This window comes from Kitasatospora sp. NPDC002543 (genome assembly GCF_053594915.1).
Genome location: NZ_JBSFWR010000017.1, coordinates 57672 through 101517 on the forward strand (window position 1 = coordinate 57672; position 43846 = coordinate 101517).

The window sequence follows — 43846 nt, forward strand, 5'->3', positions numbered from 1 at the left end:
CGACCATCGCCTCGGTGCGGTCGATCACCAGCGAACCGCCGCTGGGCAGCCAGACCTTGCGGTCCAGCGCCTTCATCAGCTGCTCGTCGATCCGGTAGGTGGCGAACACGTCCACCTCGGAGGTCCACCGCTGGAGCCGCTCGGCGAGGTCCGGGGCCACGTTGGAGACGTACTCGTGGATGGTCTTCCACGCCTCGTCGCCGGAGACGATGACCTTGCTGAAGTCCTCGTTGAAGATGTCGCGGACGACCCGGACGGTCATGTCCGGCTCGCCGTACAGCAGCGCCGGGGCGTTGCCGGTCGCGGCCTTCTTCTGGATGTCCTCCCACTGCTGCTGGAGGCGCTGGACGTCGCGGGTCAGCTCCTCCTCGGAGGCGCCCTCGGCGGCGGTGCGCACGATGACGCCCGCGTCGTCCGGGACGATCTTCTTGAGGATCTGCTTCAGGCGGGCGCGCTCGTTCTCCGGGAGCTTGCGCGAGATGCCGGTCATCGAGCCCTCGGGCACGTACACCAGGTAGCGGCCGGGCAGCGAGATCTGGCTGGTCAGGCGGGCGCCCTTGTGGCCGATCGGGTCCTTGGAGACCTGCACCAGCACGGACTGGCCGGACTTCAGCACCGACTCGATCCGGCGCGGGCCGCCGTGGCCGCCCAGCGCGCCGAAGTTGACCTCACCGGCGTACAGCACCGCGTTGCGGCCCTTGCCGATGTCGACGAACGCGGCCTCCATCGACGGCAGCACGTTCTGGACCTTGCCCAGGTAGACGTTGCCGACGTACGAGGTGGCCTGCTCCTTGTTGACGTAGTGCTCGACCAGCACGCCGTCCTCGAGGACGCCGATCTGGGTCCGCTGGCCGCTCTGGCGCACCACCATGACGCGCTCGACCGACTCGCGGCGGGCCAGGAACTCGGCCTCGGTGATGATCGGCACCCGGCGGCGGCCCAGCTCGCGGCCCTCGCGGCGGCGCTGCTTCTTGGCCTCCAGACGGGTCGAGCCCTTGATGGACTGCACCTCGTCCGGGTCGAAGGACGGCTCGGTGGAGCGGCGGCGCGGCTCGCGCACCTTCACCACCGTACGGACGCCGTCCTCGGTGGTCTCGGCGGCCTCGACGGCGCCGGCCTCACCGCTGCGGCGGCGACGGCGACGGCGACGGCGCGACGAGGACAGGCCGGCGGCCAGGTCGTCGTCGTCCTCGCCCTCCTCCTCGGCGGCCTCGGCCGACTCCTCGGTGGCGGGCTGCTCGGTCTCGACGGCCTCGGCGGCCTCGAACTCGTCGGCCTCGCCACGGCGGCGACGGCGGCCGCCCCGGCGGCGACGGCGCGACGGACGGCCGTCCTCCTCCCACTCGCCCTCGGTCTCCGGACCGGCGGCGGGGGCCTCCACGACGGGCGCCTCGACGGCCCGGGTCTCGACGGCCCGGGTCTCGACGACCGGGGCCTCGACGACCGGGGCGGCGGCGGGCGCCTTCACCGTCTTCGCCGGCGCCTTCGCGGCCGACTTGCGGCGGGTCGGCTCGACCCGGGTGCGGACCCGGCGGCGACGGCCGACGCCGCTGTACTCGAACTCGTCCTCCTCCTCGCGCGCGGCCGCGGCCGGGGCCTCGGCCTGCACCGGCGCGGCGGCGGCGGGCTGCTGCTCGACGGCCGGGGCGGAGGGCGCGGCGACGGTCGGCGCGGCGGCGGCCGGCTCCTGGAACACCGGCGCCTGGAAGATCGCGGTGGCCGGGCGGACGGCGCGGCGGCGCACCCGGTGGTGCGGCTCGGCCTCGGCGGCCGGCGCGGCGGCGGGCTGGGCGGCCGGCTCCGCGGCGGCGGGAACCTCGGCGGCGGCCTCGGCGGCCTCCTCCTCGGACTCCTCCGCGACGGCGGGCTCCTCCACCGGCGCCTCGACGACCGGCGCGGCCTCGACCACGCGACGGCGACGGGGGCGGCGGGCCGGAGCGGCGGAGGCCTCCTCGGCCACCGGCTCGGCGGCGGGGGCAGCCACGGCGGGGGTCTCGACGACCGGCACCTCGACGGCGGGGGCCTCGGCCTCGGCCGCGGGGGCACCGGCGGGCGCCTCGGCGCGCTTGCGGGTACGGCGGGCCCGGGCGGGCTTCTCGGCCTCGTCGGCCTTGTCCGCGCTCTCGGTCTTGGCGGCCTTCGCGGCCTTGGTGGCCCGGGCGGGCTTCTCCGCCTTCGGGGCCTTCGCGGCGGCCTCGGCCACCGCGGGCTCGCCGGTCTCCGGCGCGGTCACCACGATCTCGGTGGCCTCCGGCGCCCCGGCCGGGGCCTCGGCGCGCTTGCGGGTACGGCGGGCGCGGACCGGCTTCTCGGCGGCCGGCTCGGCCGCCGGCTCCACGGCCGGGGCCGGGGCGGCTGCGGGCGCCTCGGCCGGCAGCACGGTCTCGGCCGTCTCGGCGGCCGCGCCCTGCGGGGTGCCCGCGGGGCGGGACACCGCGCGGCGACGGCGGCGCGGCGGCGCGGCGGACGCGCCCTCGCCGCCGGTCACGGCGGTCTCGTTCTGTTCCGTTGCGGCAGTCTGCTGCGGATCGGTGTTATCGAGCATGCGGGTGGATCTCCCGTCAGGCCCCCGGGCTCCGCATCCGAGCACGGCACGACACCGATGGGCGGCCGGCATCGCGAGGATGCCCGGACCGGACCCTTTGACGGTGCCGCCGTGCGGACGCGAGGCCGCACAGGGGCTCGTAGTCTCGCTCGGCGCCCCGCACACGGCGGGGTGTCGAAAGTCTTCTGGTCTGACCAGTCTTCTGAGGTTTTCCCAAGCTGCGCCGTCCCCCAACCCCGGGTGGCTCCCGGACGGGGTCCCGGACCGGCCGACCTTCCTGGTCGGCAGGCCCCGGGTGGCAGGCCTGCGCTGCGACGACGCTCGCTCCCCTGGGGAGCCGCGGGAACCCTGGAGGACCGTCGGGCCCAGTGAGGCACTGGGCCCGGCCTCCCCCCGCTAGGCGGACGCGGTAGCGTGCGGCCCTGCGGCCGGCTCCGAGCCGACCGGGGCCGCGGCGCGGTCGAGCGCCAGCGGGTCGGTCACCGTGCCGGTCTCCTCGTCGAGCGGCCCCTGCGCCAGCCTGGTCACCTCTGCGGGGACCGGCGGCGCCAGGTCGGCCGTCACACGGAGACCGGACAATACGTCGTCGGGTCGTACGGCGGGTGTGGCGTGTCGTACTACCAGGCGCAGTATCGCACAGGGACGGCCGGTACGAACATCGCGGTCGGTTTCCGTCCCGGCGCCCGCACCCGTCTCGACCTGGGCCGGGACGGCTTCCAGCGCCGCCACCGCGCCCCGCGCGTCGAAGACCCGCAGGCCGTTCTTGGTGCGGCGCTCGACCTCGACGCTCTCGGCGGCGAGGAAGCTCGCGACCGCCGCGGCGGCCACGTCGGGCTCGACGCCGTCCAGCCGGAGCAGCCACTCGGAGGCCTCCAGGCGCTCCACGAAGTTCGGCGTGCGCACCTCGACCGCGTCGATCACGTCCAGGCCCGTCGGCAGCGACTCGTCCAGCTGCGCCCGCAGCTGCTCGGGGTCGCGGACAGCGGCCAGGCCGATCTCCAGGTACTCCGCCTCGCTCGCCACCCCGGTCGGGGCCGCGTTGGCGTAGGAGACCTTCGGGTGCGGGGTGAAGCCGGCCGAGTAGGCCATCGGAACGGCGGACCGGCGCAGGGCGCGCTCGAAGGCGCGCTGGAAGTCGCGGTGGCTGGTGAAGCGGAGCCGGCCGCGCTTGGTGTAGCGGAGACGAATCCGCTGCACCGTCGGCGCGGGCGGCGGACCGTCGGGCGTACGGCGTGCCAGGGTCGCTCAGTCCTTAGTCAGTTGTCCCCGTCCGGCGCGGCGTCTTCCCGTCGCTGTCCGGACTCTGTCACCTCAAAGGGTACGCGCCCCGCCACCCCCCTCGCTCCGCCCCTGGTCAGAGCCGGTCCTCAGTCCAGCGACCCGGGCTCGGCCAGCCACCTGGCCTTGAGGTCGGCGTGCTTGGCGATGGTCTCGAAGTCCCGGTCGTAGTGCAGCACGGTCAGCCCGTGGTGCATCGCCGTGACGGCGACCACAAGGTCGACCACACCCGCGGACCGATGGCTGCCCGTTTCGGCGAGCAGCAGTTGCAGGGCCTGGATGTCACGCCAGACCTCATCAGGCACGACCCACCAGGTATACAACCGCTCGAACTGCACTCGCATCGCCCGCATTTCGGCAGCCGACCGGGCCGAGTACAGCAGCTCGCCCTCAGTCGGAGCGCACATGCCGATCGCCCCCGACGCCAGGGCCTCACCCCAGAGTGACAACGCCGACGGCTTCGTGATCAACCGCGCCGCCGCCGAGGTGTCGATCAGGAAGCCTTCCCGAGCTCCCATTCAGCCCCACCCTGCTTTCCGCGCCGGACCTCGTCCTTGAAGCCCGGTTCCAGCAACTTGTCGAACGCACCGTCCTCAGCGAGCCGCGCCAGTTCCTGCAGCGCGAGCTCCCTGCGGCGCCGCGCCCCTATCTCCGCCAGCGCAGCGTTGACGGTGTCCTTCTTCGTCGTGGTTCCGAGCACCTCGGCAGCCAGGGCCAGCGCTTCTTCATCGATGTCGATCATCGTCTTGGCCATACTCTACACCTCCCCTTATCTATACTGGACCATGTTTGGATTCTATACTCAACCAGGGTCCTCAGATAGACAGTAGCGCCCCGTGCTGGATACATCCAGCACGGGGCGCCGAGGCTGTACGACTACTTGTTGACGACCGTCAGCGGCAGCATCTTCTTGCCCGTCGGGCCGATCTGGATCTGGGTGTCCATCTGCGGCCACATAGACATGGACCTAGAACCATCGCTAGCGTCCCTGACATGGGACGAGGTGCAAAGCGCGCCGTACCGGCGCAGCAGCGACAGCAGCAGTACGACGTGGACGCCGAGTGGTCGCCGGCGGACCTGAAGCTCCTGAAGGAGCTGAAGCGGGCGGAGGCCCAGCTGCCCGAGGAGGCTCCGCGGGCTCTCCTCTCCATCCGGCTCAGCGTCCTCACCGACGAGACCACATCTCCGGTACGCCAGGAGCTGGACCTACGGATGCTGGCCCGAGACATGGGCGTGCGGGTCGTCGGGGTCGCGAGCGACCTCAACGTGAGCGCCACGAAGGTCCCGCCGTGGAAGCGCAAGCAGCTCGGGGAGTGGCTGAACAACCGGGCGCCGGAGTTCGACGTCCTGCTGTTCTGGAAGCTGGACCGCTTCGTGCGCCGCCTCTCGGACCTCAGCACCATGATCGAGTGGTGCCTGAAGTACGGGAAGAACCTCGTCTCCAAGAACGACGCGATCGACCTGACCACCGTGGTCGGCAAGGTCATGATCACCCTGATCGGCGGGATCGCGGAGATCGAGGCCGCCAACACCTCCACCCGGGTCACCAGTCTCTGGGACTACGCCAAGACCCAGACGGAGTGGCTGGTCGGCAAACCGGCATACGGCTACAAGACGGCCCTGGACGAGAACGGCAAGACCGTCCTCACCATCGATGAGACCGCTTACAAGGTGCTGCACTGGAGTCGGCGCCGGGCGTCGAAGATCTCGGCTTCGCACCAGGTGCGCATCATCAAGCGCGCAGGCGTGCCGGGCTCCGAGGGGCTGACCACGGCGACCCACCTCCGGAGGCTCCGGAACCCCGCACTCATGGGGTACCGGGTAGAAGAGGACAAGAGCGGCGTCGGCCGCAGGTCGCAGTTGATCCTCGGCAAGGACGGCAAGCCGATCAGGGTCGCGGAGCCGATCCTCACGGAGGACCAGTTCGCACAGCTCGGCAGGGACCTCGACAGGTGGGGGAAGAACCAGCCCGCCCGCCAGGAGGGCGGCGCCACCAAGTTCCTCGGGGTCTTCGTCTGCGAGGACTGCGGCACCAACATCACGGTGCAGGTCACGACGACCAAGGGCGTCCAGTACAAGTACATGCGGTGCAGCGGCTGCAAGGGCGGCGGGCCCGGGATCAACGATCCGGACGGGGTCAACGCCGCCCTCGTGCGGGACGTGCTCAAGGTGCTCGGCGACGAACCGGTCCTGGTCCGGGAGTACGCCAAGGGAGCCGAGGCCCTGAAGAGGAAGAAGCAGCTGGAGGAGTCCGTCTCCTACTACATGAAGGGCTTGGAACCCGGCGGACGATTCGCCCGCACCACCTTCACCCGCGAGCAGGCCGAGGAGACGCTGAACCAGCTCATCGACGAGTTGGCGGCCATCGACCCCGAGTCCACCCAGGACCGATGGGTCAACGCCGCCAACGGCAAGACCTTCCGCGAGCACTGGGAGGCCGGAGGCATGGAGGCCATGGCGGCCGACCTGGTCCGCGTCGGCGTGACCTGCAAGGTGACCCGCACGAAGGTCCCGGGGCAACGGCAGCCCACCGTGCACCTCAAGCTCAGGATCCCCAAGGACTACCGCGATCGGCTGGTCATCAAGGAAGACGACTTCGCGAGCAAGCTCTGACGGCGACAGCCCCCGTCATCGTGGCGGGGGCTGTTGATCATCAGTGTTTGGCCGAGTCGTACGGCTCCTCGTGCCCCTCGTCGTCCACGATGACGATCTCACTCTCGATGGCCGGGGCCCGGAGCGCCTTCCGACGTGATGGAGCCGGCGGTACCGCCTCGCGAGGACCCGTCGCTGCTCTGGCCCCTGTCTGCTTGGCCGTCACGGTCTCTCCCCTGCCTGCTCGGCACGGGCGACTTCCCGGTTGGTGGCGAGGTCTTCGGCGATGCCGGCCGCGACGAGCGCTTCGGCCGGGGTGTGCCCGGTTCCGGCGAAGCGCCAGGCACCTTCGGCCACGGTCCCGTCGTCCCAGTCCGCGTACAGGCCGCAGGCGTGTTCGGCGCGGGCGGCTCTGAGCTGCCCATATGTAGTGGAGTAGGCCCGCGTCTTGGTCAGGCAGTGCCCCCGGTACCCGAGCATGTGGGCCCAGGCCCGAAGCCGCAGGTACTGAAGTTCGGGCAGGCCGCCGAGGCGCCAGGCAGTGGCGATGAGGGCGCGGACGTGCGGGCTGACCCGCAGGGCCTGTATCTCCGCCAGAGACTCGATGCGACGGTCGACAGCGCCGGCGGCCTCCACACTCTTGCTCGTGTACTTGGCGACGTAGGCCGCCACGGCATCGTCCGAGATGTGCCCGCCACCTCCCTTTATAAGGGGGTGCACATCCAGCTGAGCGCCGAAGCCGAGCCGTCCACCGCCGGAGGCCATCGAGTCGGGACCCGGGAGCGCCACGGCAGCGGCCGCCGAGCGGACGGCCTCCAGCAGGAGGTCTTCTGCTGCCCACGGCGGAGGCGGAGTAGTGGGACCGTCCGGGCCGTCGAGTCTGATGACGGCGTGGAAGTGGACGGCGCCACGCTTCTGGTACTCGGCGACCTTGGCGGTGGAGACCCTGACCAGGGTGCGCACCTCTGAGCGGCCGACGCCCGCCCCGGTGGCGAGGTGGTGGTACAGGTTGTCGCGGAAGGCCTTCCACAGGGCCGGGGCCATGGCGTTCCACAGGACGTGCCCAGGGTAGTCGTAGCAGTCCGCGCAGAGCGGTTGCCCGACGAGCGGCTCAGCCTCCAGGTGGGTTCGACCGCAGCCTTGGCGGCAGCTGTGCTCACACCGTCGACGCCGAGCCGGGTGGCAGTCGCCCGCCCGGTGAACCGGCCCGAACGATGGCGCGGTCAGGGTGACGAACAACCGCGGGTGCGTCCGTACCGTTTCCGGGACGCCTTTGCCGCCGACCAGGCCGGAGCGGACCAGGTGGAAGGTGTCGCCGCTGTGCTCCCGGGAGCAGGGCGCGCAGCGGGAGGCCCGCCGGTTGCGGCAGCGGACGGCGAGCCGGCCACCGGGTTCGGTGCCGGTCGAGTAGTGGCGCAGGACTTCGCCGGTGTCGGCGTCGAGGGTGGTGGTGTGCCCAGCGAGGTAGAGCGGCTCGGCACACCCACCGGTGGTACGGATCTGCTCCAGCCAGCGGTTCAGGTCCGGCATCTCACCGAGGCGGACGAAGTCACGTTCTGTCAGCGGCAGTTGGCGCAGCCGCGCCTCCCGGTCGAGGAAGGCACGGCGTGCGGTGGGGTCGGTGTACGGGTTGGTGCCGGCGGTCATGGTGGATGTCTCCAGGGCCAGGGTCTGCCGGGCCCCGGCCGGGCCAGGCATGCGGTGGCGCGGCCGGGGGCGGCGGTGGGACGGGCGGGCTGGGTGGCTGGTCGGGTTGGCACGGTGATCACGCCTCTCAGGTGGTGTGGGTGAGTCCCTGGACGAGCCAGGTCACCGCGTAGACGACGGGGTCGGCCCAGCCGATGCGGTCGAGGTAGATCCCGAGGACGCCGACGAGGACGACGTGCCAGATCTTGAGTTCGCCGGAGCGGACCAGGAGGTAGGTGACGAGGGCCAGGACGGCGGTCAGGATGAGAGCGGCGCCCATCAGATGTAGACCCCTTCGTTCGGCTCGTCCGCCGTGTGGAGGCCGGGCCAGGACGGAGCCAGCCGGGCGTACTTCCTCGCCGCTCGGCGTGCCTGTTCGGGGGTGACGTGGACGGACCGGGCGCGGGTCCACCGGCCGTCGGCGCCAACCGTGATAGCGACGCCCTGCTCAGCGGCGGTGATCTGCTGCGCGGCAGCCAGGGCGTCCTTGTCGAGATCGCCCAGCGCCATCTCCGCCGTCCCGGCATCGTTCACCCGGTGGCAGACCCGGCCGGCCAACTGCGCCCGCAAGGCGGTCACCCCGGGGCCGAGGTCGGAGCCGACCCGTTGCCCCGCGACCACCAGGTGGACACCCAGAGCGGCACCGAGCTGGGCGAGCCGGAGCAGGTTGGTGGAGATCTCCCCCACCTCCGCCTTGTCATCCCTGGTCGCCACCAGGTACAGCTCCGCTACCTCGTCCACGATGACGACGACCGGCATCTTGCGAAGCTTCGGCGGCAGGTCCCAGACGGACCGGGCCCCGACCGAGCGGCACAGCTGCATCCGGGCTTCGGTCTCCGCGACCAGCTCCGCGAGCAGGTGGGCGGCTTCCGCCCGGGTGGCCGCCAGAGCCGACAGCCGGTCCTCGAACAGGGACAGCTCCATGCCGCCCTTGAGGTCGATGCCGAACAGGGCGACGCGTTGCGGGGCGAGTTCCTTCACCAGCGCGGCGATGAGGGTGGACTTCCCGGAGCGGGTCGCGCCGACGATCAGCCAGTGCGGCGTTCGCCGCAGGTCGATCGTCCAGGCCCGGCCGTCCTCCAACAGCCCGACCACCGCCCGCAGCAGCCTCTGCTTCAACCGGTACGGCGCCACCGGCGTGATCAGCGGGTCCCAGGCGAGCGCCGAGAGGGTGACGAACCCGCGCTCGTCCGCGACCAGCCGTACCGCGTGCACCCGCCAGGCATGGGTGAGCGCGTCGAAGGCCTCAGCGAAGTGCTCGGGCACCTGCCCAGGGTGAAGCCGCACCCGCACGTCGATGCCGCCACGCCGGCACTTCGCGACACCCAGCCGGGGCGGTGTCGGCCGAAGCGGATCCCCTCGGACCATCAAGTCCCCAACTCTGGCCCGCCCCGGACGTTTGGCCACAGCGAGGCCGAGGTTCGTGGTCAGACGCCGCCACGTCATCCGGACTCGGATCACGGTCGCCGGGTAGCCGAACAGGTGCCACCAGAGATAGGGGTGGCTGCGCCTCAACACCGGGGCCATGCTGAGCGCGATGAGCACCGTTGCCAGCATCGCCACCCAGAGCAGTTGAAGAACGATCACAGCCCTCCCCCGTTCTCCACCGCCGTGTTGTGGGCCACGGTCTCCAGGTCACGGGCCTGACCAGCAGCCTTGGTAGCGATGCCGGCGATGTGGTCGAAGAGCTGAGCCCCCTCGTCGTCCCGCCCGAACGGGTCGACTTCTTCGGCCAGGTCGCCGAGTTCACGCAGCAGGCCGCGCAGCTTCACGCGGGTCGCGCCGCTCATCAGGCGTCGCCGCCCTTGCGGGAGGCCGCCGGAGCCGGGACGGCAACCGGAACCGGGGTGATGGCGTCGGCCCGGAAGGACAGGCCGTGCCGGTCCCCCATCGCCCAGGAGAAGGCCGTCAGGCCGGTGACGTGCACCCGCACGCCCTCCACGACACCGACCGGTTCGCCGGACACGCTGATCTCGATGATCGAGGCCCGCCGGCCGTCCTGCCGGACCGCGACCCCGACCGTGTAGACGGTCTGGCCCTCCCGGTCCTTCCTGATCTCCCCGGTCTCGCGGTTCGCGATCCGCACTTCGGGGGCAACGATGCAGGTCATCGCGCCGAGCCGGGTTCCGTCCACGGGAATGGACTGCATGAGCGCACGCTCCTCTGACACCAAGGGCAGCATGACGTTAGTCGTCAAACGTACTTATCTTTGACGCCTCGGTGATGCCCCTCCTCGACGCCCCGACGCAAGCAATTCATGCTTACGTTTAACGGCTAGCAACTGACGACAGACCTAGAGATGCCGCCCGACCAGGGCAAACGACCACAGACGAACCCTCGAAAACGACACGGCACACGCGAAGCGGGCCCGTTCCCCGGCGTCCGCACCAAGGGGTCAACACCATGGCGATCATTCGGAACGAGGCACTGCACAAGCAGGTGGCGGCGGCGATGCGACAGTCCATCGCCACCGGCGAGTGGCCCCCCGGTACCCAGCTGCCCACCGAAACCGATCTCGCCGAGACCTACGGCGTCTCCCGCCCCACCGTCAGGCTCGCCGTCGCCGCCCTCCGCACCGAGGGGCAGTTGGACGTGAAGCAAGGCCGCGGCACCTTCGTCCGCGCCGCCGTCCACGGCCCGAGCGGCAGCCTGGACCGGACCATCACCGCCCAGGGCGACACCTTCTCAACGCCCGTCGACGCCTGGTTCGACCACGCCGAGAAACCCACGGTCTACCGCACCCGCACCGACGCCATCACCGCGCCGCTGCTGGAGATGGACCAGGACGAACTGATGCTCGGCTGCGACCGCCTCCTCAGCGACCCCGCCGGCGACGGCCGCGCCCTCCATCGCCTCCTGCTCCCCATGGAACGCATCGAGGCCACCCCACTCGCCCAACAGCCCGCCACCACCCCGGCCGAGGCCTACGCGATGCTCGCCGCCGCCGGCCACAGCCTCACCTGGTACGAGCGGGTCAGCGCCCGGGTCCCCCAGCCCGACGAGCGCGAAGCCCTCCAACTCTCCGAAGCCGCCGTCCTCCTGATCGCCCACCGCATCACCTGCGACCAGTCCACCGGCCTCCCCCTCATCCTCGAAGAGACCCGCCTGGGCGCCGAAACCACCGCCCTCACCTACGCCATCGACGCCCACAAGCCCAAGCGCGCCAAGGCCTCCCGCTAGTACCCCCGAACATGCCGAAGCCCCCACGTCCACACCGGGCGCGGGGGCTGTCGCAACTCCTCTTCACTTACTCAAGGGGCGCGCACAGCGCGCCGGCGCGCGGCCTTGCCGCTCGCCGCCGCTCCTGACTCCGCCCCGCGCCGGCGGCGGCCGGCCGCGCCCACCGCAACGTGCGGCCCAGTGAGCGCCGAGGTCAGTACCCGTCGTGGCTGAGGCTGGGCGGCTCCGCGGTTTTACCCACCTCCCCGGACCGGGACCCGCGTCGAGCAAGACCGGGGGGCCACTCGGCCAAACTGCGGTCAGGCCCAAAAGCCCTGACCGAGCCGCAGCAGCTTACGGCCCCCCGATCATGCCCGACCCCACCCCAGGCAGGACACCGGCCAAAACCGCTCCGCCGCCCTCATATTCATTACCTGGCACAGCGAGTCGGCTTCAGCGCCTGCCAGACACCTGGCCAGTCAGCCACTGGAACCACGCCACCTACCCGTTCCTGAGGAAAAGAACCCAGGGGCGCCAGTTAGAAAACTCTCCACCCTTGACTAGGAATTGCCACCTTTAGCGGCCAACCTATTACGCTTCTCGTGTTCACCGAGAGCATCATAAATGCTCATAAGCAATTCGGCAACATCTTCCCCCTGGTCAAGGGCGGACTCAAGAGCGGGCACCGCGCGGTTCAAATTCCTCTTACGGACATGGAGTTTACCGATATGGAAATAGGCGTGCGAGCTTCCACCTTCTACCGCCCGCTCGTACAGGCGAATGGCCTCTTTATGTTTACCCGAGCGCTCCATAAGGTAGCCCAAGCAGACTGCAGCGGCCATATCACCAAGTTCCACGCCGCGCCTGTACCAGAACCTAGCAGCTTTTGCATTCCCCATCGACTCCTGGATGAGCCCCATCTCAGAGTATGAGTCGACGCTGCCAGCCTCGATTGCTTTATTGCACCAAGAAAGCGCCTCTCGGGTATTCCGGGCCCTTCGGAACCTTCCTGCCAGGGCATACATCGCATGGGAGTCTCCAGCGGATGCAGCCTCGCGCAGGAGAATCATCGCTTCCGATTCCCTGCCTTGCCGGGAAATCAGGACGGCGAGGTTTGTCTTGGCGGAAATTGAGCCCGACTCAATGCAACTTCTATAGAAATCCTCTGCTTCACTCTCCCGCCCAGTCTCCCCGAGAATAATGGCGAGATTAAATGCAGCCCGACTATCCTTCTGAGAAACCGCGCGAAGAATGCGCTCTGCATCCTCAAGGCGCCTAGCTCGGTAAAGCAGCGTTGCTAGATTATTTCGAGCCCGGGCAAATCCATGCAGGGTTGCGATTTCATAAGACTCTTCCGCAGAATCGACGTCACCTCGCTCTTCGTGAAGCCGGCCGAGGTAGAAGTAAGCCTCGTTGTTGCCATCGAGGACGGCTGCGTTGAGCCAGTCCCAGGCCGTGTCATAGCTACCCTGGTCTAGCTTAAGCCGCCCAAGTATCATCTTGGCCATGGAGGGCCGAGTCTCCAACAATCCTTCAAAGAAGTCCTCGGCTGCAATCCAATTCTTTTCCTCTACATAGAGGCTGGCTAGGTGGTGTGCTGAGGCATGATCGCCCTTCGATGCCCCGGCGCGAAGAATCTCTAGCGCCTCAGTGGGCCGACCGTTTTGCTGAAGTGTGATTGCAAGGTTGGCGTGAGCAAGAAGATTCCCCTGAGATATTGCCCTACGGAACCAATACTCTGCTTCTTCTGGCTCGCCTCGCTGTGTCGCAAAGTACCCGAGATGGAACGACCCTTCACCCATCCCCGCATCTGCACTCAGAGCGTAAGCTTTTTCGGCAATTTCAACCCTCCCAAACTCCTCGGCTTTATGGCCGATAAAGTGAAGGGCTTTTGGAGGGAGCGTCTCTATGGCATACTCCCAGATAAAATCTGGCGGACGAGGAGAATTATGTTCACGTGAAATTGCATCTGGAAGATAATCAAACGCCACGTACGCATCATCGCCGTCTGGGATCAGGAGGCTGCTGGTAGCGTGCAGCGGTTGGGTCGCCCAGTGAAATGCGTCTTGAGTCGACTCGGGCCTAAGTCTGGCACCTCCGCGCTGCTTGAGATATTCGTCGTGAATTCCCAGCAGAACTTGACGAGGAATTGGCCAGCCAATTCCAATCCTCCTGAAATCCACTGCTGCCGCAACGAGGGAAGCGCCACGGGGGTTCAGGCCCGGGGCCCAAGCAGATCTCCAGTCAAGCATCAGCTGAGGGCCTGCGGCTAGATATTCAGCGATGCCGACTTCGCTGCTATGCCGCACCGCGTCCTTGAGTCGAGGGTCATCGACCCCTCTCACTCTCGAAATCTCCTGCTCGCTCCACCTTCGATCCAAATAAATGACGTGCGATCTGGAGATTACGCCACGGGAGTTCCTGAGAGACGCTTGGAGCTGGCTATTTTGACCTGGCATCATCCGAGGCGAAACCAGAGAGAGCTGTTCGGCGCGTATAGTGCCAATTACTACAGCGCCCGCTTGAAGTGCCGCATCGATCATTTCGCCAGTAACAGCAGGGGGTGAGAGGAATCTTTCTAGATCATCAAGCCAGATGGTCAGATTCCCTTTTTCGAGATGTGCCATACCGCGCGCGAGATCGCCGCCATCCTGTGGGCGATATAGAAAGCGATCCCCAAACCTTGATATTAGCGCCTCGTAGGCACAGCGCGACTTACCGGCCGTTGAATCGCCGGTAAGCAAAACAAATGATCCGGGGCGCAAGAGTGATGCCAGATCGAAATCTATATCTCGCTCGACATACGGGGGAACCCGGTCTCCATTTAGGCTAGGCGCGGGGTGCACACCCCAGGCGATGGGGTCGCTGCAATCTCTTACTCTTGGGAGACTTGAGAGCGCCGTGCCCCTGGCGGCATCAACTATGCCAGTATTCGGTTCTTGATCACGGCTCGCAAAATAGATCTGAACACCATGGCTCTGTTGAAATGCGGCGCCGTGATCGTGAGCGGAAGCATGCTGTGCCGGGCGCTCCTCCCGGTAATCGTCGCTCACTTTGATCCGTAGATCTGGGTTCCCGACCCTTGCTGGAATATCACCCCATGGTCACGCGCAACTGCATTCTGTTCTACTGAAGCCGAGCTGAAAATTGGGCGCATGGGATCTGCCAACAAGCTCGCGATTTCTGCCCTCAGGGTTTCGTCCTCGCGGAGCGCTCGCTTGATCTGATGGCGAAGAGCAGCAACAGCATCAGACTCCTCGCTATCGTTCGCTGCATCCTCAAGAGCAACCTCGAATGCAGCCTGACCGGTGGCGCTACTCCGCCGCCAGATAGACTGCAAGATCCGACGTCCAAAGTTGGCTGTAGCGTCTACTGCCGCGCCTTCGGCCCGTGTGAGCACCGATCCGCCGTACGCACTCAGGGCTGCAGTGACGTATGGACCTGCCTGCGTCACCAACTCCGCGATCTCGGTACTCACCGCACGCTCCCTCCCTGTTCTTGTAACGAGTTACAGCCTAGAGGCAAGAACGCCCAGGAGTGGTGCGCTTGGACATGTCCAAGCCGGGACGTCCATGCGACGAGATGTCTGCGCCACCGTCAGGCCAAGCGATCTCGAATGCTGGATGCTAGGCAGAGGAGTCCCGTGAGACTCGTCCACCCTTCTGGAACGCCCTCAAGGCGGACCAGTGCCCCGCCCTGAGCATCGGTGTCGGCGATCGCCCGAAGTTGCGAGCGGTCCACACCGCACGCCGCCAGGAGGGAGTTCACCTCGTCCGCCGTCCGTCTCGCGACTCGCCAGCCGGCGGCGTAGTCGACGCCTGGCAGCCACACCCACGAGTCCGGGTCGAGGCTCTCCGCCAACTCCGCACCGAAGTCGTCGTCCTCGTCCAACTGTCCTTCAACTCCCCTGGTCAAGAACCAAACCGGCCATCCGTGCACAGACATGCCGAGGAGCCCGATACCATCGGCACCGGGTTCCGACCCACCGGACCACCCCTGTTCCCGCCAAGGTCTCGGGGTGGTCCGGCACGTCTTCTGTTGTCCCTGGTCAGGTCACGCGCGGTCGCGCGTCGGCTCCTCCCTGCCGAAGATCCGGCTGAACAGTTCCGCCTCGCTCAGACCGGCCAGCGGGTCCTCAACTCCGGTCTCCTCGCGCCAGATACGGCGCATCAGCTGCGCTCGCTGCCCCGCGGCGTAACCCGGCTCGTCGCACCACGCCATCACGTCACGGTGTGCGGCTCGACGCCCCGGCGAGACGGCGCGCACCGGCCAGGAGAACTGGCCGTCCAGAAGCCACCAGGTCGAGACGCAGTCCCGCCAGGCCCTCAGCCGCCGGATCACTGCGGCGCCCCGGGGCCGGCGGGGTAGAGGCGGACCACGGTCGGGGTCAGGTCGAGGAAGGCAAGGGCCCGCACCTCCCCGTGCGTCGCGAGCCGGCGCCCGACCGACGGCACCGCCGACGGCCCGAACAGCTCGGCGAAGTACCCCTGCTGGTCGGGGCTGAGCGGCAAGGCGCCCAACGTGGCCAGCAGCGCGGCCATCGCGTCCGGCAGCCTGTTGAAGCGCGCGGGCGCCGTCACGCCTCGGACTTCCACGATCACCGGGAACGGGTACGGCGTGCCCGCCGAGGTCGTGTGCACGGTGTCTCGGTCATGCCTTCCCCCTCCTCCGTGCGTTGCGCTTGGTCGCCGATCCGTTCGGCGTCCCTTCCACGGCTTCCAGTTCCACTCGCACCCGGACCGAGGGCCAGCCACCGACCCGCTTCACCTCACCGACGTACTCCGCCGAGCCCGCGTACGGCCTGTGCGCGTCCAGCGTCCACTTCAAGTACTCGCGGATCGGCGTGATCACCTCGTCGAGGGTCTTCGGCCAGTCGATGGGGGTCGCAAGTTCCACCGCCTCCAGCAGCGAGACCAGCGACTCCGCGTGCTTCAACGCGCTCTCGGCCGTGGACAGCAACTCGGCGTGGTCCATCTCCGCCAGGGGCACCCCGGTGCGCACCCGCTCCACGGCCCAGTAGGCCTCATCGACCCGCCATTGCCCCAAGCTGAGGGCGATGTGCGGAAACCGGTCGGCGGGGCGCGCAGGAGCGCCCGTGCCCGCATCCACGGGAAGCCCCATCACCCGGACACCTCCCCCGCACGGCGCGGGTGCCACGCGTGGACACGGACCATCCGGCCGTTCACCACGATGACCCGGGTCACCGCCCTCAGCAGCCCCACACCGCAGTAGAAACACCGGGTCTCCGTCGACCCGGGCGCCCGCTTGCTCACGACGCACCGCCTCCCGGGCCCACCAGAGCCCAAACGATCTTCCCGAAACCCTCCGGGCGAGGCACGAAGCCCCACTCCACGGACAGGGCTTCCACCAGGCACAGCCCCCGCCCCGACTCGGCGTCCAGGCCAGCGGACCGCCGGATCACCGGCTTCTCGCTGCTCGCGTCGTGCACCTCCAACCGAAGGTGATCGACCACCATCTCGAAGCGGACGTAGATCCGCCGCCCCTTGGACACCCTGGCGTGCTTCACCGCGTTGCTCACCAACTCGTCGAGCACCACCGCGGCGTCGTGCGCGAGAACACCCCCGCCCGGCACACTGGCTAGGAAGGTGCGAAGGTGCAGCCGGGCCACGCCGGCGGACCTTCGGTGGCGGGTGAGCCTCACCTCGAACGCGGGTATCCCGCCGTCCATCTCAGGCGACTCAGCAGTGCCCTGGGGTTCTCCCAAGCTCATCAAAGCGCACCACCCTCCCGGTGCCCACAGGGACGACCGGACCTCGACAACCCGGCCCTTGCCATCAGGTTGCCGAGAGGGAGTGCGAACTTCGTACCCAAGGTGATTACCCAATGTGGGTAAACTCACAGGTAATCAACTTCCTTGCGGCATCTATTGATCGATAGCGGGGGCTGCGGTGACCGATGCGCGCGTTCCGGACCGGCTCCCGGCCGGCCTGCTCGCCAACCCCGAGATGATCGCGGCATGCCGAAGCCGCGACTTCGCCGCGGTGTTCCGGCTGCTCAAGCTCGCCGGAATCTACCCCTCGCTCATCGCCCGCGCCTGCGACATGACCCCGAGCCGGGTCGGCGAGATCGCCTCCGGGAAGCGCAAGATCGAGAAGATCGACCTCATCGAACGGATCGCGGACGGCCTCCACATCCCCGGACACATGCTCGGGCTGGCCGCCAGGGAGTGGGAACAGGAGACGCCCCTCCCCTCGCCCAGGCGCCGCGTGCCGGAGCCGTCCGCTACCGGGCAGGGCCTCAACTCACCGATCGACCCCGAGTTCTTCGTCAGCCACCTGCGCGGCCTGATGCCCCGGCCACTACCGGGCCGCGAACCTGCTCGGCTCCCGCCACGCGCTCGACGCGGTGACCCGACACGTCCGGTTGCTCGACCGCATTCAGCAAGACGCCGCCGGGCGTGCCCGGGACGATCTCCTCATCATCGGCGCCCGCACCGCGGAGTTCCTGGGCTGGCTCAACCAGGATCTCGGCGACTTCGACCAGGCCCTCTACTGGTCGGACCGCGCCATGGAATGGGCGCAGGAAGCGGGCGATGACGTCATGGCCGCCTACGTGCTCTTCCGGAAGAGCAACCAGGCCACCGCACGGCGCGATGCCCAGAAGGCCATCAGCCTCGCTCGCGCCGCGCAACGAGCCGCCGGCGCCACCCTCCGCATCCGCGCGCTTGCCGCTCAGCAGGAGGCCCAGGGCCACAGCCTCACGGGCAACCAGCGCTTCGCCCAAGCCAAGTTCGACGAGGCCCACGGACTCGCCGCCGAACCGGACGACTCCCACGCGGACGATGCCCTCGATCTGGCGTACTGCACGCCGACGTACATCGAGATGCAGCGCGCGAACTGCCTGCTCGAACTGGGCGACCCGCGAACGGCCGTGGACATGTTCGAGGCCGAGCTCCAGATCCTGCCCTCGATCTACCGCAACGACCAGGGCGTGTACCTCTCCAGGTTGGCGCGCGCCTACGCGGTGTCCGGCGAACCCGAGCAGGCCACCGCAGCGGCAGACCGGGCACTGTCAATCGCCATCGACACCGAGTCCGCCCGAGCCATGTCCGAACTGTCCGCAGCAGGCAGGGCACTCCAGCGGTGGAGAGCCGTACCCGAAGTAGCCACGTTCACTGGCCGCTTGACCCTGATGAGCGGCGGATCCCCTCTCGACCGCCGTTGACCTGATGAGAGAGGCTGGGCCCATGGACGCACTGATCACGGCCGCCACCTCCGCAGACGAACGCCGGCGCGGCGCCAAGGTCGCCGTGCTGCCGGTCGGCAGCTTCGAGCAGCACGGCGATCACCTGCCCCTGACTACCGACACCGTCGTCGCCAGCCTGATCGCCCAGCGGATCGCCACCGACTACGACCTGTTCCTCCTGCCACCCATCACGCTGTCCTGCTCCCACGGGCACGCCCACATGCCGGGCACCGTCAGCATCAGCGCGGCCACGCTCTACGCCGTGATCAACGACACGTGGAAGTCCCTCCGGGCGTCCGGCGTCCCCGGTCTGCTGATCGTGAATGGGCACGGCGGGAACTACGTCCTCTCGAACGTGGTCCAGGAGGCCAACACCGAGGGCCCACGCGTCGCCCTCTTCCCGGTCCGCGAGGACTGGCACCAGGCCCGCGAAGCCGCCGCCCTGGAGAGCAGCGGCGCCGAGGACATGCACGGCGGCGAGTTGGAGGTGTCCCTCCTCCTCCACGGCGCGCCCCACCTCGTCCGCGAAGGCATCGAGGGCGACGACTGCGATGCCCCGGAGCGCCCCCACCTCCTCACTCTGGGCATGGCCGGCTACACCCGGAACGGGATCATCGGCCGCCCGTCCCTCGGCACGGCCGAGAAGGGTAAGGCCATCCTGGAGAGCCTGTCCCGCTCGGCCGCCTCGCACTTGTCACTCATAGGGGGTAGCTGACAGTTACTGGGCGCCACTCGAAGGTGGGGAACTCCAGCAGAGCTGGCTCTGCCGCGCATTGGGGCCTTCTCAGACAGGGTCGAGGTGGGTCCACCCGCATCGCTTCAAGGCCCTGACTCCTATCAAAATGTGACGGCGCCCCTCCTGGCGGGAGCGCCTACTCAGGCTTCAGCTTCAGGGTCGCTCACTTGGACGGATGCTTTGACATCAGGTGCCGTGGCCTGATCTTCGGCCGCAAGCTTGAAGGCCTCGGAAATCAGCTGCTCCTGCACGGCTGGGGTCAGCTGGGAGTCGATCTTGAAGCTACGGCCATCGGGGAGGGTCAGCTCTAGGAGAGTCGGCTTCTTGCGCTCCGCCAACCACTTGACCACGACCGTGCGGATTGTCATCAAGCTGCCACCAGAAGCAAGAACGCTCAGCACCTCCATGACATCCATAGAGGGGTATACGCCTGCAACGCGAAGCTTTCGAAGGATGTCGTCCATCCGCTTGTCGACAACCTCAACCCTGCACCGGACCCCATCCAGGTCATGACACGAAAGCAGTAGCTGGGCGTTCAGGTCCCGCAAGGCAACGTACTCGCTCTCGTCATTGCCAACACGGATCTGGATGTTCCAGTGCATGCGCCCCCCCACAGATAGCTGGTCTGAGCCTGAGTATGCCCCCAGAGCGGTGACTTCGGTCATGTTGCCCAATGCAGCCAGCTTCAGACCCGACGCACTTGCCACCGCTGAGCCCGTGCAGGCTCGACGCGGCAAATCACAAGCCCGCCCAATGCAGGAGCCCTCCCCAGACAAATCGGGGAGGGCTCTACGCGTGGCCTCAGAGCCTCAGACCCACTCGATCGAGGACTCGATGCCCGGGGCACTCCGGGCGGCGGGCAGAGGGGTCCTCCGGCCGCCTTGCCGGGCCTCCCGGGAGGAGCTGGAAGACCCGTCCGGGGCGCGGCTCAGGCCGAGCGCGCCCAGGACGAGCTCCCGCTCACCCTCCGAGAGGCTGTGAAGTAGGTCACACAGCTCGCTCGCCGTGTCACCCACGCCACCATGCATTCCTACTGGCCAGGGCCGTTGACGACCGTCAGCGGGAGCAGCTTCTTGCCCGTCGGGCCGATTTGTATGGCCGTGTCCATCTGGGGACACACGCCGCAGTCGAAGCACGGGGTCCAGCGGCAGTCGTCGACCTCGACCTCCTCCAGGGCGTCCTGCCAGTCCTCCCAGAGCCAGTCCTTGTCGAGGCCGCTGTCCAGGTGGTCCCAGGGCAGCACCTCCTCGTAGGTGCGCTCGCGGGTGGTGTACCAGTCGACGTCGACGCCGGTGCCGGCCAGGCCCTTCTCGGCGCAGAGCATCCAGCGGTCGTACGAGAAGTACTCGCGCCAGCCGTCGAAGCGGCCGCCGTCCTCGTAGACCGCGCGGATGATCGCGCCGACCCGGCGGTCGCCGCGCGAGAGCAGGCCCTCGACGATGCCCGGCTTGCCGTCGTGGTAGCGGTAGCCGATGTTCTTGCCGTACTTGCGGTCGCCGCGGATCGAGTCGCGCAGCTTGGCGAGGCGGGCGTCGGTGTCCTCGGCGGACAGCTGCGGGGCCCACTGGAACGGGGTGTGCGGCTTGGGCACGAACCCGCCGATGGAGACGGTGCAGCGGATGTCGTTCTGGCCGGTGACCTCGCGGCCCTTCTGGATGACGTTCTTCGCCATCTCGCCGATCTGGAGCACGTCCTCGTCGGTCTCGGTGGGCAGGCCGCACATGAAGTACAGCTTCACCTGGCGCCAGCCGTTGCCGTAGGCGGTGGCGACGGTGCGGATCAGGTCCTCCTCCGACACCATCTTGTTGATCACCTTGCGCATGCGCTCGCTGCCGCCCTCGGGGGCGAAGGTGAGGCCCGAGCGGCGCCCGTTGCGGGACAGCTCGTTGGCGAGGTCGATGTTGAAGGCGTCGACGCGGGTGGACGGCAGCGACAGGCCGATCTTGTCCTCGGTGTAGCGGTCCGCGAGGCCCTTGGCGATGTCACCGATCTCGGTGTGGTCGGCGCTGGACAGCGACAGCAGGCCGACCTCCTCGAAGCCGGTCGCCTTCAGCCCGCGCTCCACCATCTCGCCGATGCCGGTGATGCTTCGCTCCCGCACGGGGCGCGTGATCATGCCGGCCTGGCAGAAGCGGCAGCCGCGGGTGCAGCCGCGGAAGATCTCCACGGACATCCGCTCGTGCACCGTCTCGGCGAGCGGGACCAGCGGCTGCTTCGGGTACGGCCACTCGTCGAGGTCCATCACGGTGTGCTTGGACACCCGCCACGGCACGCCCGGGGCGTTCGGCACGATGCGGCCGATCCGGCCGTCGGCCAGGTACTCCACGTCGTAGTACTTCGGGACGTACACCCCGCCGGTACGGGCCAGGCGCAGCAGCAGTTCGTCCCGGCCGCCGGGGCGGCCCTCGGCCTTCCAGGCGCGGATGATCTCCGTGATGTCGAGGACGGCCTGCTCGCCGTCGCCGACCACGGCGCAGTCGATGAAGTCCGCGATCGGCTCCGGGTTGAAGGCCGCGTGGCCGCCGGCGAGGACGATCGGGTCGTCGTCGGTGCGTTCCCGGGACTCCAGCGGGATGCCCGCCAGGTCGAGCGCGGTCAGCATGTTGGTGTAGCCGAGCTCGGTGGAGAAGGACAGCCCGAACACGTCGAAGGCCTTCACCGGTCGGTGGGCGTCCACGGTGAACTGCGGGACGCCGTGCTCGCGCATCAGCGCTTCGAGGTCCGGCCAGACGCTGTAGGTGCGCTCGGCGAGGACGCCCTCGCGCTCGTTGAGCACCTCGTACAGGATCATGACGCCCTGGTTGGGCAGGCCCACCTCGTAGGCGTCGGGGTACATCAGTGCCCAACGGACGTCGCAGGCGTCCCAGTCCTTGACGGTCGAGTTCAGCTCGCCGCCGACGTACTGGATCGGCTTCTGGACGTGCGGGAGGAGGGCCTCCAGGCGTGGGAAGACCGATTCGACAGTCATGTACTAGGAACCCTTACGACGTGATTCGGTGCCGCGGTCCGGCACGGGAGGGGTGACCCTCAAGGGTAGCCCAATCCGGGGAACGGGCTGTCTGCCCCGGATCACGGGCCGTCCGCGCTCCGGCGCGCCCCCGGACGGCCGCGGCCTTCCCGTTCCCGCCGGTGTCCGCCACCGGTCCTGGCCGTCCGCCCGCACCCGCTGGTGCCCGCCCCGGCACGCGCGGTGCGCGCCCGACGGCCGGTGCAGTCCGCCGTTGACACGCCCGGACGGGCCGTGCGGTACTGACAGGGCTCCGCCAAAGAGATCTGCACCCCTTCCGGACAAGGAAGTTGAGTCGTACGCTCGGCCCTCGCCGGTTTTTCCGGCCGGCGTTCCTCTCCCTCCCACGGGCCGCCCCGGTACGGCCCCGTCCGTCTCCGCCAGGCCCCGCCCCGGCCCCGCGCGGCCGCCGTCCCGGCCCGCGGATGCCACGCCCCGCCCCTTCACCCGTCCCCGTCCCCCGCCCGCACGCCGTGCCCGGCGGCGCACCCGCACGCCCGCGCCCCGGCGGCCGTACGACCGGCGCAAGGAGAACCATGACCGACACCGGTCGGAGGATCCGCCCGCTCCGGACCCTCGACACCCGGCCGGCCCGCTACCCCACTCCGGCCCAGGCGGAGTCCGCCGCACGGCGGCTCGCCCTGCGGCACCCGGACCGCTGCCGGCTGCGCGAGGTGGGCCGCTCCCGGGCCGGACGCCCGCTGCTGCTGCTCTCCGTGGACCGCGGGCCGCGCGCCGTGCTGGTGGTCGGCGGCCCGCACCCCAACGAGCCGGTCGGCACCGCCGGGGCCGTCCGGCTCGCCGAGGTGCTGCTGGACCACCCCGCCCGCCCTGGGCTCTCCTGGCACCTGCTGCTCTGCCTCGACCCGGACGGCGCCGCGCTCAACTCCGGCTGGCTGGACGGCCCGCTCACCATGCGGCGCCACTACGAGCACTTCTTCCGCCCCTCCTTCGAGGAGCAGCCCGAGCTGCTGCCCGCCCCCGGCTCCGGCCGCCCGCCGATGCCGGAGAGCGTGGCGCTGACCGGGCTGATCGACGAGCTGCGCCCTTTTCTTCAGTGCTCGTTGCACGGGGTGGACTTCGGCGGCGCGTTCGCCCAGCTCACGCGTCCCGTCCTGGGGCTGGCCGGGCGCTTCGCCCGCTCCGCGCAGCGGGCTGGCGTCCCGCTCGACGTGGACTCCTACGACGCGATCGGCTGGGCCAGCCCGGACCCTGGCACCTATCTGATGCCGGCCCCGGGCACCGGGGGCTCCCTGGCCCTGCCGGACGAGCCCGAGCTGTCCACCTGGTCGTACGCGGCCCGGTACGGCGCGGTCACCGCGGTGCTGGAGGTCCCGATGTGGGCCGTGGACGCGGTCGGTGACGCCCGCCCCCACCCGGCCGGCCGGCGGGCCCTCGCGGATGCCGCCCGCGACCTCACGCTGGGCGCCGAGGAGCTCGCCGGACTGCTTCCGGGCGTCCCGGCGCACGGCCACGAGGCGTACGGCCACGAGGCGTACGGCGCGCTGCTGCGCACCGCGGAGTCCAGTCTGGCGGTCGCCCCGCGGGTGGCCGAGGAGTGGCTGGAGCGCTGGGGCGCCGAGCCGCTCACGACCTCCCGGGTGACCACCGCGGGGCTGGTCGCGGCGCGGGTGCCGCTGCGGGTGGCGTCGGTCCTGCTGCGGCTGCTGGCCGACGCCCGCGGCCCGGCCGCCGAGGCCGCCCGCGAGCGTGCCCGCGCGGTCGTCGCCGACAGCCTCGACCGGTTGCGCCGGCACTTCGGCGTCCGCTGGGTCCCGGTCCAGGAGCAGCTCGCGCACCAGACCCGCGCCGTCCTCGCCACCGCCGACTGCCTGCTCTGACCGGGCCCGGCCGGACGAAGGCCGACGACCGTCAGCAGGACGGGAGTCGGCGAACACTTCGACCGGCCCGGCGGGCGCCGACCGGCCCGGGAACGGCGGCGGGGCCGGCCCGGGAGATCCCGGACCGGCCCCGCCGCACCGCGCCGCGCGCTCAGGCCGCTATCGGCCGCTGGCTCCGCACCGCCTGGAGCAGCCCGATGGCGATCCAGTTCGCGAACATCGAGGAGCCGCCGTACGAGACGAACGGCAGCGGGATGCCCGCGACCGGCATGATGCCCAGGCACATCCCTATGTTCTCGAAGGCCTGGAAGGACAGCCAGGCGATGACCCCGGCCGCGACGATCGTGCCGTACAGGTCGGTCGCCTGCCGGGCGATCCGGCAGGCCCGCCAGAGGACCACCCCGACCAGCGCGATGATCGCCAGCGCGCCGATGAAGCCCAGTTCCTCACCGGCCACGGTGAACACGAAGTCGGTCTGCTGCTCCGGCACGAACTGTCCGACGGTCTGGGTGCCGTGGAACAGCCCCTTGCCGGTCAGCCCGCCCGAGCCGATCGCGATCCGGGCCTGCGCGGTGTTGTAGCCGACGCCGTTCGGGTCGAGCTGCGGGTTGGCGAAGGCGGCGAAGCGGTCGATCTGGTACTGGCTCAGCAGCCCGAACTTCCAGATCGCCACGCACCCGGCGGTGCCCGCGACCAGCAGCCCGAGCACCCAGCGGTTGGCCGCGCCGGAGCCGAGCAGGATGCCCAGCACGATCGCGGCCATCACCATGACCGAGCCGGCGTCCGGCATCAGCAGCACTATGCCCATCGGCAGCCCGGCCCAGATCAGCCCCCGGAACACCGCCCGGTGCGAGGGGAACTCCCGCTCCCCCGCGTCCACCTGGTCGGACAGCACGACCGCCATCGCCAGCACGATCGAGAGCTTCGCGAACTCGGCGGGCTGGATCGAGAAGCCGCCGCCGAGCTGGATCCACGAGTGCGCGCCGTTGATGGTCGAGCCCAGCGGGCTGAGCGTGGCCAGCAGCATGAGGATCACGCCGACGTACAGGAACGGCACGATCGTGCGGAAGCGCCGGCTCCCTATCGCTATCACCACGGAGCACAGCACCAGCCCGACCACGAAGTTGGTCAGGTGCCGGTACAGGAAGTACTGCGGGTCCCCGTGGGTCAGCGAGTCGCGTCCGCGGGTGGCCGACCAGACCAGCAGCGAGCTGCCGGCCGACAGGGCCAGCGCGGCCACCAGCAGTATCCAGTCCAGCCGCCAGAGCGGGGAGTCCTTGGCCAGGGCCTTGGAGACCCCGCGGCGCTGCGGGGCCAGCCGCAGCTGCCGGTACGAGCCGTAGGAGGTCATGCCCGTCCCCTTCCCGGTCCGCGCGAGGGTTCGAGCGCGGCGTCGGCCGCGGTGTACGACGCCGGGCGGTCGGCCGGCGGCGTCTCGTCGAGGAAGGCCGAGGCCGGGGCCGGCTGCGCCGCGGCCGTGTCGAGCAGCGCCGGGGCCGGCACGGCGGCCTGGGCCTGCGCCGGAGCCAGGGCCTGGGCGCCCGGCGCCTGGTCGACGCCGTAGGCGACCGGCTTGATGATCGCGGTGCCGTCCGGGTTGAACTTCGGCAGCTCGGCCTGCGGCGCCGGCAGCAGCGCCTTGCCGTTGTCGATGGCGCCCTTGTCGTCGACGCCGTACAGCGCCTGGTAGATCCGGCGGATGGCGTCACCGGAACCGCCGGAGCCGGTGCCGCCCTGGCTGATCGTCATGACGACCGCGTAGTCCTTGCTGTACGTGGTCAGCCAGGAGGTGGTCTGCTTGCCCTCGACCTCGGCGGTGCCGGTCTTGGCGTGCAGCGTGATCTTGTCCTGCGGCCAGCCGTTGAACTTCCAGGCGGCGGTACCGGTCTTGATGACGCTCTCGGTGGCCTGGTCGATGTAGCTGAGCAGCTTCTGGTCGCCGGGGAACTTGGCGTCCTCGTGCGGGGGGATCTCGCGGACGAGGTCGCCGCCGGGGCTTATCACGGCCTTGGCGACGGTCGGCCGGTAGAAGGTGCCGCCGTTGGCCAGCGCCGAGTAGATCCGGGCCATCTGGACCGGGGTGACGAGGGTGTCGCCCTGGCCGATCGCGAAGTTGACGGCGTCACCGGCGCGCATCTGGTAGCCGTCGACGCAGTTCTCCCGGGCGATCTGGTCGGAGTAGCTGTTGCCGCCCTTCTGCCCCTGCGCGCACCAGGCGTCCTTGTTGTTGTCGTAGAAGGACTGCTTCCACTGCCGGTCGGGCACCCGGCCGGGCACCTCGGACGGCAGGTCGATGCCGGTCTTGGCGCCGAGGCCGAACTCGTGGGCGGTCTTGAAGAACCAGTCGCCCGGGTCCTTCTTGGGCTTGATGCCGCCGTCCTTCAGCCACTGGTCGTACGCCAGGCCGTAGAAGACGGTGTCGCAGGAGACCTCCAGCGCCTTCTCCAGGGAGATCTGGCCGAAGTTCTCGCTCTCGAAGTTCTTGAACTCGCGGCCGCCGATGGTCATGCTCTTCGGGCAGTCGTAGCGGCCGTCCAGCGAGTAGCCGGCCTGCACGGCGGCGGTGGTGGAGATGACCTTGAAGGTCGAACCGGGGGCGGACTGGCCCTGTATGGCCCGGTTGAGCAGCGGGAAGTTGGACTCCTTGCTGGTCAGCGACTGGTAGTCCTTGCCGCTGATGCCGCCCACCCAGAGGTTGGGGTCGTAGGTGGGGGCGCTCGCCATCGCGACGATCCGCCCGGTGTGCACGTCCATCACCACGGCGGCACCGGAGTCGGCCTCGTAGTTGCGGTTGGTGACCTTGTCGAAGGTGTTCCGGGCGTCGTTCATGGCCTGCGCCAGGTTGTCCTCGACGACCTTCTGCACCCGGGCGTCGATGCTGGTGACCAGGTTGTCGCCGGTCTGCGGGGCGACGGTGCCGGCGTTGCCGATCACCCGGCCGAGGTTGTCCACCTCCAGCTTGGTGATGCCCGCGGTGCCGCGCAGGTCGCGGTCGTACACCGACTCCAGGCCGGCCCGCCCGATCTGGTCGGCCGGCAGGTAGCGGTCCAGGCCGCTCTTGCCGGCGGTCTTGCTGACCTCCTCGTCGGTGACCGGCGAGAGGTAGCCGAGCACCTGGGCCATGTTGGCGCCCTCGGCGCCGGTGTAGCGGCGCACGGCGGTGGGCTGCGCGGTGACCCCGGGGAAGTCCTCGCGGCGCTCCATTATCTGCATCGCCTGCTGGGTGGTCGCTTCCTTGGTGACCGGGATCGGCTGGTACGGCGAACCGTTCCAGCAGGGCTGCGGGGTCTTGGCGTCGCAGAGCCGGACCTTCTCCTGCACGTCCTTGGCGGGCATCCCCAGCACCTCGGCCAGCCGGGCCAGCACGGCCTTGCCGCCGTCCTTCTGCTGGAGCAGCGAGGTGCGGCTGACCGAGACGACCAGCCGGGTCTCGTTGCCGGCCAGCACCCGCCCGGAGGCGTCCAGGATCTCGCCGCGGACGGCCGGTTCGACCACCTCGCGGATGTGGTTGCCGGTCGCCTTCGCGGTGTACTCCTTGGCGTTGCGGATCTGCAGGTACCACAGCCGCCCGCCGAGGGTGGCGAGCAGCGACAGCACCAGGATCTGCAGCACCACCAGACGGATCGTCACCCGTCGGGTGCGTCCGGTCTCGGGGATGTTGCTCACGTCTCGTGCGCTCCAGGATGCGGGGAGGTCGGGTGGTCGGGGCCGGGGCCGGGCCGGTTACGGGCGGCGGGCGAAGCCGGGCACGCGCCGCTTCTTGTACGACGGGCCGGACGAGGCGTCGCGGGTGGTGCGGTAGCGGGACAGCGTGCCGAGGCCGGAGCCGCCCTCGTCGTCGTCCGCGGCGGCCACCGGGTCGCGGCCGAATCGGCGGCCGAGGTACATCACCAGCGGCACCACGAAGGGCGCCAGCAGCAGGTCGTAGAGCAGGGCGCTGATCACCAGTCCGCCGAGGCCGACGTGCCGGGCCGCGGTGTCGCCGACCAGGGCGCCGACCATCGCGTAGAGCAGGGTGGAGGCGATCGCGGCGGCGCCGACGACGACGAGCGAGCCGGCCACGGAGCGCTGGCGGCCGTGGTCGGGGCGCAGCAGTCCGGCGGCGTAGCCCATCAGGCAGAGCACCAGCGCGTAGCGGCCGATGGCGTGGTCGGAGGGCGGCGCGAGGTCGGCGAGCAGGCCTCCGGCGAAGCCGACCAGGCAGCCGCCGGTGGGCCCGTAGACCATGGCCAGGCCGACCACGACGAGCAGCAGTATGTCCGGGGTGGCTCCCGGGAGCTGGAGCCGGCCGAACACGCTGACCTGGAGGATCAGGCCGAACAGGACGAGGCCGGCGGAGACGGGGATGCGGGCGAGGCGCATGGCTCAGTTCCCCCCAGTGGGCTTGGCGGGCGGGGCGGCGGGCGCGACGGCCGGGACCTGGCCGGGCGCGGTGGCCGGACCGGGCGCGGTGGCGGGCTGGCCCGCGGCGGGCGCCGGCGGCAGGATGGCGTCGCGCGGGTCGGTGCGCGGCGGCACGACCACCACGCCGACCAGGTCCAGCCGGGTGAACTGGACGAAGGGCTCGACCAGGACGGTCTTGGTCAGCTGGCCGGCGTTGGCCTGGACCTCGACGACCTTGCCGACCGGGACGCCGGGCACGAACGGGCGGCCGCTCTGCGAGCCGAAGGTGACCAGCCGGTCGCCGGCCTTGACCTGGGCCTTGCCGTTGAGCAGGGAGACCTTCATCGGGCTGTCGCCGCCGCCGGAGGCGAAGCCGATCTCGTCGCTGCCCTCCAGCCGGGTGCCGGCGGAGAAGCCGGGGTCGGAGGCGAGCAGCACGGTGGCGGTGGTGGGGGCGACGGTGGTGATCCGGCCGACCAGGCCCTGACCGTTGATCACCGTCATGTCGCGGGTGAGGCCGTCGTCGCTGCCGGCGTCGATGGTGATGGTCCAGGAGAAGCCCTGGGCCGGGCCGATCGCGATGACCTGGGCGGCCTTGACGGTGTAGCCGCCGGATCCGGCGGTGCGCAGCAGTTCGTCCAGCTGCTTGGTGCGGCCGGTCGCCATGTCGGAGGAGGCGAGCTTCTGCCGCAGCTCGGTGTTCTCGCGGGCGAGCTGGTCGGTGCGGCCGCTGTCGGTGGCCGCGTCGCGGAAGGCGCGGACGGTGTCGGCGACCGGGTCGACGACGGTGGCGGCTCCGCGTTCGACCGGTCCGAGGACACTGGCGGCGGCGTGCCGGGCCGGGCCGAGCGGGGAGTCCTCACCGCCCTTGATGTCCACGGTGATCAGCGCGAAGGCGACGGCCACCAGCAGGATCAGCAGCAGCCGGCTCTCTCGTGTGTCCCTCACGGTGCTGGTACTGCCCCTTCGTACCCGGCCGCCGCCCGGGGCTGTGGGGCCCGGGCGGCGGCCCGTTCAGTCGAGTGTCGGATGTGGCGCGTGGTACCGGTGGTGCGGCGATCTGTCAACGACGCGGTGAGGCGTCGAGTACCTGCTGGAGTGCCTCGAACTCCTCGACGCACTTGCCGGAGCCGAGTGCGACGGAGTCCAGCGGGTTCTCCGCGATGTGGATCGGCATGCCGGTCTCGCGGCGCAGCCGCTCGTCCAGGCCGCGCAGCAGGGCGCCGCCGCCGGTGAGCACGATGCCCCGGTCCATGACGTCGCCGGCCAGCTCGGGCGGGCACTGGTCGAGGGTGGTCTTGACCGCGTCGATGATCGCGTTGACCGGCTCGTCGATGGCCTCGCGGACCTCGGCGGCGGAGATGACCACGGTCTTGGGCAGGCCGCTGACGAGGTCGCGGCCGCGGATCTCGGCGTGCTCGTCCTTCTCGCCCTCCAGGCCGAAGGCGCTGCCGATGCTCATCTTGATCTGTTCGGCGCTGCGCTCGCCGAGGAGCAGCGAGTACTCCTTCTTGATGTGCTGGACGATCGCGTTGTCCAGCTCGTCGCCGGCCACCCGGATGGACTGGGCGGTGACGATGCCGCCGAGGGAGATCACGGCGACCTCGGTGGTGCCGCCGCCGATGTCGACGACCATGTTGCCGGTGGCCTCGTGGACGGGCAGGCCGGCGCCGATCGCGGCGGCCATCGGTTCCTCGATGATGTGCACCTGGCGGGCGCCCGCCTGGGAGGAGGCCTCGATGACGGCGCGGCGCTCGACGCCGGTGATGCCGGAGGGCACGCAGACCACGACGCGGGGGCGGGCCAGGTAGCGGCGGCGGTGGATCTTGAGGATGAAGTAGCGCAGCATCCGCTCGGTGATCTCGAAGTCGGCGATCACGCCGTCCTTGAGCGGGCGGATGGCGACGATGTTGCCCGGGGTGCGGCCGATCATCTTCTTGGCCTCGGCGCCGACGGCCAGGATTCCGCCGGTGTTGGTGTTCACCGCGACGACGGACGGCTCGTTCAGAACGATGCCCTTGCCCCTGACGTACACCAGCGTATTGGCTGTTCCGAGGTCGATCGCCAAGTCGCGGCCGATGAACGACAGGTTGCTCGCCATGGGGTGTGGGTGCCTTCCCGGGCTCGGAGTTCATGGGGGGTGGACGAATGCGTGCGCCCACGCTCGGGCGGAGACCAGCTGAGCTGCCTTACCGGGCCCTTGAGTCGCGTCCATCGTAGTCACGCCGCACGGTACGGACGTCGACGTGGGGCATACCGTCCATTGTCCGGGGCGTGATCGCATCTCCGAGGATTGGGACGCCGTGTCGGCGCCGCCAGTTCCCTATTTCACGATAAGAATGCCCCGGCCGGGCCAATGGTCCCGACCGGGGCGGTACGAACGTCCCCCCGGGCGTGTCGCCCGGGTCCTGCTCGCCGGATCAGGCGTGCGCGGGGAAGAAGATCTTGATCTCGCGCTCGGCCGACTCCGGCGAGTCGGAGGCGTGGATCAGGTTCTCGCGGGTGATCGTCGCGTAGTCGCCGCGGATGGTGCCGGCCCCGGCCTCCAGCGGGTTGGTGGCGCCGGCCAGCATGCGGATGCCCTTGACGACCTCCTCGCCCTCGACGATCAGCGCGATCGACGGGCCGGAGGTCATGAACTCCAGCAGCGGCTCGTAGAACGGGCGGCCCACGTGCTCCGCGTAGTGCTGCTCCAGCGTCGCCCGGTCGAAGGTGCGCAGCTCGATGGCGGCGAACCGCCAGCCGGCCTTGCGCTCGATGCGGCTGATGATCTCGCCGGCCAGGCCGCGGCGGACGGCGTCGGGCTTGAGCAGGACGAGAGTGCGCTGGGACACGGTGCGTCTCCTGGGGATTCGGTTCGGCAGACAGTCGGGTCGACAAGCGGTGCCGACAGGGCAGAGATTACCTTGCGTACACGGCGTGTCGGTCGGCCGGTCCGGGCCTCAGGCCTGTACTGCGGCGGCCTCGGCGGCGGCCCTGGCGGCCTTGAAGTCGTCCACCTTGCGGCCGTAGTGCACCGAGCACCACCACAGGCCGGCGAAGACCACGCCGAGGCCGAACATGGTCGGCAGGACGAAGCCGGCGGCGATCAGACCGATCTGCAGCGCCCAGCCGATCTGCACCGCGCCGGGGCGGTTGATCATGCCGCAGAGCAGGATGCACAGGGCCATCGCGATGCCGCTGACCGTCCAGATCTCCGCGTTGGAGACGTCGGAGAGCCGCATCGCGACCAGCGCCGCGAACATGATCAGCAACGCCTCGCCGATCAGCGTCGAGGAGCAGAGCGTCCTCATGTCACTTCCTCCCGAGCAGCAGGCGGGCCTCGCCCACCGTGATGACCGAACCGGTGACCAGCACCCCGGCGCCGCCGAGGTCGCCCTCCTCCTCGGCGAGGGTGACGGCGGCGGCGATGGCGTCGTCGAGCCGGGGCTCGACCTGGACGCGGTCCGCGCCGAAGACCTCGACGGCCAGGGCGGCGAGCGCGTCGACGTCCATCGCGCGGTGGGTGGAGTTCCGGGTGATGACGACCTCGGCCAGGATCGGCTCGAAGGCCTCCAGCACGCCGGCCACGTCCTTGTCGCCGGAGGTGCCGATCACGCCGACGAGCCGGGTGAAGCCGAAGGACTCGGTGAGCGCGGCCACGGTGGCGCGGGCGCCGTGCGGGTTGTGCGCGGCGTCCAGGACGATCGTGGGGCTGCGGCGGACGACCTCCAGGCGGCCCGGCGAGGAGACGCCGGAGAAGGCCTGGCGGATCTTCTCCACGTCCAGCTGCCCGCCGCGCGCGCCGCCGACGCCGAAGAAGGCCTCGACCGCGGCCAGGGCGAGCGCCGCGTTGTGCGCCTGGTACTCGCCGTGCAGCGGGATGAAGACGTCCTCGTACTCCTCGCCGCCGAGTCCGCGCAGCGTCACCAGCTGGCCGCCGACGGCGAGTTCGCGGCGGATGACGCCGAACTCCATGCCCTCGCGGGCGACCGTGGCGTCCACCTCGACGGCGCGGCGCAGGATGGTCTGGGCGGCGTCCAGCTGCTGCTGGGCGACGACCGCCACGGCGCCGGACTTGATGATCCCGGACTTCTCGACCGCGATCTCGCCGGTGGTCCCGCCGAGCTTGTCGGTGTGGTCCAGCCCGATCGGGGTGATCACCGAGACGGCGGCGTCGATGACGTTGGTGGCGTCCCAGGAGCCGCCCATGCCGACCTCGACCACGGCGACGTCCACCGGGGCGTCGGCGAAGGCCGCGTAGGCCATGCCGGTCAGCACCTCGAAGAAGGACATCGGCACCGGCTGCGCCGCGTCGACCATCCGCACGTAGGGCTCGATGTCGCGGTAGACCTCGACGAAGCGCTCGGGGGTGATCGGGGCGCCGTCCAGGCTGATCCGCTCGGTCACGGACTCCACGTGCGGGCTGGTGTAGCGGCCGGTGCGCAGCTCGAAGGTGTTGAGCAGCTGCTCGATCATCCGGGCGGTGGAGGTCTTGCCGTTGGTGCCGGTGATGTGGATGGAGGGGAAGGACCGCTGGGGCTGGCCCAGGATGTCCATCAGGGCCTCGATCCGGTCGAGCGAGGGCTCCAGCTTGTTCTCCGGCCAGCGGTTGGAGAGCTCCACCTCGACGTCGCGCAGGGCGTCGCCGGTGCCGCCGTCGGCGGGGCGGATGGTGTACGGGTTCGGGTCGGCCTTGTCGCTCACGACCACAGTCTACGGAGCTTCGGCGGGTCCTCTTCACGGGGTGAGAACAACCACTTTGCCCGTTCTTTCCCATGATCATCTAGTTTCGCCCCTTTACTATTGATTTAGCGATCTGAACCGCAATGAAGCATCGATTCGCAGCTAATAGGAGCCATCAACCTTTGATCACGAGGAGCACTGCGCCATGCCCGACGCCCTGCACGAATGGATCGTGCTCCGCCAGGACGCCGTCGTCCTCGTCGCCGGACTGATCTCCCTGGCACTCGTCGGCTACATGGCCCTCGTCTTCGGACGCTTCCTCGTGTACTGGGCCGGCTCCCGGCACGCCTTCCGGCACAGCCGCCCCGCCGAGCCCGGCGACCCCGCCTCCTTCCAGTGGCACCTGGTGATCCCCTGCCGCGACGAGGAGGCCGTGGTCACCCAGACCCTGGACGGGCTGCGCGCCGGCGCGCCCGAGGCCCACCTCTGGGTGATCGACGACGACAGCGAGGACGCCACCCGCGAACTCGTGCTCGCCGCCGCGGCCCACGACCCGCGGATCCACCTGGTCCAGCGCCGCCGCCCGCACGCCCGGATCGGCAAGGGCGCCGCCCTCAACGCCGCCTACCGGGAGATCTCCGCCTGGCTGCCCGAGGGCACCGACCGCGCCCGGGTGGTGATCGGCGTGGTCGACGCCGACGGGCAGCTCGACCCCGGCACCCTCGCCCAGGTCTGCAACGCCAAGGCGCTCGGCCGCCCCGACACCGGCGCCGTCCAGATCGGCGTCCGGATGCGCAACGCCGACGACGAGCTCCCGCTGCCCGGCCGCGGCCGGGCAGCCAACGCCCTGGCCCGCGCCCTGGTGCGGATGCAGGACGTCGAGTTCCAGGCCACCAACACCGGCATGCAGCTGCTGCGCCGCCGCACCGGCAGCGTCGGCCTCGGCGGCAACGGCCAGTTCGTCCGGCTCACCGCCCTCGACTCGCTGACCGCCGAGGAGGGCCGGGCCGGCCGCCCCTGGCCCGAGCGCGCCCTGCTGGAGGACTACGAGTCCGGCCTCGACCTGCGCCTGGCCGGCTGGCGGCTCACCCACGTCACCGAGGTCCAGGTCTCCCAGGAGGGACTGATCTCACTGCGCCGTTTCCTCACCCAGCGCACCCGCTGGGCCCAGGGCAACATGCAGTGCCTGCGCTACACCGGCCGGGTGCTGCGCTCGCCGCACTACACCCCCTTCGGCAAGGCCGAGGTGGTGTACACCTTCCTCCAGCCGGTGGTCTGCGTGCTGCTGGTGCTGCTCTTCCCCGTCTCGCTCGGGATCACCGGCGCCGGTCTGGTGCTCTTCCCGGAGGAGACCGCCGAGTTCCAGCTCAGGTTCGGTCCGTGGATGCTGCTCGTCCTCGTGCTCGCCACGCTGCCGATGGTGTACTGGGGCTTCGCCTACCGCAGGACCGTCCACCCCGACCGCGGCCGGCTCACCGGCCTGCTCTGGGGCCTCCTGGTCTGGCTCTACGCCTACCACCTGTTCGTGGTCGCCACCCGGGCCGCCGTCCGGATGCTGCTCGGCCGCAACGGCTGGGCCAAGACCCGCCGCAACGCCGAGAAGGTCGCCCTCGGCGCCCCCACCGCGCTCGAGTCCTGAGCCCCCACACCTCCTCTCCGCCCCACCTCCCGACCGGAGTCCCGCATGAGCACGTGCCTGCCCCCGTCCAGCGTCGCCGTCGTCCTCGGCACCCGGCCCGAGCTCGTCAAGCTCGCCCCGCTGATCCACGAACTCGGCGACGCCACCCGGCTGGTGCACACCGGCCAGCACTGGGACGAGGCGATGTCCGGCCGCTTCCTGCGCGACCTCGACCTGCCCGAGCCCGAGCTGCTCACCGGTGTCGGCGGCCGCCCCCGGGCCGGCCAGATCGCCCAGTCGCTGGGCCAGCTGGACGCCGCCTTCGCCGAGGACCGGCCCGTCGCCGTGGTCGTCCAGGGCGACACCAACGCCACCCTGGCCGGGGCGCTGGCCGCCAACGCCCGGGAGATCCCGCTGGTCCACGTCGAGGCCGGGCTGCGCAGCTTCGACCGGGCGATGCCCGAGGAGCACAACCGGGTGATGGTCGACCACGTCTCCGACCTGCTCTGCGCCGCCACCGGCGAGAACGTCGCCAACCTGCGCGCCGAGTCGCTGGCCGAGGAGCGGATCGAGCTCACCGGCAACACCGTCGTCGAGGTGGTCCGCCGTCAGCTGCCGGACGGGGCCGCCCGCGCCGCGCTGCTCGCCGCGCACGGCCTGCGCCCGGACGGCTACGTGCTGGCCACCGTGCACCGCCCGGAGAACACCGACACCGCCGAGGCGCTCGGCGCGGTGCTCGCCGAACTGGACCGGATCGCCCGGGCCGGCACCCCCGTGCTGTTCCCGATGCACCCGCGCACCCGGGCCGCCGTCGAGCGCTTCGGCCTGGACGGCCTGCTGAAGCGGCTGGCCGTCACCGGCCCGGTCGGCTACGGCGACTTCCTGGGCCTGGCGAGCCACGCCGCGCTGCTGGTCTCCGACTCCGGCGGCGTGCAGGAGGAGTGCACCGTGCTCGGCCGCCCGCTGCTGGTGGTGCGCCGCTCCACCGAGCGCCCGGAGGCGATGGCGTCCGGCTTCGCCGCGCTGGTGCGGCCCGGCGAGGAGCTGGGCACCCTGGCCCGCGCCTGGCTCTCCGACACCCCCGAGCGGCTCGCCCGGCTCGCGGCCACCCCGAGCCCCTACGGCGACGGCCTGGCCTCGGCGCGGATCGCCGCGCTCACCGCGGCGATCGCCGGCTCCGAGGCGGCCGAAGGCGTGCCGCTGGCCGCCTAGGGGCCCCGAGGGCCTCTTGACAGCAGAATTGGTCTACTCCACCTTGTGAGGCAAGTCTCCGTTCCCGACCGGGACTTGAGTTGTCGGTAGCTCCCGCAAGCGCACCATCGACACCCCGGACGGCGTTCCTCCCCCACGAGGCGCCGCCGGGCCTCCCCCACTGGAGATGGAGTCATGCCACCTGCCCGACACCGGCGCACCCGCGCCGTCCATTCCCTGCTCGCCGGCGCGAGCGCCGTCGCCGTCGGCCTGAGCGGACTCGCGCTCGCCGGCGGCACCGGCGCCCACGCGGCCGACACCGACCTGATCGTCAACGGCGGCTTCGAGACCGGGAACCTGTCCGGCTGGACCTGTTCGAGCGGCACCGTCCAGACCACCACCGCCCACTCCGGCACGTACGCCCTGCAGTCCACCCCGAGCGGGAGCGACACCGGCGAGTGCAGCCAGACCGTCCCGGTGAAGCCCTCCTCCGCGTACACCCTGAGCTCCTGGGTCCAGGGCTCGTACGTCTACCTGGGCGCCCGCGGCACCGGCGGCACCGATCCGAGCACCTGGACCCCCGGCGGCACCGGCTGGGCCCAGCTGAGCACGAGCTTCACCACCGGCCCGAACACCACCAGCGTCACCGTCTACCTGCACGGCTGGTACGGCCAGCCCGCCTTCGCCGCCGACGACGTCTCGCTGCTCGGCCCCGGCGGACCGCAGCCCTCCCCCACCCCGACGGCCACCGCCACCGCCACCGCCTCGCCGAGCCCCACGGCCACGGCCACCGGCAGCCCCACTCCCACCGCCACCTCCACCGGCAAGCCGCCGGACCTGCCCAAGCACATCCTCACCGGCTACTGGCAGAACTTCGACAACGGCGCCACCGTCCAGCGGATCAGCGACGTCCCGGCCGCCTACGACATCATCGCGGTCTCCTTCGCGGACGCCACCGCCACCCGCGGCGGACTGAGCTTCACCCTCGACCCCGCCCTCTCCTCCCGTCTCGGCGGCTACACCGACGCCCAGTTCAAGGCCGACATCGCGGCCAAGCGGGCGGCCGGGAAGCGGGTGGTGCTCTCCATCGGCGGGCAGAACGGCACGGTCTGGGTGGGCGATTCCGCCTCCGCCGCGACGTTCACCAGCACCGCCTGGGCCCTGATGCAGAGCTACGGCTTCGACGGGATCGACATCGACCTGGAGAACGGCATCAGTTCCACCTACATGGGCCAGGCGCTGCACGCCCTGGCGGCGAAGGCGGGGAGCGGATTCATCCTCACCATGGCGCCGCAGACGATCGACATGCAGTCGACCGGCATGGAGTACTTCAAGCTGGCGCTGAACGTGAAGGACATCCTCACCATCGTCAACATGCAGTACTACAACTCCGGTGCGATGAACGGCTGCGACGGGAACGTCTACTCCCAGGGCACCGAGAACTTCCTCACCGCGCTGGCCTGCATCCAGCTCAAGGGCGGGCTGCGGCCCGACCAGGTGGGCCTCGGGGTGCCGGCCTCCACCAGCGCCGCGGGCGGCGGGTACCTCGCCGCCGCCACCGTCAACGCCGCGCTGGACTGCCTGGCCTCCGGCACCAACTGCGGCAGTTACAAGCCGGACACCACCTGGCCGGGCATCGGCGGCGCGATGACCTGGTCGACCAACTGGGACGCCAAGGCGGGCGGTCCGGTCGCCGGCACCATCGGTTCGCACCTGCACGCCATGCCGTAACCGGCGCGACCGGCCCGCCGGAGGCCCGGGTTCAGACCCCGGCCCGGGCCTCCGGCACGTGCGCGGCTCCGCCGTGCCGACGGCGCAACTCGGCGGTGATCTCGGACAGTTCGCCGTCGGGCAGCAGCGGGAGCATCATCGCGACGCCCTGCAGCAGGCCACCGAGCAGGAAGGTGGTGTCGGGCGTCGCCGCCACCAGTCCGCGGACCTCGGCCACCTCGCCGGCCGCCACCGCCTCGATCAGCCGGGCCGCGTTCGCGGTCTCCTCGTCGACCTCGACCGCGCCGGTGTCGTCCGGGGCGCGCCGGGCCATCGCCCGCAGCACCCGGTCGCCGACCTCGGGGGCGTACGCCTTGCGGACGGCCTCGGCGGCGATCCAGGCGAGCAGGGTGGTCACCTCGCGTTCGGCGTGCTCGGCGAGCAGCAGGTCCAGCTCGTGGTCGAAAGCGACCTGGTTGCCGTGCCGGAACGCGAGCAGCAGGGTCGCCGCCCTGGCCTTGGCCTCCTCGACCGCCTCGGCAGGCAGTTCGTCGGCCAATTCCTCGGTCACCACCACGCCATGCCCTCCCGTCCGTCGCTCAGCAGGAACGCTCAGCAGAAACACCCATTCGGAAACTCCGTGCACACGGTACACAGCGGACCTGCAAACTTCCGCGAACCCGCGCGGGCAAGACCGGAATCAATTCGCTCGGAATAGGACCTCACCCGGTCGCAGGATGATAATTCGCCGGAAGGGAGCAATGTTGCTGGGCTATTAGGCGTAGGAAAAACCCGGACCCGGCACCATCGCCGAACCGGAGCGCCGCGAAAACGCCCGAGGGGCCGCACCCCGCGTGTCGCGGTGTGCGGCCCCTCGGGGACCGGCCGGGCTCAGCCCTGCGGCAGCGCCGCGAGCTGGACGGTGATCCGGGCGATGTCGGCCTCGGCGGCCTCCTGACGGCCGCGGATCTTGGCGACCACCTCGTCCGGCGCCTTGGCGAGGAACGCCTCGTTGCCGAGCTTGGCGGTGGTCTGGGCCTTCTCCTTCTCGGCCGCCGCGAGGTCCTTGGCCAGGCGCTTGCGCTCGGCCGCGACGTCGATGGTGCCGGAGAGGTCCAGCGAGACGGTGGCACCAGCGACCGGCAGGGAGGCGGTGGCCGCGAAGCCCTCCTCCGGGGCGGTCAGCCGCAGCAGCGAGCGGATCGCGTCCTCGTGGACGGCCAGCACGGTGCCGGCCAGCTCCAGCTGGGCCGGGACGCGCTGCGCGGGCTGCAGGCCCTGGTCCGAACGGAAGCGGCGGACCTCGGTGACCACCTGCTGGAGCGTGGCGATCTCCGACTCGGCGGCCGCGTCACGGTAGCCGCTGTCCTTCGGCCACTCGGACACGACCAGCGACTCGGCGCCGGTGAGCGTGGTCCACAGCGCCTCGGTGACGAACGGGACGACCGGGTGCAGCAGCCGCAGCGTGACGTCCAGGACCTCGCCGAGCACGCGGCGCGAGGCGTCCGCCTGCGGGCCGCCCTTGGCCAGGGTGGTCTTGGAGAGCTCGACGTACCAGTCGAAGACCTCGTCCCAGGCGAAGTGGTACAGCGCGTCCGTGGCCTTGGCGAACTGGAAGTCCTCGTACAGCCCGTCCACCTCGGCGACGGTGGCGTTCAGCCGCGACAGGATCCAGCGGTCCACCGCGGTCAGCTCCTCCGGCGCGGGCAGCGGGCCCTCGACGGTGGCGCCGTTCATCAGCGCGAAGCGGGTGGCGTTCCAGACCTTGTTGCAGAAGTTGCGCGAGCCCTTGACCCAGTCCTCGCCGATCGGCACGTCGGCGCCCGGGTTGGCGCCGCGGGCCAGGGTGAAGCGGACGGCGTCGGCACCGTAGGCGTCCATCCAGTCCAGCGGGTCGACCGCGGTGCCGGAGGACTTCGACATCTTCTTGCCGAACTCGTCGCGCACCAGGCCCGTCAGGGCGACGGTCTTGAACGGCGCCTCGCCGTCCATCGCGTACAGGCCGAACATCATCATCCGGGCGACCCAGAAGAAGATGATGTCGTGGCCCGTCACCAGGACGTCGGTCGGGTAGAACTTCTCCAGGTCGGCGGTCCGCTCCGGCCAGCCGAGCGTGGAGAACGGCCACAGGCCCGAGGAGAACCAGGTGTCCAGGACGTCCGGGTCCTGCACCCAGCCCTCGCCGGTCGGCGGCTGCTCGTCCGGACCGACGCAGACGACCTCGCCGTCGGGGCCGTACCAGACCGGGATCCGGTGGCCCCACCAGAGCTGGCGCGAGATGCACCAGTCGTACATGTTGTCGACCCAGTCGAAGTAGCGGCGCTCCAGCTCCTTCGGGTGGATCTCCACCTTGCCGTCGCGGACGGCGTCGCCGGCGGCCTTGGCCAGCGGCTCGACCTTGACCCACCACTGCAGCGACAGCCGCGGCTCGACCACGGTGTGGCAGCGCGAGCAGTGGCCCACCGCGTGCATGTACGGACGCTTCTCGGCGACGATCCGGCCCTGCTCGCGCAGCGCGCCGACGACGGCCGAGCGGGCCGCCAGCCGGTCCATGCCGAGGAACGGGCCGTGCACGGTGATCGCACCGCACTCGTCCATGACCGACAGGTTGGGCAGGCCGTGGCGCTGGCCGATGGCGAAGTCGTTCGGGTCGTGCGCCGGCGTCACCTTGACGGCGCCGGTGCCGAACTCCGGGTCGACGTGCTCGTCGGCGACGACCGGGATCTCACGGTCGGTCAGCGGCAGCTTGATGGTCCGGCCGACGAGGTGCTTGTAGCGCTCGTCCTCGGGGTGGACGGCCACCGCGGTGTCGCCCAGCATCGTCTCGGCCCGGGTGGTGGCGACGATGATCGAGTCGTCGCCCTCGCCGTAGCGGATCGAGACCAGCTCGCCCGGCACCTCCTCGTGCTCCACCTCGATGTCCGACAGCGCGGTGAGGCAGCGCGGGCACCAGTTGATGATGCGCTCGGCGCGGTAGATCAGGCCGTCGTCGAAGAGCCGCTTGAAGATGGTCTGGACGGCCTGGGACAGGCCCTCGTCCATGGTGAAGCGCTCGCGCGACCAGTCCACGCCGTCGCCGAGGCGGCGCATCTGGCCGAGGATGCGGCCGCCGTAGCTCTTCTTCCACTCCCAGACCTTCTCGACGAAGGCCTCGCGGCCCAGGTCGTGGCGGGACAGGCCGTCCTCGGCGAGCTGCTGCTCGACCTTGTTCTGGGTGGCGATGCCGGCGTGGTCCATGCCGGGCAGCCAGAGCGCCTCGAAGCCCTGCATGCGCTTGCGGCGGGTCAGCGCGTCCATCAGCGTGTGCTGGAAGGCGTGGCCCAGGTGCAGGACACCGGTGACGTTCGGCGGGGGGATGACGATCGTGTACGCGGGCTTGTCGCTCTTCGCGTCCGCGGTGAAGTACCCACGCTCCACCCAGCGCTCGTACAGCTCGCCCTCTACGTCCGCGGGGGTGTAGGTCGTCGGGAGGGTTGCTGCTTCGTCCCCGGCAAAGGTGCTCACGGGGCGCTGGTTCGTCGTGTCGGTCACGACGCACAGTTTACGTAACCGGGGGGAGGGCCACGAACCGCGTGACGGCGCGGAGCGGCCGTGCCCGGGCGGGCCCCCGTCCGGCACCGTGCGGTAGCGTGCCCGGGCACCCGTCCGCAGGCCCGGACGGGCGGGGAACGACGGGACACCACGACAGGCCGCGGGTGCGGCGGGGGAGCACGGACGCTGATGTACGGCCAGGGACAGCAGTACCCGCAGGGACAGCCGCAGCCGTACGGGGGGCAGCCGCCGTACGGCCCGCCACCGCAGCAGCCCTACGGGGCACCCCAGCCCTACGGCGCTCCCCCGCCCCAGTACGGCCAGCCCCCGTACGGCCAGCCGCAGCAGCCGTACGGCGCGCCCGCCCAGCCCTTCGGCCCTCCCCCGCAGCCCTACGGCGTACCGCCCCAGGCGCCGTACGGCCGGCCGGGCTACCCGCCGCCCCCGCAGCCGCCCAGGCGCAGGGGCGGGCTGGTCGTCGGGCTGGTGATCGGCGCGCTGGTGCTGGGCGGCGGAGGCTTCGCCGCCTGGAAGTTCCTCGGCGACGGCGGCGACAAGGGCGGCCGGTACAGGATGACCGCGCCGCAGACCCTCGCGGACGGCTACTCCCAGAAGTCCACCGAGGAGAAGGCCGTCGAGCCGACCAACTCGGAGGCCGGCCGGTTCGGCAAGGACCTCCACGTGATCGCGGCCAGCTACAGCCGGGGCGCCGACACCGACACCTTCACCGTGCTCGGGGTCTACGGGCAGCTCAACGACCCCGCGCAGATCGTCGACGACGCCAAGAAGAGCAGCGGCGAGACCGTCTGGACCACCCCGCTGACGGAGTTCCCGGCCCGCGACGCCCGGAACTCCTCGGCGAAGCTCTCCTGCGGCGTGATCGGCTTCACGGGCAAGCCCGGCCCGACGGTCTGCGTGTGGGCGGACCGCTCCACCACCGGGCGGGTCACCTTCAGCAAGGTGACCCTGAACAGCAGCGGCGTCGCCGGCGGCCAGGAGACCACCCTGTCGCAGGCCGCCGACAAGACCCGGGCGATCCGCGACGGCATGGTCGTCGCCAAGTAGCACGGCGCGCGGAAGGGGCCCCGTACCGGATCCGGTACGGGGCCCCTTCCGTGCGAAGGCCTCGGCTCAGGCGCTCTTGTCCCGGCGCTCGCGCTTGATCATGTCGCGCGGCACCAGGGTGGGGATGGCGTGCTTGGAGACGACGTCCCCGGTGACCACCACGCGGGCGACGTCCTGGCGCGAGGGGACCTCGTACATCACGGACATCAGCACCTCCTCCATGATGGCCCGCAGCCCGCGCGCGCCGGTGCCCCGCAGGATCGCCTGGTCGGCGATCGCCTCCAGCGCGTCCCGGGAGAACTCCAGCTCCACGCCGTCCAGTTCGAACAGCTTGCGGTACTGCTTGACCAGCGCGTTGCGCGGCTCGGTGAGGATCTGGAGCAGCGCCTCGCGGTCCAGGTTGTGCACGCTGGTGATCACCGGCAGACGGCCGATGAACTCGGGGATCATGCCGAACTTCACCAGGTCCTCGGGCATCACCTGGCGGAAGTGGTCGCTGGCGTCCGACTCCCGCTTGGAGCGGATGTTGGCGCCGAAGCCGATGCCCTTGGCACCCGCGCGGCCCTCGATGATCCGCTCCAGGCCGGCGAACGCGCCGCCGACGATGAACAGCACGTTGGTGGTGTCGATCTGGATGAACTCCTGGTGCGGGTGCTTGCGCCCGCCCTGCGGCGGCACCGAGGCGGTGGTGCCCTCCAGGATCTTCAGCAGGGCCTGCTGCACGCCCTCGCCGGAGACGTCCCGGGTGATCGACGGGTTCTCGCTCTTGCGCGCGACCTTGTCGATCTCGTCGATGTAGATGATCCCGGTCTCGGCCTTCTTGACGTCGTAGTCGGCCGCCTGGATCAGCTTGAGCAGGATGTTCTCGACGTCCTCGCCGACGTAGCCGGCCTCGGTCAGCGCGGTGGCGTCCGCGATCGCGAACGGCACGTTCAGCATCCGGGCCAGGGTCTGCGCGAGCAGCGTCTTGCCGGAGCCGGTGGGGCCCAGCAGCAGGATGTTGGACTTGGCCAGCTCGATGGCGTCCTCGCGGCCGTTGCCGCCGCTGCGGCCCGCCTCGCCCGCCTGGACGCGCTTGTAGTGGTTGTAGACGGCGACCGACAGCGCCTTCTTCGCGAGGTCCTGGCCGACGACGTACTGGTCCAGGAACTCGTAGATCTCGCGCGGCTTCGGGAGTTCCTCGAAGCGCACCTCGGAGGTCTCGGCGAGTTCCTCCTCGATGATCTCGTTGCACAGGTCGATGCACTCGTCGCAGATGTACACGCCTGGGCCGGCGATCAGCTTCTTCACCTGCTTCTGCGACTTGCCGCAGAACGAGCACTTGAGCAGGTCGCCACCGTCTCCGATGCGTGCCACGAGGTGCTTCCCCTTCGCCAGGGGCCCCGCAGGGTTCCGGGGCCTGGTGCTGTGGACCGTCAACGCCGACGGCGCTCGGTCTCGCTATCCGACGGTACTCTGCCGGGCCCGTGATTCCGTCCTCTTCGCCAGGTCTGCCCTACGCCCTGGGCGAATTGATACCGAACAGATGCCGTCGCACGGGCGCTCCTCCGTCTCCCGGACCACCCGGTAGCCGTCCGAACTGCCGAAGGACAGCTCGGCCTCGGCCCCGGCCGCGGTGAAGCGCAGCTCGCCC

The 43846-nt window shown here is 70.2% G+C and carries 37 protein-coding genes (1 of these 37 running past the window's edge); 9 read left to right on the plus strand and 28 right to left on the minus strand.

The window, feature by feature from the left end:
• The 4 genes from ACWD4P_RS10560 to ACWD4P_RS10575 all read right to left on the minus strand — a co-directional run.
• A protein-coding gene (locus ACWD4P_RS10560; RefSeq protein WP_449779334.1) for an Rne/Rng family ribonuclease crosses the window boundary here: on the minus strand, window positions 1–2545 show its 5' portion. It extends 1118 nt beyond the left edge of the window; only the first 2545 of its 3663 coding nucleotides appear in the window; its start codon is at window positions 2543–2545; its stop codon lies beyond the left edge, outside the window.
• 396 nt (window positions 2546–2941) lie between these two features.
• Complete coding sequence (locus ACWD4P_RS10565; RefSeq protein ID WP_449779335.1) at window positions 2942–3742, minus strand: TIGR03936 family radical SAM-associated protein; 801 nt, start codon at window positions 3740–3742, stop codon at window positions 2942–2944.
• Window positions 3743–3912: 170 nt separating this feature from the next.
• Window positions 3913–4341 (minus strand): PIN domain nuclease, encoded by a 429-nt coding sequence (locus ACWD4P_RS10570; RefSeq protein WP_359819957.1) that lies wholly within the window; start codon window positions 4339–4341, stop codon window positions 3913–3915.
• Window positions 4317–4577, minus strand: coding sequence for a type II toxin-antitoxin system VapB family antitoxin (locus ACWD4P_RS10575; protein WP_449779336.1), 261 nt, complete (start codon window positions 4575–4577; stop codon window positions 4317–4319). Before ACWD4P_RS10575 ends, ACWD4P_RS10570 begins: the two co-directional genes overlap by 25 nt.
• Window positions 4578–4816: 239 nt before the next feature.
• Here ACWD4P_RS10575 and ACWD4P_RS10580 point away from each other — a divergent pair, with 239 nt between their 5' ends.
• On the plus strand, window positions 4817–6436 hold the full coding sequence (locus ACWD4P_RS10580; protein ID WP_449779337.1) for a recombinase family protein: 1620 nt from the start codon (window positions 4817–4819) through the stop codon (window positions 6434–6436).
• Window positions 6437–6637: 201 nt separating this feature from the next.
• Here the strand turns inward: ACWD4P_RS10580 and ACWD4P_RS10585 are convergent, their stop codons facing one another.
• The 5 genes from ACWD4P_RS10585 to ACWD4P_RS10605 form a co-directional block, all read right to left on the minus strand.
• A complete protein-coding gene (locus ACWD4P_RS10585) occupies window positions 6638–8062 on the minus strand; it encodes a replication initiator (protein WP_449779338.1) in 1425 nt (474 codons plus the stop codon).
• Window positions 8063–8189: 127 nt separating this feature from the next.
• Entirely contained in the window at window positions 8190–8381 is a 192-nt protein-coding gene (locus tag ACWD4P_RS10590; RefSeq protein WP_380741483.1) for a hypothetical protein, read from the minus strand.
• Window positions 8381–9367 carry an FtsK/SpoIIIE domain-containing protein gene (locus ACWD4P_RS10595; protein ID WP_449779339.1) on the minus strand — a complete coding sequence of 329 codons (987 nt, stop codon included), beginning with the start codon at window positions 9365–9367 and terminating at the stop codon, window positions 8381–8383. Before ACWD4P_RS10595 ends, ACWD4P_RS10590 begins: the two co-directional genes overlap by 1 nt.
• A 317-nt stretch (window positions 9368–9684) precedes the next feature.
• Entirely contained in the window at window positions 9685–9891 is a 207-nt protein-coding gene (locus ACWD4P_RS10600; RefSeq protein WP_449779340.1) for a hypothetical protein, read from the minus strand.
• Window positions 9891–10250 (minus strand): SCO3933 family regulatory protein, encoded by a 360-nt coding sequence (locus ACWD4P_RS10605; protein WP_117487750.1) that lies wholly within the window; start codon window positions 10248–10250, stop codon window positions 9891–9893. The genes ACWD4P_RS10600 and ACWD4P_RS10605 overlap by 1 nt, the downstream gene beginning before the upstream one ends.
• A 254-nt stretch (window positions 10251–10504) precedes the next feature.
• Here ACWD4P_RS10605 and ACWD4P_RS10610 point away from each other — a divergent pair, with 254 nt between their 5' ends.
• Window positions 10505–11281, plus strand: coding sequence for a GntR family transcriptional regulator (locus ACWD4P_RS10610; protein WP_449779341.1), 777 nt, complete (start codon window positions 10505–10507; stop codon window positions 11279–11281).
• A 539-nt stretch (window positions 11282–11820) separates the two neighbouring features.
• Here ACWD4P_RS10610 and ACWD4P_RS10615 read toward each other — a convergent pair.
• The 6 genes from ACWD4P_RS10615 to ACWD4P_RS10640 all read right to left on the minus strand — a co-directional run bounded on the left by ACWD4P_RS10615 (window position 11821) and on the right by ACWD4P_RS10640 (window position 16889).
• On the minus strand, window positions 11821–14313 hold the full coding sequence (locus tag ACWD4P_RS10615; RefSeq protein WP_449779342.1) for an SEL1-like repeat protein: 2493 nt from the start codon (window positions 14311–14313) through the stop codon (window positions 11821–11823).
• Window positions 14310–14738: a hypothetical protein gene (locus ACWD4P_RS10620; RefSeq protein WP_449779343.1), complete on the minus strand. Its 429-nt coding sequence runs from the start codon at window positions 14736–14738 to the stop codon at window positions 14310–14312. The genes ACWD4P_RS10615 and ACWD4P_RS10620 overlap by 4 nt, the downstream gene beginning before the upstream one ends.
• 119 nt (window positions 14739–14857) lie before the next feature.
• Window positions 14858–15151, minus strand: a complete 294-nt coding sequence (locus tag ACWD4P_RS10625; RefSeq protein ID WP_449779344.1) for a hypothetical protein — start codon at window positions 15149–15151, stop codon at window positions 14858–14860.
• 446 nt (window positions 15152–15597) lie between these two features.
• A complete protein-coding gene (locus ACWD4P_RS10630) occupies window positions 15598–15900 on the minus strand; it encodes a hypothetical protein (protein WP_449779345.1) in 303 nt (100 codons plus the stop codon).
• Between the two features lie 10 nt (window positions 15901–15910).
• Window positions 15911–16381 carry a hypothetical protein gene (locus tag ACWD4P_RS10635; protein WP_449779346.1) on the minus strand — a complete coding sequence of 157 codons (471 nt, stop codon included), beginning with the start codon at window positions 16379–16381 and terminating at the stop codon, window positions 15911–15913.
• 148 nt (window positions 16382–16529) lie between these two features.
• The gene (locus ACWD4P_RS10640; RefSeq protein WP_449779347.1) at window positions 16530–16889 is read right to left on the minus strand and encodes an ATP-binding protein; all 360 of its coding nucleotides are present in this window, start codon (window positions 16887–16889) and stop codon (window positions 16530–16532) included.
• 737 nt (window positions 16890–17626) lie between these two features.
• Here ACWD4P_RS10640 and ACWD4P_RS10645 point away from each other — a divergent pair.
• Both ACWD4P_RS10645 and ACWD4P_RS10650 read left to right on the plus strand, forming a co-directional pair.
• A complete protein-coding gene (locus tag ACWD4P_RS10645; RefSeq protein WP_449779348.1) occupies window positions 17627–18445 on the plus strand; it encodes a hypothetical protein in 819 nt (272 codons plus the stop codon).
• 22 nt (window positions 18446–18467) lie between these two features.
• Window positions 18468–19181 carry a creatininase family protein gene (locus tag ACWD4P_RS10650; RefSeq protein ID WP_449779349.1) on the plus strand — a complete coding sequence of 238 codons (714 nt, stop codon included), beginning with the start codon at window positions 18468–18470 and terminating at the stop codon, window positions 19179–19181.
• A gap of 161 nt (window positions 19182–19342) precedes the next feature.
• On the opposite strand, the gene ACWD4P_RS10655 is transcribed toward ACWD4P_RS10650, so the two are convergent.
• Window positions 19343–19867: an effector-associated constant component EACC1 gene (locus ACWD4P_RS10655; protein WP_449779350.1), complete on the minus strand. Its 525-nt coding sequence runs from the start codon at window positions 19865–19867 to the stop codon at window positions 19343–19345.
• A gap of 365 nt (window positions 19868–20232) precedes the next feature.
• Window positions 20233–22170 carry a TIGR03960 family B12-binding radical SAM protein gene (locus tag ACWD4P_RS10660; protein ID WP_449779351.1) on the minus strand — a complete coding sequence of 646 codons (1938 nt, stop codon included), beginning with the start codon at window positions 22168–22170 and terminating at the stop codon, window positions 20233–20235.
• Between the two features lie 575 nt (window positions 22171–22745).
• Between ACWD4P_RS10660 and ACWD4P_RS10665 the strand changes: the two genes are divergently transcribed.
• On the plus strand, window positions 22746–24050 hold the full coding sequence (locus tag ACWD4P_RS10665; RefSeq protein ID WP_359819899.1) for a M14 family zinc carboxypeptidase: 1305 nt from the start codon (window positions 22746–22748) through the stop codon (window positions 24048–24050).
• A 151-nt stretch (window positions 24051–24201) separates the two neighbouring features.
• Here ACWD4P_RS10665 and rodA read toward each other — a convergent pair whose 3' ends face one another.
• From rodA to folC, 8 genes are all read right to left on the minus strand, one after another.
• Window positions 24202–25401 carry a rod shape-determining protein RodA gene (gene rodA, locus ACWD4P_RS10670; RefSeq protein ID WP_359819897.1) on the minus strand — a complete coding sequence of 400 codons (1200 nt, stop codon included), beginning with the start codon at window positions 25399–25401 and terminating at the stop codon, window positions 24202–24204.
• On the minus strand, window positions 25398–27716 hold the full coding sequence (mrdA, locus tag ACWD4P_RS10675) for a penicillin-binding protein 2 (protein WP_449779352.1): 2319 nt from the start codon (window positions 27714–27716) through the stop codon (window positions 25398–25400). Before mrdA ends, rodA begins: the two co-directional genes overlap by 4 nt.
• Window positions 27717–27773: 57 nt before the next feature.
• Window positions 27774–28412, minus strand: a complete 639-nt coding sequence (gene mreD / locus ACWD4P_RS10680; RefSeq protein ID WP_359819891.1) for a rod shape-determining protein MreD — start codon at window positions 28410–28412, stop codon at window positions 27774–27776.
• Between the two features lie 3 nt (window positions 28413–28415).
• Window positions 28416–29381 carry a rod shape-determining protein MreC gene (mreC, locus tag ACWD4P_RS10685; RefSeq protein ID WP_359819889.1) on the minus strand — a complete coding sequence of 322 codons (966 nt, stop codon included), beginning with the start codon at window positions 29379–29381 and terminating at the stop codon, window positions 28416–28418.
• Between the two features lie 115 nt (window positions 29382–29496).
• Window positions 29497–30522: a rod shape-determining protein gene (locus tag ACWD4P_RS10690; protein ID WP_049648984.1), complete on the minus strand. Its 1026-nt coding sequence runs from the start codon at window positions 30520–30522 to the stop codon at window positions 29497–29499.
• A 331-nt stretch (window positions 30523–30853) separates the two neighbouring features.
• Entirely contained in the window at window positions 30854–31267 is a 414-nt protein-coding gene (gene ndk / locus ACWD4P_RS10695) for a nucleoside-diphosphate kinase (protein WP_224277488.1), read from the minus strand.
• A 108-nt stretch (window positions 31268–31375) separates the two neighbouring features.
• Entirely contained in the window at window positions 31376–31726 is a 351-nt protein-coding gene (locus ACWD4P_RS10700; RefSeq protein ID WP_449779353.1) for a DUF4233 domain-containing protein, read from the minus strand.
• Between the two features lies 1 nt (window position 31727).
• Window positions 31728–33119: a bifunctional tetrahydrofolate synthase/dihydrofolate synthase gene (gene folC / locus ACWD4P_RS10705; RefSeq protein ID WP_449779354.1), complete on the minus strand. Its 1392-nt coding sequence runs from the start codon at window positions 33117–33119 to the stop codon at window positions 31728–31730.
• A gap of 184 nt (window positions 33120–33303) precedes the next feature.
• Between folC and ACWD4P_RS10710 the strand changes: the two genes are divergently transcribed.
• From ACWD4P_RS10710 to ACWD4P_RS10720, 3 genes are all read left to right on the plus strand, one after another.
• Complete coding sequence (locus ACWD4P_RS10710) at window positions 33304–34737, plus strand: glycosyltransferase family 2 protein (RefSeq protein ID WP_449779355.1); 1434 nt, start codon at window positions 33304–33306, stop codon at window positions 34735–34737.
• Window positions 34738–34782: 45 nt separating this feature from the next.
• Entirely contained in the window at window positions 34783–35928 is a 1146-nt protein-coding gene (wecB, locus tag ACWD4P_RS10715) for a non-hydrolyzing UDP-N-acetylglucosamine 2-epimerase (protein WP_449779356.1), read from the plus strand.
• Window positions 35929–36102: 174 nt separating this feature from the next.
• The gene (locus ACWD4P_RS10720; protein ID WP_449779357.1) at window positions 36103–37638 is read left to right on the plus strand and encodes a chitinase; all 1536 of its coding nucleotides are present in this window, start codon (window positions 36103–36105) and stop codon (window positions 37636–37638) included.
• 31 nt (window positions 37639–37669) lie between these two features.
• Here ACWD4P_RS10720 and ACWD4P_RS10725 read toward each other — a convergent pair whose 3' ends face one another.
• Window positions 37670–38188 carry a hypothetical protein gene (locus tag ACWD4P_RS10725; RefSeq protein ID WP_359819876.1) on the minus strand — a complete coding sequence of 173 codons (519 nt, stop codon included), beginning with the start codon at window positions 38186–38188 and terminating at the stop codon, window positions 37670–37672.
• Window positions 38189–38508: 320 nt separating this feature from the next.
• Window positions 38509–41148 carry a valine--tRNA ligase gene (locus tag ACWD4P_RS10730; RefSeq protein ID WP_449779358.1) on the minus strand — a complete coding sequence of 880 codons (2640 nt, stop codon included), beginning with the start codon at window positions 41146–41148 and terminating at the stop codon, window positions 38509–38511.
• Window positions 41149–41337: 189 nt separating this feature from the next.
• Between ACWD4P_RS10730 and ACWD4P_RS10735 the strand changes: the two genes are divergently transcribed.
• Window positions 41338–42213 carry a hypothetical protein gene (locus tag ACWD4P_RS10735; protein ID WP_449779359.1) on the plus strand — a complete coding sequence of 292 codons (876 nt, stop codon included), beginning with the start codon at window positions 41338–41340 and terminating at the stop codon, window positions 42211–42213.
• A 66-nt stretch (window positions 42214–42279) separates the two neighbouring features.
• On the opposite strand, the gene clpX is transcribed toward ACWD4P_RS10735, so the two are convergent.
• Window positions 42280–43569 (minus strand): ATP-dependent Clp protease ATP-binding subunit ClpX, encoded by a 1290-nt coding sequence (gene clpX, locus ACWD4P_RS10740; protein ID WP_030058268.1) that lies wholly within the window; start codon window positions 43567–43569, stop codon window positions 42280–42282.
• Window positions 43570–43846 lie beyond the last annotated feature (277 nt).

Bases quoted from the DNA above. Each gene is read 5' to 3' on its own strand.
- ACWD4P_RS10570 (WP_359819957.1), bottom strand. From the start codon at position 4,341: ATGGGAGCTCGGGAAGGCTTCCTGATCGACACCTCGGCGGCGGCGCGG.
- ACWD4P_RS10575 (WP_449779336.1), bottom strand. From the start codon at position 4,577: ATGGCCAAGACGATGATCGACATCGATGAAGAAGCGCTGGCCCTGGCT.
- ACWD4P_RS10580 (WP_449779337.1), top strand. From the start codon at position 4,817: ATGGGACGAGGTGCAAAGCGCGCCGTACCGGCGCAGCAGCGACAGCAG.
- ACWD4P_RS10585 (WP_449779338.1), bottom strand. From the start codon at position 8,062: ATGACCGCCGGCACCAACCCGTACACCGACCCCACCGCACGCCGTGCC.
- ACWD4P_RS10590 (WP_380741483.1), bottom strand. From the start codon at position 8,381: ATGGGCGCCGCTCTCATCCTGACCGCCGTCCTGGCCCTCGTCACCTAC.
- ACWD4P_RS10600 (WP_449779340.1), bottom strand. From the start codon at position 9,891: ATGAGCGGCGCGACCCGCGTGAAGCTGCGCGGCCTGCTGCGTGAACTC.
- ACWD4P_RS10605 (WP_117487750.1), bottom strand. From the start codon at position 10,250: ATGCAGTCCATTCCCGTGGACGGAACCCGGCTCGGCGCGATGACCTGC.
- ACWD4P_RS10610 (WP_449779341.1), top strand. From the start codon at position 10,505: ATGGCGATCATTCGGAACGAGGCACTGCACAAGCAGGTGGCGGCGGCG.
- ACWD4P_RS10635 (WP_449779346.1), bottom strand. From the start codon at position 16,381: ATGGGGCTTCCCGTGGATGCGGGCACGGGCGCTCCTGCGCGCCCCGCC.
- ACWD4P_RS10650 (WP_449779349.1), top strand. From the start codon at position 18,468: ATGGACGCACTGATCACGGCCGCCACCTCCGCAGACGAACGCCGGCGC.
- ACWD4P_RS10655 (WP_449779350.1), bottom strand. From the start codon at position 19,867: ATGACCGAAGTCACCGCTCTGGGGGCATACTCAGGCTCAGACCAGCTA.
- ACWD4P_RS10660 (WP_449779351.1), bottom strand. From the start codon at position 22,170: ATGACTGTCGAATCGGTCTTCCCACGCCTGGAGGCCCTCCTCCCGCAC.
- ACWD4P_RS10665 (WP_359819899.1), top strand. From the start codon at position 22,746: ATGACCGACACCGGTCGGAGGATCCGCCCGCTCCGGACCCTCGACACC.
- rodA (WP_359819897.1), bottom strand. From the start codon at position 25,401: ATGACCTCCTACGGCTCGTACCGGCAGCTGCGGCTGGCCCCGCAGCGC.
- mreD (WP_359819891.1), bottom strand. From the start codon at position 28,412: ATGCGCCTCGCCCGCATCCCCGTCTCCGCCGGCCTCGTCCTGTTCGGC.
- ACWD4P_RS10700 (WP_449779353.1), bottom strand. From the start codon at position 31,726: ATGAGGACGCTCTGCTCCTCGACGCTGATCGGCGAGGCGTTGCTGATC.
- ACWD4P_RS10710 (WP_449779355.1), top strand. From the start codon at position 33,304: ATGCCCGACGCCCTGCACGAATGGATCGTGCTCCGCCAGGACGCCGTC.
- wecB (WP_449779356.1), top strand. From the start codon at position 34,783: ATGAGCACGTGCCTGCCCCCGTCCAGCGTCGCCGTCGTCCTCGGCACC.
- ACWD4P_RS10720 (WP_449779357.1), top strand. From the start codon at position 36,103: ATGCCACCTGCCCGACACCGGCGCACCCGCGCCGTCCATTCCCTGCTC.
- ACWD4P_RS10735 (WP_449779359.1), top strand. From the start codon at position 41,338: ATGTACGGCCAGGGACAGCAGTACCCGCAGGGACAGCCGCAGCCGTAC.